The 56,055-nt window shown below is 68.7% G+C and carries 56 protein-coding genes and 2 pseudogenes (1 of these 58 only partly in view); 16 read left to right on the top strand and 42 right to left on the bottom strand.

The window, feature by feature from the left end; all coding sequences use genetic code 11:
- From GOARA_RS13045 to GOARA_RS13035, 3 genes are all read left to right on the top strand, one after another.
- Positions 1-339 carry the 3' portion of an ArsR/SmtB family transcription factor gene (locus GOARA_RS13045; protein ID WP_007322864.1) on the top strand. The gene continues 42 nt to the left of window position 1, outside the view, so only the last 339 of its 381 coding nucleotides appear in the window; the start codon falls outside the window, past its left edge; its stop codon occupies positions 337-339.
- Positions 336-752, top strand: a complete 417-nt coding sequence (locus GOARA_RS13040) for a Fur family transcriptional regulator (protein ID WP_007322863.1) — start codon at positions 336-338, stop codon at positions 750-752. The genes GOARA_RS13045 and GOARA_RS13040 overlap by 4 nt, the downstream gene beginning before the upstream one ends.
- Positions 753-944: 192 nt before the next feature.
- Entirely contained in the window at positions 945-2,120 is a 1,176-nt protein-coding gene (locus tag GOARA_RS13035; protein ID WP_170265477.1) for an RCC1 domain-containing protein, read from the top strand.
- Between the two features lie 7 nt (positions 2,121-2,127).
- Here GOARA_RS13035 and GOARA_RS13030 read toward each other — a convergent pair whose 3' ends face one another.
- From GOARA_RS13030 to hrcA, 13 genes are all read right to left on the bottom strand, one after another.
- On the bottom strand, positions 2,128-2,511 hold the full coding sequence (locus GOARA_RS13030; protein ID WP_007322861.1) for a hypothetical protein: 384 nt from the start codon (positions 2,509-2,511) through the stop codon (positions 2,128-2,130).
- Positions 2,508-3,272, bottom strand: a complete 765-nt coding sequence (locus tag GOARA_RS13025) for an isoprenyl transferase (protein WP_007322860.1) — start codon at positions 3,270-3,272, stop codon at positions 2,508-2,510. The genes GOARA_RS13030 and GOARA_RS13025 overlap by 4 nt, the downstream gene beginning before the upstream one ends.
- On the bottom strand, positions 3,269-4,021 hold the full coding sequence (gene recO / locus GOARA_RS13020) for a DNA repair protein RecO (RefSeq protein ID WP_007322859.1): 753 nt from the start codon (positions 4,019-4,021) through the stop codon (positions 3,269-3,271). The genes GOARA_RS13025 and recO overlap by 4 nt, the downstream gene beginning before the upstream one ends.
- Positions 4,022-4,033: 12 nt before the next feature.
- Entirely contained in the window at positions 4,034-5,488 is a 1,455-nt protein-coding gene (locus GOARA_RS13015; RefSeq protein ID WP_007322858.1) for a YhgE/Pip domain-containing protein, read from the bottom strand.
- Between the two features lie 53 nt (positions 5,489-5,541).
- Entirely contained in the window at positions 5,542-6,459 is a 918-nt protein-coding gene (gene era, locus GOARA_RS13010; protein WP_007322857.1) for a GTPase Era, read from the bottom strand.
- Positions 6,452-6,796, bottom strand: coding sequence for a cytidine deaminase-like protein (locus GOARA_RS13005; protein WP_040523184.1), 345 nt, complete (start codon positions 6,794-6,796; stop codon positions 6,452-6,454). The genes era and GOARA_RS13005 overlap by 8 nt, the downstream gene beginning before the upstream one ends.
- The gene (locus GOARA_RS13000) at positions 6,783-8,114 is read right to left on the bottom strand and encodes a hemolysin family protein (protein ID WP_007322855.1); all 1,332 of its coding nucleotides are present in this window, start codon (positions 8,112-8,114) and stop codon (positions 6,783-6,785) included. The genes GOARA_RS13005 and GOARA_RS13000 overlap by 14 nt, the downstream gene beginning before the upstream one ends.
- A 3-nt stretch (positions 8,115-8,117) precedes the next feature.
- Entirely contained in the window at positions 8,118-8,663 is a 546-nt protein-coding gene (gene ybeY / locus GOARA_RS12995) for an rRNA maturation RNase YbeY (protein ID WP_007322854.1), read from the bottom strand.
- The gene (locus GOARA_RS12990) at positions 8,660-9,682 is read right to left on the bottom strand and encodes a PhoH family protein (RefSeq protein ID WP_007322853.1); all 1,023 of its coding nucleotides are present in this window, start codon (positions 9,680-9,682) and stop codon (positions 8,660-8,662) included. Before GOARA_RS12990 ends, ybeY begins: the two co-directional genes overlap by 4 nt.
- Positions 9,683-9,792: 110 nt before the next feature.
- On the bottom strand, positions 9,793-10,590 hold the full coding sequence (locus GOARA_RS12985) for an alpha/beta hydrolase family protein (protein ID WP_007322852.1): 798 nt from the start codon (positions 10,588-10,590) through the stop codon (positions 9,793-9,795).
- Entirely contained in the window at positions 10,563-11,330 is a 768-nt protein-coding gene (locus GOARA_RS12980; protein WP_007322851.1) for a 16S rRNA (uracil(1498)-N(3))-methyltransferase, read from the bottom strand. Before GOARA_RS12980 ends, GOARA_RS12985 begins: the two co-directional genes overlap by 28 nt.
- A gap of 7 nt (positions 11,331-11,337) precedes the next feature.
- Entirely contained in the window at positions 11,338-12,489 is a 1,152-nt protein-coding gene (gene dnaJ / locus GOARA_RS12975) for a molecular chaperone DnaJ (protein ID WP_007322850.1), read from the bottom strand.
- 64 nt (positions 12,490-12,553) lie between these two features.
- Positions 12,554-13,588 carry a heat-inducible transcriptional repressor HrcA gene (hrcA, locus tag GOARA_RS12970; RefSeq protein WP_007322849.1) on the bottom strand — a complete coding sequence of 345 codons (1,035 nt, stop codon included), beginning with the start codon at positions 13,586-13,588 and terminating at the stop codon, positions 12,554-12,556.
- Positions 13,589-13,684: 96 nt separating this feature from the next.
- On the opposite strand from hrcA, the pseudogene GOARA_RS12965 reads away from it, so the two are divergent.
- A pseudogene (locus GOARA_RS12965) lies at positions 13,685-14,050 on the top strand (type II toxin-antitoxin system VapB family antitoxin); the annotation flags it as partial.
- Between the two features lie 20 nt (positions 14,051-14,070).
- Here GOARA_RS12965 and hemW read toward each other — a convergent pair.
- Positions 14,071-15,273, bottom strand: coding sequence for a radical SAM family heme chaperone HemW (hemW, locus tag GOARA_RS12960; RefSeq protein WP_138947693.1), 1,203 nt, complete (start codon positions 15,271-15,273; stop codon positions 14,071-14,073).
- Between the two features lie 316 nt (positions 15,274-15,589).
- On the opposite strand from hemW, the gene GOARA_RS12955 reads away from it, so the two are divergent.
- Genes GOARA_RS12955 through GOARA_RS12935 form a run of 5 tightly spaced genes read left to right on the top strand, consistent with a single transcriptional unit; the run spans position 15,590 to position 21,129 of the window.
- Entirely contained in the window at positions 15,590-17,371 is a 1,782-nt protein-coding gene (locus tag GOARA_RS12955) for a nitrite/sulfite reductase (RefSeq protein ID WP_007322846.1), read from the top strand.
- Positions 17,368-18,099 carry a phosphoadenylyl-sulfate reductase gene (locus tag GOARA_RS12950; RefSeq protein ID WP_007322845.1) on the top strand — a complete coding sequence of 244 codons (732 nt, stop codon included), beginning with the start codon at positions 17,368-17,370 and terminating at the stop codon, positions 18,097-18,099. Before GOARA_RS12955 ends, GOARA_RS12950 begins: the two co-directional genes overlap by 4 nt.
- On the top strand, positions 18,096-19,037 hold the full coding sequence (cysD, locus tag GOARA_RS12945) for a sulfate adenylyltransferase subunit CysD (protein ID WP_040523182.1): 942 nt from the start codon (positions 18,096-18,098) through the stop codon (positions 19,035-19,037). The genes GOARA_RS12950 and cysD overlap by 4 nt, the downstream gene beginning before the upstream one ends.
- Positions 19,037-20,338, top strand: coding sequence for a sulfate adenylyltransferase subunit 1 (locus tag GOARA_RS12940; protein ID WP_007322843.1), 1,302 nt, complete (start codon positions 19,037-19,039; stop codon positions 20,336-20,338). The genes cysD and GOARA_RS12940 overlap by 1 nt, the downstream gene beginning before the upstream one ends.
- The gene (locus tag GOARA_RS12935; RefSeq protein ID WP_007322842.1) at positions 20,335-21,129 is read left to right on the top strand and encodes a sirohydrochlorin chelatase; all 795 of its coding nucleotides are present in this window, start codon (positions 20,335-20,337) and stop codon (positions 21,127-21,129) included. The genes GOARA_RS12940 and GOARA_RS12935 overlap by 4 nt, the downstream gene beginning before the upstream one ends.
- On the opposite strand, the gene GOARA_RS12930 is transcribed toward GOARA_RS12935, so the two are convergent.
- From GOARA_RS12930 to lepA, 9 genes are all read right to left on the bottom strand, one after another.
- The gene (locus GOARA_RS12930) at positions 21,098-22,021 is read right to left on the bottom strand and encodes an alpha/beta hydrolase (protein WP_007322841.1); all 924 of its coding nucleotides are present in this window, start codon (positions 22,019-22,021) and stop codon (positions 21,098-21,100) included. The genes GOARA_RS12935 and GOARA_RS12930 overlap by 32 nt on opposite strands.
- A gap of 145 nt (positions 22,022-22,166) precedes the next feature.
- Positions 22,167-23,159 carry a sulfate/molybdate ABC transporter ATP-binding protein gene (locus GOARA_RS12925; protein ID WP_007322840.1) on the bottom strand — a complete coding sequence of 331 codons (993 nt, stop codon included), beginning with the start codon at positions 23,157-23,159 and terminating at the stop codon, positions 22,167-22,169.
- A 1-nt stretch (position 23,160) separates the two neighbouring features.
- The gene (cysW, locus tag GOARA_RS12920; RefSeq protein WP_007322839.1) at positions 23,161-24,075 is read right to left on the bottom strand and encodes a sulfate ABC transporter permease subunit CysW; all 915 of its coding nucleotides are present in this window, start codon (positions 24,073-24,075) and stop codon (positions 23,161-23,163) included.
- Positions 24,072-24,926, bottom strand: coding sequence for a sulfate ABC transporter permease subunit CysT (gene cysT / locus GOARA_RS12915; RefSeq protein WP_007322838.1), 855 nt, complete (start codon positions 24,924-24,926; stop codon positions 24,072-24,074). The genes cysW and cysT overlap by 4 nt, the downstream gene beginning before the upstream one ends.
- Positions 24,923-25,960, bottom strand: a complete 1,038-nt coding sequence (locus GOARA_RS12910) for a sulfate ABC transporter substrate-binding protein (RefSeq protein ID WP_083834877.1) — start codon at positions 25,958-25,960, stop codon at positions 24,923-24,925. Before GOARA_RS12910 ends, cysT begins: the two co-directional genes overlap by 4 nt.
- Before the next feature lie 284 nt (positions 25,961-26,244).
- A complete protein-coding gene (locus GOARA_RS12905; protein ID WP_138947692.1) occupies positions 26,245-26,541 on the bottom strand; it encodes a hypothetical protein in 297 nt (98 codons plus the stop codon).
- A 93-nt stretch (positions 26,542-26,634) separates the two neighbouring features.
- On the bottom strand, positions 26,635-27,936 hold the full coding sequence (locus tag GOARA_RS12900) for an AAA family ATPase (RefSeq protein WP_007322835.1): 1,302 nt from the start codon (positions 27,934-27,936) through the stop codon (positions 26,635-26,637).
- A 116-nt stretch (positions 27,937-28,052) separates the two neighbouring features.
- Complete coding sequence (locus GOARA_RS12895) at positions 28,053-30,107, bottom strand: M3 family metallopeptidase (protein WP_007322834.1); 2,055 nt, start codon at positions 30,105-30,107, stop codon at positions 28,053-28,055.
- Positions 30,108-30,111: 4 nt separating this feature from the next.
- A complete protein-coding gene (gene lepA, locus GOARA_RS12890) occupies positions 30,112-31,977 on the bottom strand; it encodes a translation elongation factor 4 (protein WP_040523179.1) in 1,866 nt (621 codons plus the stop codon).
- Between the two features lie 76 nt (positions 31,978-32,053).
- Between lepA and GOARA_RS12885 the strand changes: the two genes are divergently transcribed.
- From GOARA_RS12885 to GOARA_RS12875, 3 genes are read left to right on the top strand one after another with little or no spacing between them, the layout of a single operon-like run.
- Positions 32,054-32,710, top strand: a complete 657-nt coding sequence (locus tag GOARA_RS12885) for an alpha/beta hydrolase family protein (RefSeq protein ID WP_007322832.1) — start codon at positions 32,054-32,056, stop codon at positions 32,708-32,710.
- A gap of 33 nt (positions 32,711-32,743) precedes the next feature.
- Positions 32,744-33,133: a DUF4189 domain-containing protein gene (locus GOARA_RS12880; protein ID WP_007322831.1), complete on the top strand. Its 390-nt coding sequence runs from the start codon at positions 32,744-32,746 to the stop codon at positions 33,131-33,133.
- A gap of 19 nt (positions 33,134-33,152) precedes the next feature.
- Positions 33,153-33,569: a type II toxin-antitoxin system PemK/MazF family toxin gene (locus tag GOARA_RS12875; protein ID WP_040523177.1), complete on the top strand. Its 417-nt coding sequence runs from the start codon at positions 33,153-33,155 to the stop codon at positions 33,567-33,569.
- Here the strand turns inward: GOARA_RS12875 and GOARA_RS12870 are convergent.
- The gene (locus GOARA_RS12870) at positions 33,566-34,720 is read right to left on the bottom strand and encodes a hypothetical protein (RefSeq protein ID WP_050947280.1); all 1,155 of its coding nucleotides are present in this window, start codon (positions 34,718-34,720) and stop codon (positions 33,566-33,568) included. The genes GOARA_RS12875 and GOARA_RS12870 overlap by 4 nt on opposite strands.
- 109 nt (positions 34,721-34,829) lie before the next feature.
- Between GOARA_RS12870 and rpsT the strand changes: the two genes are divergently transcribed.
- A complete protein-coding gene (gene rpsT, locus GOARA_RS12865; RefSeq protein ID WP_007322828.1) occupies positions 34,830-35,090 on the top strand; it encodes a 30S ribosomal protein S20 in 261 nt (86 codons plus the stop codon).
- A gap of 174 nt (positions 35,091-35,264) precedes the next feature.
- On the opposite strand, the gene holA is transcribed toward rpsT, so the two are convergent.
- From holA to GOARA_RS12840, 5 genes are all read right to left on the bottom strand, one after another.
- The gene (gene holA / locus GOARA_RS12860; RefSeq protein WP_007322827.1) at positions 35,265-36,227 is read right to left on the bottom strand and encodes a DNA polymerase III subunit delta; all 963 of its coding nucleotides are present in this window, start codon (positions 36,225-36,227) and stop codon (positions 35,265-35,267) included.
- On the bottom strand, positions 36,224-37,729 hold the full coding sequence (locus GOARA_RS12855; RefSeq protein ID WP_007322826.1) for a ComEC/Rec2 family competence protein: 1,506 nt from the start codon (positions 37,727-37,729) through the stop codon (positions 36,224-36,226). The genes holA and GOARA_RS12855 overlap by 4 nt, the downstream gene beginning before the upstream one ends.
- Positions 37,722-38,684 carry a ComEA family DNA-binding protein gene (locus GOARA_RS12850; protein WP_007322825.1) on the bottom strand — a complete coding sequence of 321 codons (963 nt, stop codon included), beginning with the start codon at positions 38,682-38,684 and terminating at the stop codon, positions 37,722-37,724. The genes GOARA_RS12855 and GOARA_RS12850 overlap by 8 nt, the downstream gene beginning before the upstream one ends.
- A gap of 69 nt (positions 38,685-38,753) precedes the next feature.
- Positions 38,754-39,542, bottom strand: a complete 789-nt coding sequence (locus tag GOARA_RS12845; RefSeq protein ID WP_007322824.1) for an esterase/lipase family protein — start codon at positions 39,540-39,542, stop codon at positions 38,754-38,756.
- Positions 39,539-40,294, bottom strand: coding sequence for a hypothetical protein (locus GOARA_RS12840; protein ID WP_007322823.1), 756 nt, complete (start codon positions 40,292-40,294; stop codon positions 39,539-39,541). Before GOARA_RS12840 ends, GOARA_RS12845 begins: the two co-directional genes overlap by 4 nt.
- A 143-nt stretch (positions 40,295-40,437) precedes the next feature.
- Between GOARA_RS12840 and GOARA_RS12835 the strand changes: the two genes are divergently transcribed.
- Genes GOARA_RS12835 through GOARA_RS12825 form a run of 3 tightly spaced genes read left to right on the top strand, consistent with a single transcriptional unit; the run spans position 40,438 to position 41,727 of the window.
- The gene (locus GOARA_RS12835) at positions 40,438-40,842 is read left to right on the top strand and encodes a helix-turn-helix transcriptional regulator (protein WP_083834876.1); all 405 of its coding nucleotides are present in this window, start codon (positions 40,438-40,440) and stop codon (positions 40,840-40,842) included.
- A 10-nt stretch (positions 40,843-40,852) separates the two neighbouring features.
- Positions 40,853-41,275 (top strand): VOC family protein, encoded by a 423-nt coding sequence (locus GOARA_RS12830; protein WP_007322821.1) that lies wholly within the window; start codon positions 40,853-40,855, stop codon positions 41,273-41,275.
- Positions 41,275-41,727 carry a hypothetical protein gene (locus GOARA_RS12825; protein WP_007322820.1) on the top strand — a complete coding sequence of 151 codons (453 nt, stop codon included), beginning with the start codon at positions 41,275-41,277 and terminating at the stop codon, positions 41,725-41,727. The genes GOARA_RS12830 and GOARA_RS12825 overlap by 1 nt, the downstream gene beginning before the upstream one ends.
- 30 nt (positions 41,728-41,757) lie before the next feature.
- Here the strand turns inward: GOARA_RS12825 and GOARA_RS12820 are convergent, their stop codons facing one another.
- The 13 genes and pseudogenes from GOARA_RS12820 to fakA form a co-directional block, all read right to left on the bottom strand.
- Complete coding sequence (locus GOARA_RS12820) at positions 41,758-42,603, bottom strand: DegV family protein (RefSeq protein WP_007322819.1); 846 nt, start codon at positions 42,601-42,603, stop codon at positions 41,758-41,760.
- A gap of 9 nt (positions 42,604-42,612) precedes the next feature.
- A complete protein-coding gene (gene octT, locus GOARA_RS12815; protein ID WP_050947279.1) occupies positions 42,613-43,368 on the bottom strand; it encodes a diglucosylglycerate octanoyltransferase in 756 nt (251 codons plus the stop codon).
- Positions 43,326-44,024, bottom strand: a complete 699-nt coding sequence (locus GOARA_RS12810; RefSeq protein ID WP_138947691.1) for a histidine phosphatase family protein — start codon at positions 44,022-44,024, stop codon at positions 43,326-43,328. Before GOARA_RS12810 ends, octT begins: the two co-directional genes overlap by 43 nt.
- Entirely contained in the window at positions 44,021-44,404 is a 384-nt protein-coding gene (gene rsfS / locus GOARA_RS12805; protein ID WP_007322816.1) for a ribosome silencing factor, read from the bottom strand. The genes GOARA_RS12810 and rsfS overlap by 4 nt, the downstream gene beginning before the upstream one ends.
- A 36-nt stretch (positions 44,405-44,440) precedes the next feature.
- The gene (locus tag GOARA_RS20625; RefSeq protein WP_245548427.1) at positions 44,441-44,974 is read right to left on the bottom strand and encodes a CD225/dispanin family protein; all 534 of its coding nucleotides are present in this window, start codon (positions 44,972-44,974) and stop codon (positions 44,441-44,443) included.
- 9 nt (positions 44,975-44,983) lie between these two features.
- A pseudogene (locus tag GOARA_RS12800) lies at positions 44,984-46,330 on the bottom strand (amino acid permease); the annotation flags it as partial.
- A gap of 165 nt (positions 46,331-46,495) precedes the next feature.
- Positions 46,496-47,230: a nicotinate-nucleotide adenylyltransferase gene (nadD, locus tag GOARA_RS12795; RefSeq protein WP_083834871.1), complete on the bottom strand. Its 735-nt coding sequence runs from the start codon at positions 47,228-47,230 to the stop codon at positions 46,496-46,498.
- A gap of 17 nt (positions 47,231-47,247) precedes the next feature.
- Entirely contained in the window at positions 47,248-48,654 is a 1,407-nt protein-coding gene (locus tag GOARA_RS12790; RefSeq protein WP_007322813.1) for a vWA domain-containing protein, read from the bottom strand.
- A complete protein-coding gene (locus GOARA_RS12785) occupies positions 48,654-49,610 on the bottom strand; it encodes an AAA family ATPase (protein WP_007322812.1) in 957 nt (318 codons plus the stop codon). The genes GOARA_RS12790 and GOARA_RS12785 overlap by 1 nt, the downstream gene beginning before the upstream one ends.
- Entirely contained in the window at positions 49,610-50,875 is a 1,266-nt protein-coding gene (locus GOARA_RS12780) for a glutamate-5-semialdehyde dehydrogenase (RefSeq protein WP_007322811.1), read from the bottom strand. Before GOARA_RS12780 ends, GOARA_RS12785 begins: the two co-directional genes overlap by 1 nt.
- A gap of 371 nt (positions 50,876-51,246) precedes the next feature.
- Positions 51,247-51,936 (bottom strand): HNH endonuclease family protein, encoded by a 690-nt coding sequence (locus tag GOARA_RS12775; protein ID WP_245548425.1) that lies wholly within the window; start codon positions 51,934-51,936, stop codon positions 51,247-51,249.
- A 58-nt stretch (positions 51,937-51,994) separates the two neighbouring features.
- Complete coding sequence (gene recG, locus GOARA_RS12770) at positions 51,995-54,229, bottom strand: ATP-dependent DNA helicase RecG (protein WP_040523210.1); 2,235 nt, start codon at positions 54,227-54,229, stop codon at positions 51,995-51,997.
- A 34-nt stretch (positions 54,230-54,263) separates the two neighbouring features.
- Positions 54,264-55,949 carry a DAK2 domain-containing protein gene (gene fakA, locus GOARA_RS12765; protein WP_050947278.1) on the bottom strand — a complete coding sequence of 562 codons (1,686 nt, stop codon included), beginning with the start codon at positions 55,947-55,949 and terminating at the stop codon, positions 54,264-54,266.
- Positions 55,950-56,055: the final 106 nt, after the last annotated feature.

Genomic DNA, 56,055 nt, shown 5'->3' with positions numbered 1-56,055 from the left:
CCGGCCGCCCTCGAAGCGGCCAGCGACCTCCTGCGCGCGCTGGCGGCGCCGACGCGGATCGCCATCGTCATGCTCCTCGCCGAATCGCCGCGTTGCGTACACCAGCTCGTCGATGAACTCGGACTGAACCAGCCTCAGGTCAGCCAGCATCTGCGGGTACTGCGCGACCTGGGACTCGTCGACGGTCGCCGCCGCGGGCGCGAGGTCGAATACGCCCTCGTCGACGACCATGTCGCCCATATCGCCACCGACGCGATCGTCCATGCGTGCGAACGCGTCGACGACACCTGTGAGCGGCCGGAAGCGCAGCCGCAGCCGATCCGCCCGACCGCCTCGTGACCGGACCAGCCAAGCCGGTCACCGGACAGCGCAACACGCGCCAGCGCGAAGCCATCGCCGCGGCACTCGCGGCGACTGACGATTTTCGGTCGGCCCAGCAACTCCACGACCAGCTGGTCGAACAGGGCGAGTCCATCGGGCTGACCACCGTGTACCGCAATCTGCAGGCACTCGCCGAATCCGGGATCGTCGACGCGCTGTGGGACGGCTCCGGCGAAACGCGCTATCGGCACTGCTCGGCGTCACACCACCATCACCTGGTCTGCCGCGCGTGCGGGACCACCGTGGAGATCCACGCGGACGAGGTGGAGAGCTGGGCCTCGAAGGTCGCCAAGTCGCACAAGTTCAGCGATATCAGTCACACGGTCGAGATCTTCGGGACCTGCGCGAGCTGCCGCACGCCGTCGAATTAAGCTGCCGGGATGGAGCACATCCCGCCACCGCCTCCGATGTGGCCACCGCACCCACCCGCGACGCCACCGGCGTCGGGAGGAAAGAAGACCCTACTGATCGTGGGCGTCCTAGGGGCTGCGGCACTCCTTCTCCTGGCCGTCGCCGGCGGCGCCGCCGTCTACCTGTGGGACCGTGGGCCCAGCGGAACTCCGTTGACCGACGTCACCGCCTTTGCGATGGGCGACCGGACAGTCTGCGCGATCGCCGACGAGACCGCCTACTGCTGGGGCGACAACGAGGATGGTCAAATCGGAGACGGGACGACCAAGAATCGAGATGTCGCCACCCACGTCATCGGCATCTCAAGCGTCACCAATATCTCGGCGGGTGGATCGACGACTTGCGCTATCAGCGACAGATCGCTGTATTGCTGGGGCGCCAACAACGCCGGCCAAGTCGGCGACGGTACGACCGAGGACCGCACCCGCCCGACCCGGGTCGTCGGGTTGAACGACGTGACCGCGGTGACCACCGGCTACGGAATGACCTGCGCGATCGCGTCCGGTGACCTGTACTGCTGGGGGCAGAACGTGCACGGTCAGCTCGGTGACGGCACTCAGGATGCGCGAAACACTCCTTCCCGTGTCCAGAACGTCAGCGACGTCAGCGACGTCTCGATCGGCGACGGGCATGTGTGCGCGCTTGCGAATCGCCTCGCGTACTGCTGGGGAGAGAACGCAGCCGGCCAGGTCGGAAACGGCCAGCGCCGCGGACAATCCACACCGGTCCAGGTAAAGGGGATCACTGACGTCACCACGATTGCCGCAGCACGATCGCAGACTTGCGCGCTGTCTCGCGGATCCGCGTACTGCTGGGGGCTGGCCAACGTCACCACAACGGAGATAGCCCCGTCGCCGAGGCCTGTCGCCGGCGTGACCGGGGTGTCCTCGCTAACTGCTAACGGCGCCGCGGCCTGCACAATCGCCGATGGCGATCTGTACTGCTGGGGCGACAATCTCAACCAGACTCTGGGCGTCGGCAGCTCAGATGAATTCGTAACAGCCCCGACCAAAGTTGTCGGGCTGCGAAACGTGTCGTCCCTGTCCACGACCGACCATACGAGTTGCGCGATCGCCGACGGCGCACCCTACTGCTGGGGAAGCAATTGGGAAGGGCAAGTAGGCGACGGAACGAGCGGAGTGACAAAGACACCCACTCGCGTCAAGGACCTGTCCACAGTCAGCGTTCTTGCGACCAGCGGCAAGAATTCGTGCGCCATCTCGGCCGGCGGCATCTACTGCTGGGGGGACAACACCTCGCGCCAAGTCGGCAACGGCACCTCGTCGAAGCGGCAGGCGACACCGGGCCAGGTCGTCAAGCGCCAGTGAGCCTCGCTCAGGCCAAATCCTCCGCCAGCGACGACCCGCCCGAGAGCACCAGGTGGAAGACCGTCAGCAGTGGGATGTCGTCGAGGTCGCCGAGCGGAAACGCGTACGACAGCAGGACGTCGGTGTGGCGCTCGCCCGGATCGGTTCGACGCAGCGAGCCGAAGCTCAGACTTGCGCCGCGTTCGTCCAGCAGGTCGCGCAGCCGCTCGTCGTTGGTCGCCTTGCGCGCGACCAACTGGGTCACGGACACGACCTTCAGTTCCTCCGACAGATCCAGGACGCGCACCGACGCCCGCGTCGTGCCGACGTGCACCAGCACCGACTCGTCGTCGGCCGTCTCCACCGTGCCCAGTTCCCCGAGCAGGGCGGCGATCCGCTTGATGTCGCTCATTTGACCCCACCGAATCGACGGTCGCGCTCGGCGTATTCGAGGCACGCCGCCCACAGGTCGCGACGGTCGAAGTCCGGGAACAGCTTCTCCTGGTAGACCATCTCCGCGTACGCCGACTGCCAGAGCAGGAAGTTGGAGATCCGCTGCTCCCCCGACGGCCGCAGGAACAGGTCGACGTCGGGCATGTCGGGCTCGTCGAGATAGCGGGCGAACGTAGATTCGTTGATCCGCTTGGGGTCGATCTCGCCGCGGGCCGCCCGCATCGCGATCTCCTTCGCGGCGTCGGCGATCTCAGCACGGCCGCCGTAGTTGACGCACATCGTCAATGTCATCACCGTGTTGTCCTTGGTGAGTTCTTCGGCGATCTCCAACTCGCGAATCACGCTGCGCCACAACCGGGGTCGGCGGCCGGCCCAGCGAACCCGCACGCCCATCTCGTTCATCTCGTCGCGCCGACGACGGATCACGTCGCGGTTGAACCCCATCAGGAAGCGCACCTCGTCGGGACTGCGGCTCCAGTTCTCGGTGGAGAACGCGTACGCCGACAACCACTTCACACCGATCTCGATACAGCCGCACACGGTGTCCATCAGAACCGCCTCGCCGCGCTTGTGCCCTTCGGTGCGAGGTAGGCCGCGATCGGTCGCCCAGCGCCCGTTGCCGTCCATGACCAGGGCGACGTGGTTGGGCACGAACTGGGCGGGAATCGCCGGCGGTCGCGCGCCGGACGGGTGCGGATCGGGCGGACGAACAGTGCTCACAGGGCAACCCTATGGGGATCGCCCCGCTCGATGAGCGGAAGGGTCCGCAGCTGCCGCTCCAAATGCCACTGCAGATGCGCGGCGATCAGTCCACTCGCCTGGCGCCTCAGCGACTCCGTCGCATCGACGGTGACCTCCCATTGCCCGCGGAACATCGCGTCCATCAGATCGAGCACTCCCGGCGACGGCATGGCCGCACCGGCGGGTCGGCAGTGCACGCACACCGCCCCGCCGGCGGCGACGTGGAAGGCGCGGTGCGGACCGGGCGTGGCGCACCGCGCGCACTCCTCGAGAGCCGGCATCCATCCCGCGCAGTGCATCGCCCGGAGCAGGAACGCGTCGAGGATCAGCTGGTTCTCCCTGGTCTGCGCGGCCAGTGCTCGCAGCGCTCCGACGGTCAGTCGATGCAAGTCGGGTGCGGGCGCGCGCTCCTCGCCGGCGAGGCGTTCCGCCGTTTCGAGGACCGCGCACGCCGTGGTGTAGCGCGCATAGTCGGCGACGATCGCCTCGGCGAGAACGTCGAGACTCTGCACCTGGGTGATCGTGTCCAGGCTGCGACCGGGATACAGGCAGACGTCGATGTGGGCGAACGGTTCCAGACGCGCCCCGAACTTCGACCGGGTGCGTCGCACCCCTTTGGCCACCGCGCGCACCAAACCGTGCTGACGGGTCAGCAGGGTGATGATGCGGTCGGCCTCGCCCAGCTTGTGCTGGCGCAGGACGACGGCCTCGTCGCGGTAGAACCTCACCGAGTCATTCTGTCACCGATGCCGGGTCACGTTGGGTTGTGACACGGGCGGCGCGGGTACCGGTTGCGCCGCGACCTCGGTGACCGTGACCGAGGCGTCGGGATCGGCGTCGACGAGCTTCGCCAGCCGCGGCGGCACCGACAGCGCGTTCGGCCTCCGGTACCAGCCTTTGCGGTCGTAGTACTTCGTTCCGACGATGCCCAGCACCAGCCCGAACACCAAGCCGACCACCGTCATCACCACCGATCGGGTCAGCCCCGACGCGGGATCGGCATCGAAGTAGAGGATCGATCGCACGCCGTAATAGACGAGGTGCATGGGCTCCACCGCCGCGATCCAGCTGAACAGCCGGGGACTGGCCTCCAAGGGCACGGTCCCGCCCGACGACGGGAGGCCGAGAATCACGAAGAACACCAGATTCGCCAACAGGCCGGGATTACCGAAGACCGCCATCATCGAACTCGCCGTGACACCCACCGCCGTGATCACCAGCACCGAGAACGCCCACAGCACGAAGGAGTTGGGCAGCGATGTCCCCACCAGCGAACAGACCAGCAGGAACAACCCCGCCTGTATCGCGGCGATGATCAGCATGACCGCCCACTTCGACGCGAGTGTGCCCCACCGCGACACGGCCAACCGCTTGCGCAGCAGGAACAACGGCCCGAACTCGATCGGCATCTGCCCCAACTGGCCGTCGACGATGATCGAGACCATCATGGCGCCGGTGAATCCGGCGAGGATCAACAGCAGCGTGAAGTAGAAGGCGCTCAGCCCGTTGGCCGCGCCGTCGGGCAGCGGCTGCGGTTCCGACACCGCGACGTTGATCGGCTGCGACAGCGCCAGCTGTGTCGCTCCGGCGAGCTTGAAGTCGCGGCCGACTTGCGAACGCACGTTCTCCAGTAGCTGTTCGCCCGCCTGCTTGTTGACCTGGACGCTCATCTCCTCGGCCATGATCGTCGTGATCGACGAGGCGAAGGTCCCCGACCCGCGGTGGATCAGCACGTCGATCTTCGGCTGTACCGGCGCGTTCTGCAGAACCGCGGATCGTGCCAGGCCGAGCATCAGATTGGTGAAGTTCGAGTCGATGGCCACGACGCCGTACACCTTGCCGGTGTAGAGCTTCTTCATCGCCTCTTCGCGACTCATCTCGTCCAGGACGATGCCCTGCTTCGCGGTGGTCGGGACGAGCTGCTCGACGATCTGCTTGCCGATGTTCATCTCCGGCTCGCCGGGAGCCACTTGCCCGCCGGTGTCCTCGTTGACCAGCGCGACATGGAAGTCGTGCAAGTTCTCGCGGGTGTTGACCACGGCCCCCATGTAGACCGCCGCCATCAGGCTCATCAGCGCGATGACCACCGCCACCGGCGCGATCCAGAACCGGGGATGGCCGACGACATCACGGATCGCCGCCCTTGCCTGCTCGTCGTGCTGTGCATCGGATTCGATCGCCGTCTTGGCACCCATCGGCCCATTCTCGCACTGCTGTCGGCCATCCGACGGTAGGCCCCGAGCCGAACCTAGAAACCCATCCGCCGCAACTGCTTCGGATCGCGCTGCCAGTCTTTGGCCACCTTCACGCGCAGATCGAGGTAGACCTTGCAGCCGAGCAACCGCTCGATCTGCTGGCGAGCCTGCGTCCCGACGGCTTTGAGACGCGAACCGCGGTGCCCGATGATGATGCCCTTCTGGCTGTCGCGCTCGACGTAGAGAATGGCGTAGACGTCGATGATCGGCGGGTCGGAGTCCTCGCGCGGGATCATCTCGTCGATCACCACCGCCAGCGAGTGCGGCAACTCGTCGCGCACCCCTTCCAGCGCCGCCTCCCGGATGAACTCGGCCATGAGCACTTGCTCGGGCTCGTCGGTGAGTTCCCCGTCGGGATAGAACGCCGGACCGGGTTCCATCAGCGACACCAGCAGATTCACGAAGACGTCGAGATGGTCGCCGGACTTCGCCGACACCGGCACGACCTCGCTCTTCTCGCCCAGCACCTTCGACAGCGCCAGCAACTGCTCGGCAACCTTGCCCGGTGTCACTCGATCGATCTTCGTGACCACCCCGACGACGGTCGTCGTCGGCGCCATCGTGCGGACCTGGTCGATGATCCAGCGATCTCCCGGTCCGATCGCCTCGTCAGCGGGAATGCAGATGCACACGACGTCGACTTCGGAGTACGTGTCGCGCACCAGGTCGTTGAGGCGCTGTCCCAGCAGGGTGCGGGGACGATGCAGTCCCGGCGTGTCGACGAGGATCAGCTGCGCGTCGGGGCGGTTGACGATGCCGCGGATGGTGTGGCGCGTCGTCTGCGGGCGGTTCGACGTGATCGCGATCTTCTCGCCGACCAGCGCGTTCGTCAGCGTCGACTTCCCCGTGTTGGGGCGGCCGACGAAGCACACGAAGCCGGACCGGAATTCGCCGGCCGAAGAATCAGGCATCGATCGGCTCTCCGCGCAGGTCGGTGCGGATCACCGCGGCTCCGTCGCCCACTTCGGCGACCGCGGCGAGCCCCGGGTCGTCGTCGGGACCCCCGACGAGCGCCGCTGCCTCGAATCCCTGGGCCCCGCTGGACAACGCCGTCGCGACCGCCACCTGCAGCGCGGTGAGCTCCAGCGCGCGCAGGCCGACCGGCGCGCCGGCGTAGGTGCGGCCGTCGAGGTCGCGCACCGCCGCACCCGACGATGCGCCGACGCGGGCCATCGCTCCTCGCGCCAATGTCACCAACTTCGCATCCTCGGCGTCGAGCGCCGCCGAATCACCGTCATGCTGCGCCATTGTCGATCCCCCTCGTCGCGTCCTCGCGGTCGTCGGCATCGTCGGCCGCCTCGCCGGATTCGATCCTGTTCACCAGTACCGAGGTGATCCGCTGACGGCCCTGCCGATTGGGCCCGCCCTCCGCGACGAGGCGCAGGCCGTGGCACTCGACTTCGGCGCCGGGCAGCGGGACGCGTCCGAGCACGAGTGCGACCAGGCCGCCGACGGTCTCGACCTCGTCTTCGTCGATGTCGATCCCGAAGAGTTCGCCGAGATCCTCCACCGGCAGCCGCGAGGACACCCGGTAGATACCGTCACCGAGTTCGGTGAAGGGCGCCACCTCGCCGCGGTCGTACTCGTCGGCTATCTCGCCGACGATCTCCTCGAGTACGTCCTCAATGGTGACCAGTCCCGCGATGCCGCCGTACTCGTCGACGAGCATCGCCATGTGGTTGCGGGTCCGCTGCATATCGGCGAGGACACGATCAAGGGTCTTGGAGTCCGGGATGAACTGAGCCGGCCGCATCACGTCGGCGACTTTGACCGATGCCGCGAGCCCGGCGATCGCGCGGCTGGTGACGTCCTTCAGGTACACCACACCGCGGATGTCGTCGGGGTTCTCGCCGATCACCGGCAGCCGCGAGTGACCCGACCGGATGGCCAGGCTCGCGGCCTGCGCCGCGCTCTTGTCCTGCTCGATCCACACCATCTCCGGCCGCGGCACCATCACTTCGCGCACGTGCGTGTCGGCGAGATCGATGACGGACTGGATCATGCGTCGTTCGTCGTCCTCCACGACACCGCGCTCGGTCGCCATGTCGACCACCTCGCGCAACTCGATCTCGGTCGAGAACGGCCCGTTGCGGAAGCCCTTGCCGGGGGTGACCGCGTTTCCGATCAGGATGAGCAGTCGCGTCAGCGGGGTCAGCAGGAAGCCGACCGCACGCAGGACCGGGGCGCTCAGGATGCCGATGGTGTAGGCGTGTTGGCGGCCGAGCGTGCGCGGACCCACGCCGACGGCGACAAAGGAGACCACCGCCATCACCGCGATCGTCGCGAGCACGCCCCAGGCCGTCCCCCACATCCGTACGAGCGCCACCGCGGCGAACGCCGTGGCCGCCGTCTCGCAGATCACCCGGAGGAACACCACCAGGGCGACATACGTGGACCGCTGCTTGAGCACCGTTTCGAGTTGGCGGGCGCCCGGGCGGGCCTGACTCACCAGGTCGGCGACTCGGGCGGGCGAGGCGGTGGTCAGCGCGGCATCGACGGCGGCGAAGACGCCGCCCACCGGGGTCAGTGCCGCCGCGACCAGCAGAAAGACGAGTTCAGACGGCAACTCTCAGCCCTCATCCGGGTCGGCGAAACCGGTCTTGCGCAACAGATCCTCGTCGCGTTGCGAAAGCCGCTCGGACACGCGGCGATTCCGACGGTCCTCGTACCACTCGTCGAGGATCGCGCCCTGCAGGCCGAACATCTCGCGCTCCTCCTCCGGCTCGGCATGGTCATAGCCGAGCAGGTGCAGCACGCCGTGGACAGTCAGAACGGCGAGTTCGTGCTCGAACGAGTGCCGCGCCTCCGCTGCCTGCGACTTGGCGAACTCGGGGCACAGCACGATGTCGCCGAGCGTGGCCGGACCGGGTTCGGCGGCGTCCGGCCGGCCGGCGCCCGGGGTCAACTCGTCCATCGGGAAGCTCATCACATCGGTGGGACCGGGCAGATCCATCCACTTCATGTGCAAGTCGGCCATCGTGTCCAGGTCGACGAAGAGCACCGAGAGCTCGGCGCCGGGGTGCACGTCCATCCGCGCGATGGCGAATCGGGCGGCGTCGAGCACCAAGTCGGTGGGGACATCGACGCCGGACTCGTTGGCCAGCTCGATGCTCACTGACGGCGCTCCCGTCCCGCGCGGCGCGCGGCGCGGTTGCCGCCGCCGTTCTCGTCGCGGTCGTAGGCGTCGACGATGTTCGCGACGAGCCGGTGCCGCACCACGTCCGCACTGGTGAGCCGGGAGAAGTGGATGTCGTCGATCCCCTCCAGGATGCGGGTGGCGGCGTTGAGCCCGCTCTCCGCGCCGCCCGGGAGGTCGACCTGCGTGACGTCGCCGGTCACCACCACTTTCGAGCCGAATCCGAGGCGCGTGAGGAACATCTTCATCTGCTCACCCGTGGTGTTCTGTGCCTCGTCGAGAATGATGAACGAGTCGTTCAGGGTTCTTCCACGCATGTACGCCAGCGGTGCCACCTCGATGACACCGGCGGCCATGAGCTTCGGGATCGCCTCCGGGTCCATCATGTCGTGCAACGCGTCGTAGAGCGGCCGCAGGTAGGGGTCGATCTTCTCGCTCAGCGTCCCGGGCAGAAAGCCGAGCCGCTCCCCCGCCTCGACGGCCGGGCGGGTGAGGATGATCCGCGTGACCTCCTTGGCCTGCAGCGCCGCGACGGCCTTCGCCATCGCCAGGTAGGTCTTTCCGGTGCCCGCCGGCCCCAGCCCGAACACGATGGTGTTCTCGTCGATCGCATCGACGTAGCGCTTCTGGTTCAGCGTCTTTGGCCGAATGGTCTTGCCGCGCCGGGAGATGATGTCCAGGCTCAGCACCTGGGCAGGCGACTCCGCGGTCGGGTCGGCCAGCATTGCCACCGACCGTCGAACGGCGTCCGGGGTGAGCGCGGCGCCCCGCCCGACGACATCGAGGAGTTCGGCGACCACCCGATCGGCGGTCGCGACCTCCGCGGGAGTGCCGGAGAGGGTGATTCGATTGCCGCGGGCGTGGATGTCGGCGTCGAGCAACTCCTCGAGTACCCGCAGATTCACATCGCCGGTGCCGAGCAAACCGATAATCCGCTCTGGCGCGACCTCCACCACCGTTTCGGCATGCGGTTGATCGGCTTGCGTCACGTGCGACATCACTCCTTGTTCGTGCCCAGCGGGTTCGGCCCCGGCGACATGGACTCAGCCCAGTGTATCCGCCCACGCCGTCCACCGGCGCCGGGAGCGCCAGCGAACGGGCCGCATGATCAGAGGCCGAGCAAGCGCAGCGTCTGCCGCGTGCAGGCGCTGCGCGGGTCGACGAACGCGTCGTGTCCCTCGTCCGCCACGACGACGAGTTCTGCTGACTGACCCCGCGCCGAGACGGCCTCGACGTAGCGGCGACTGGATTCGACGGGGACCGCGGCGTCGCCCCCGGCGTGCATGGCGATGACGTGTGCGTCGAACACGGGCGCGAGGATCGGCGAAGCCTGGGCGTAGCGGTCGGGGATCTCCTCGTAGGGCGCGCCCATCAGGTTGCGCGGTGTGGGCCGGTCCCGCGCTCGCGGATGGGTGAGATCCAGCACCGCCGACTGCGCCACGACGCGGGTGATCCGCGTGCGCGCGGTACGGGCCCCGAGCTGGGCCGTTCCCCAGACCGCGAGCAGACCGCCGGCCGAGTGTCCGACGACGGCGACGTCGTCGAAAGCGATGCTGTCGAGCAACTCGGCGGGCAGCACGGCGGGCACCTTGCCGTCGAGTGCGCGCAAGGCGGCCACCGCGTCGGCTCCCGTGCCCGGCCAGCCGCCGCCGTCCTCCTCGACCCGCCGGTACTCGACGTTCCACACCGCGGCGCCGCGTTCGGACATCAGCCGCGCGATCGCCGTCTCGATCGTCAGGGCGAAGCGCGTCGAGAAGAATCCGCCGTGGATCAGCACGACCAACGGCACCGGTCCGTCGCCGCGCTCCGGCCCGACCGCGGGCTCGTAGAGGTGCCCGAACTGCGACTCGTGGTCGCCGTAGGCGACCTTGTGGCGTTTCAGGGCGTGCCTCGTTCCGGGTCCCACCGGTCCGTGAGCGCACCCAGCGCACCGAGCGCGACCGCCGCCGCCGTCGACGTCCGCAAGACCTGTTGACCCAGCACCGCGACATGGGCGCCCAGCGCCGAAAGATCGGTCAACTCTTCCTCGGACAATCCACCTTCGGGTCCGACGACGAGCAGCACGTGCGGTGCCGTGCGGAACGGGAAGCTGCCGAAGGACTCGTCCCCGCTTTCATGCAGCGCGACGACGATCCCGCCTTCGTCGATGACCTGGGCGCAGCGGGCCCGCACGTCGGTCGTCGAAGCCAGGTCGGCGACCTCCGGAATCCACGCCCGCCGGCTCTGCTTGGCCGCCGCCGATGCGGTGGCGCGCCATTTGGCTACGCCCTTCTGCGCCTTCGACCCGACCCAGCGGGCGACGCTGCGCGAACTCTGCCACGGCACGATGACGTCGGCGCCGGCTTCGGTCGCGAGTTCGACGAACAGTTCCGAACGCTCCGACTTGGGTAATGCCTGCACGACGGTGACCAGCGGCCTTGGCCGGTCGGCGAACCGGTACTGCAGCGCCCGGGCGCGCAACGTGTCCTTGCCCCGAATGGCCGATACCTCACAATGCGCCGAGGCTCCTCGACCGTCGCCGAGGAGGATCTGTTCGCCGACGGCGATGCGGGTCACGGTGACCGCGTGCCGACCCTCTGCCCCGGTCAATTCGATCTCGGTGCCCGCACTCGGCGCCTCGTCGACCCAGAACAGCGGCGGGCTCATGGCGGCGTCAGCGTCCCGCGAACGCGTTGCGCAGCCGGGAGAACAGGCCGCTGCTCGTGCCGGTGGAGTTCGCAGAGGCCAATTCGATCGTTTCGCCAGCGTGCTCGCGGTATTCCTTCAGCAGTTCGGTGGCGCGCGCGTCCAGCTTGGTCGGGACGCTGACCTCGAGATGGGCGTGCAGGTTTCCGCGGACGCCGTTGTTGACGTGCGGCATGCCATGGCCGCGAATCGTCACGATCTGGCCCGGCTGGGTGCCGGACGGAATCGTGACGTCGATGCGTTCCCCGTCGAGGATGCCGTCGATGGTCAGCTCGCCGCCCAGCGCCGCGTCGGCGAACGGGACGTTGACGGTGGCGTGCAGATCGTCCTTGTCGCGGACGAAGATCTCGTGGCGCCGTTCCTTGATCTCCACGTAGAGGTCGCCGGCCGCGCCACCGCCGGGTCCGACCTCGCCCTGGCCAGACAACCGCACGCGCATCCCGCCCTCGACACCGGCCGGGATCTTCACGGTGACGGTGCGCCGCGTACGGACACGCCCGTCGCCGCCGCATTTGTGGCACGGATCCGGAATCACCTGGCCGGTCCCGCCGCACGTCGGGCAGGGGCGCACGGTCATGACCTGGCCGAGGAAGGACCGCTGCACCGCCTGGATCTCTCCCGCACCGTCGCAGGTCTCGCAACCCACCGGCGACGAGTCGCCGTTGGTGCCAGCGCCGGTGCACTCGTCGCACAGGATCGCCGTGTCCATGGTGATCTCCTTGTTGGCCCCCGCGGCGCATTCGGCCAGGTCGAGGGTTACGTGGACCAACGCGGGCTCACCCGGCTGGACGCGGCTGCGCGGTGGTCGGCGGCCGCCGAACCCGGGGGTTCCGAACCCGGACCCGCCGCCGAAGAACTGTTCGAAGATGTCGCCCAGGCCGCCCGCGCCGAAGCCGCCGGCGCCCGGTCCCGCAAGCGGATCGCCGCCGGCGTCGACGATGCGCCGCTTCTCCGGGTCGCTGAGCACCTCGTAGGCGGTGGTGACCTCCTTGAACCGGTCCTCTTCCGCGGGGTTCAAATCGGGGTGGAGTTCACGCGCGAGGCGGCGGTAGGCGCGCTTGATCTCCTGGTCGGTCGCACCCCGGGACACGCCCAGAATGCCGTAGTAGTCACGTGACACTTGCTACTTCTATCCTTCGTCGATTCCTGGTGGTGGCGGCGCGAACCTCGCGACACGGGCGGGTTCAGCGCTCGGCCAGCACCTCTCCAACGTACTTGGCGACCGCGGCCACCGACGCGATGGTGCTCGGGTAGTCCATCCTCGTGGGTCCGAGCACGCCGACACTGCCGAAGACGGTGCCGCTGGCGCCGTAGGCGGTCGAGACCACCGAAGCACCGCGTAGATTATCGCTCTTGGTCTCGCGGCCGATCTGCACGGTCACGCGTCCGGTGCGCTGGGTGCGCGCCAGCAGCTTGAGAACGACGACCTGCTCTTCCAGCGCTTCGAGGACCGAATCCATTCCCCCGAGGTCGGAGGAGAAGTCCGACGCGGCACGGGCCAGGTTCGACGTCCCGCCGAGGACGAGACGGTCCTCGTCGCGCTCGACGAGGGTCTCGACCAGCACGGCTGCCACCGCGATGGCCAGGTCGGACACTTCCGGCGGCGCGTGGTTCGCCACGTCGGCGACGGCGGCCGACGCCTCGGTCAGACGCTTGCCGTCGAGGGCGCCGGCGAAGACGTCGCGCAGCTTGGTGACGTCGTCGTCGGAGATGTCGCGACTCAGCGCGACCATCCGCTGCTCGACGCGGCCGCTGTCGGTGATGACGACCATCAGCAGCCGCGACGGCGTGATCGCGACCAACTCCAGATGACGGACCGTCGCCGACGACAGGACCGGGTACTGGATCACCGCGACCTGCCTGGTCAGCTCGGCGAGGAGCTTGACCGAGCGCCGGAGGACGTCGTCGAGGTCGACGCTGGAGTCCAGGACCGACATGATCGCCCGCCGCTCGGCCTTCGACAGCGGCTTGATCTCGCTGATGCGGTCGACGAACAGGCGATAGCCCTTGTCGGTGGGCACGCGACCCGAACTCGTATGCGGCTGTGCGATATACCCCTCGGCCTCCAGCACGGCCATGTCGTTGCGGACCGTCGCACTGGACACGCCGAGCTGGTGGCGCTCGACCAGCGCTTTGGAACCGATCGGCTCCTGCGTATCGACGTAGTCGGTGACGATGGCGCGCAGGACTTCGAAGCGGCGGTCGTCGGTCGTTGTCATGCCCGCGTCCTCCCTCCCGGCGGTTCGTCTCCCTGCACACGCGCAACGTGCAATATGGTCGGAGTACAAACCATATTAGGCGTGATCGGCGGGGCGATGATTTTCAAGGCTGTGCAGGACGGGAAACCGTATCCCCAGCACAACCTGTCGCCGCGTGCCTGGGCGAAGATCCCGCCCCGCCAGTTCCGGCTCGATCAGCTGACCACCGTCACCACCGTGCTCGCGCTGGACAAGCTGCTGAGCGAGGATTCCACCTTCTACGGCGACCTCTTCTCCCACGTCGTGAAGTGGCAGGGCGAGGTCTACCTCGAAGACGGTTTGCATCGCGCGGTCCGCAGCGCACTGCGGAATCGGCCGATCATCCACGCCCGGCTGCTCGACCTCGACGCGATCGACCTCTCCCCCGGCGCACCGCCGATCGAGCAGCAGGTCGCCGACGCCGATGTACGCCCCTCGGTGGCGCGTCACCGCGCCGACTAGCGCTAATCGAGGATCTGACGCACCACGCCGTCGGCGAGCAAGCGCCCCGCGTCGGTGAGCACGTACCCACCGTCGGCGACCCGCAGCAGCCCGGCGGCCACGGCCTCGTCGGCACGCCGCCGCTCGTCGCCGTCGAGGATGTCGGCGGGCAATCCCGAACGCATGCGCATCCGCAGCATGACGGCCTCGGTGTGCGCGTCGGCGGCGGAAAGGATCTCGAAGCCGTCGCCGGGCCAGCCGCCCTCGGTCAGGGCCGACGCGTAGGTCGACGGGTGCTTGCGATTCCACCACCGCGCCCCGGCGACGTGCGAGTGCGCACCGGGGCCGATTCCCCACCAGTCGTCGCTGCGCCAATAGGCCTCGTTGTGCCGGCAGGCGCCGTCGGCTCCTCGCGCCCAGTTCGACACCTCGTACCAGTCGAAACCGGCGGCACCGAGCCGTGCGTCGATGCGCTCGTAGCGCGCCGCCAGCACATCGTCGTCGGGTGCCGCGAGTTCGCCGCGGCGCACTTTGCGCGCGAAAGCGGTGCCGTCCTCGACGATGAGCGCGTAGGCGGAGACGTGGTCGACCGGGGCCGACAGGACGGCGTCGAGTGTCGCATCGAGATCGGCGTCCGACTCCCCCGGCGTGCCGTAGATGACGTCGAGGTTGACGTGGTCGAAGCCCGCGGCCGTCGCCTCACGCGCCGCCGCGACCGCTCGGCCGGGCGTGTGCGTGCGTTCCAGGATCGCGAGTACGTGCGCCGCCGCCGACTGCATCCCCAGCGACACGCGCGTGTAACCGGCGAGCCGGATCTGTTCGAAGAAGGCCGGCGACGTCGATTCGGGATTCGACTCCGTCGTCACCTCCGCCCCGGGCGCGAGATCGAAGCTCGCCCGTACCGCGGCGAGCAAGTCGCCCAAGCCGTCGGCCCCGAGCAGCGACGGCGTACCGCCGCCCACGAACACCGTCGACACCGGTCGCGGGCCGAGCATGAGCGCCGCGCCGTCGAGTTCGCGACGCACCGCCTCAAGCCAGGACTGCGGCGACGACGAGGACCCCAGCTCGCCAGCCGTGTAGGTGTTGAAGTCGCAGTAGCCGCAGCGAGTCGCACAGAACGGGACGTGCAGATAGAGACCGAGGTCGTCGCCGTTGCGCGCATGGCGCAGCCGGTCGGCGAGCGGCAGCGGCACGTCTCGCCACTCGACGGCGGCGGTGGAGGTCATGTCCCCATCATCGCGCATCGCGCGATGTGATCTGTTTCTCTCATCATGATCCAAAGTCTTCCCAAGTAGACGAGGTGCGGTGAGACGTGGCACTATGGAGAGCGTGACTACACGAGGACTGCGCCTGATCCAGCGGCGCCACATCGACCTCATGCGCTGCGACAGCGCATCCTGTATGCGCTAGCCGGATTCGGCCAGCGAGTAGTCCCCTCCGGTCGCGCAGCGCAGCGCACCGATTCCCGGATGCCGAATCCGCGTCACCCCTTCATGACAGCCCCATGAACGCTGCGCACAGTGCGTTGCGCAAGGAGATTCCATGACGCTCACGACCCCGGAGTCGGTCGACGACAACGTCGACGCCAACTCCGCCAAGCGGCCCGCCCGCACCCGTCCGACGGGTGACAAGGCCGCCGGTGAACGGCCTGCCCGCCGGGCACGACCGGCCAAGCGCCGCGCCGAGGGCCAGTGGGCCCTGGGCTACCGGGAACCGCTGAACCCCAACGAACAGTCCAAGAAGGACGACAACCCGCTCAACGTCCGCGCCCGGATCGAGAACATCTACTCGAAGGTCGGGTTCGACGGCATCGACAAAGCCGACCTGCGCGGCCGCTTCCGCTGGTGGGGTCTCTACACCCAGCGCGCCGAGGGCTACGACGGCACCTTCACCGGCGACGAACCCGAAGATCTCGACCTCCTCGAAGCGCCGTACTTCATGATGCGGGTCCGCTGCGACGGGGGCGCCCTCTCGGCCAGGCAACTGCGCACCCTCGGTGAACTCTCCACCGAGTACGCGCGCAACACCGCCGACCTGTCCGACCGCGAAAACGTCCAGTACCACTGGATCCGCGTCGAGGACGTCCCGGCGATCTGGCAGCGCCTCGACGACGTTGGCCTCAAAACCACCGAGGCGTGCGGCGACTGCCCGCGCGTGGTCCTCGGATCCCCGTTGGCCGGCGTCTCGGTCGACGAGGTGCTGGACCCGACACCGGCCATCGACGAGATCGTGCGCCGCTACATCGGCGATCCGAAGTATTCGAACCTGCCGCGCAAGTTCAAGACCGCGATCTCCGGCCTGCAAGACGTGGCGCACGAGATCAACGATGTCGCCTTCATCGGCGTGAATCATCCCGAGCACGGCCCCGGCCTGGATCTCTGGGTCGGCGGAGGGCTCTCGACCAATCCGATGCTCGCGCAGCGCGTGGGCGCCTGGGTGCCCCTCGACGAGGTTCCCGATGTGTGGGAAGCCGTGGTCTCGATCTTCCGCGACTACGGCTATCGCCGACTGCGCAACAAGGCCCGGTTGAAGTTCTTGATCAAGGACTGGGGCATCGAGAAGTTCCGTCAGGTCCTCGAGGACGAGTACCTGGAGCGCAAGCTGATCGACGGTCCGGCACCTGCGCCGCTGGCCCACCCCATCGACCACGTCGGCGTCACCCGCCAGAAGAACGGCCTCAATGCGGTCGGCTTCTCGCCGATTGCCGGTCGCGTGTCCGGCACGATCCTGCAGAAGGTCGCCGACGCCGCCGAACTGGTCGGATCGGATCAGGTTCGGTTCACCCCGTACCAGAAGCTGATCGTCCTGGACGTGCCCGACGACCAGGTCGACGGTTTGATCGCCGAGCTGGCGAAGCTCGGCCTGCAGGGGCGCCCGTCGAACTGGCGCCGCAACCTCATGGCGTGCAGCGGCATCGAGTTCTGCAAGCTGTCGTTCACCGAGACCCGCAAGCGCTCCCAGGACCTCGTCCCCGAGCTGGAAGCGCGACTCGCCGACATCAACGAGCAGCTCGACGTGCCCGTCACCGTCAACATCAACGGCTGCCCCAACTCCTGCGCGCGGTCGCAGATCGCCGATATCGGCTTCAAGGGCCAGCTCATCGAGGGTGAAGACGGCAAGCCCAGCGAGGGCTTCCAGGTTCACCTCGGCGGCAGCCTCGGCCTGGATTCGGGCTTCGGTCGCAAACTGCGCCAGCACAAGGTGGCCACCGCGGAACTGGGCGACTACATCGAGCGCGTTGTCCGCAACTTCATCGAACACCGCGAGGACGGCGAACGATTCGCCCAGTGGGCCGTGCGCGCAGACGAGGAGTGGCTGCGATGACCACCGCTACCTCCGACGTCGACCACTTGCGCGACATCGCCGCGCGCGGTGCGGCCGAACTCGGCCCCGACGCCACCGCGGAGGAACTGCTTCGCTGGACCGCCGAGACCTTCGGCACCGATTTCATCATCGCGGCGAACATGCAGGACGCGGTGCTCATCGATGTCGCCGACAAGGCCATCGATCCGGCGACCATCGACCACCAGAAGCTCAAGGTGCTCTTCCTCGACACCGGGTACCACTTCGCGGAGACCATCGGCACCCGCGACGCGGTGACGCAGGTCTATGACCTCGACTTGGTCAACGTCACCCCCGAGCAGACCGTCGCCCAGCAGGACGCCCTGCTCGGCAAGGACCTGTTCTCCCGCGACCCGGGCGAATGCTGCCGGCTGCGCAAGGTCGTACCGCTGAGCAAGTCGCTGGCCGGATATTCCGCCTGGGTGACCGGCATCCGCCGCGTCGAGGCGCCCACGCGCGCCAACTCGCCGTTGATCTCCTTCGACGAGGGCTTCGGGTTGGTGAAGATCAACCCGTTGGCCGCCTGGTCGGACGAGGAATTCCAGACCTACATCGAGGACCACGGTGTCCTCGTGAATCCGCTGGTGGACGAGGGCTACCCCTCGATCGGGTGCGCGCCGTGCACCGCGAAGCCAGCTATCGGAGCCGATCCGCGCAGCGGCCGTTGGGCCGGGCGCGCCAAGACAGAATGCGGGTTGCACGTCTCATGAGCATCGATACCCAGACCTCCGTCCTCGCCGTCGCCAAGACCGGCGACGAATTCGACACTCTCGATGCACTGGAGTCGGAGTCCATCCATATCTTCCGGGAGGTGGCCGGCGAGTTCGAGCGCCCGGTGATCCTGTTCTCCGGCGGCAAGGATTCGACGCTGCTGCTGCACCTGGCGCTCAAGGCCTTCTGGCCGGCACCGCTGCCGTTCTCGCTGCTGCACGTCGACACCGGCCACAACCTGCCGGAGATCATCCAGTTCCGCGACGAGATCGTCGAGCGCCACAACCTGCGGCTGCACGTCGCCAGCGTCGAGGAGTACCTCGCCGACGGCCGGCTCACCGAGCGTCCCGACGGCATCCGCAACCCGCTGCAGACGATCCCGCTGCTCGACGCGATCACCGAGAACCGCTTCGACGCGGTGTTCGGCGGCGCCCGCCGCGACGAGGAGCGCGCCCGCGCCAAGGAGCGCGTGTTCTCGCTGCGCAACGCCTTCGGCCAGTGGGATCCCAAGCGTCAGCGCCCCGAGCTGTGGAACCTCTACAACGGCCGTCACGCGCCGGGCGAGCATGTCCGCGTGTTCCCGTTGAGCAACTGGACCGAACTCGACGTGTGGCGCTACATCGCTCGCGAACAGGTTCTGCTCGCCCCGCTGTACTACGCGCACGAGCGCGAGGTGTTCTCCCGCGACGGCATGTGGATGACCGCCGGGCCGTGGGGCGGACCGCGCGACGGCGAGACCGTCGAGACCCGCTCGGTGCGCTACCGTACCGTCGGCGACGGCTCGACCACCGGGGCGGTCCTGTCCGATGCCGCCGACAACGAGGCCGTACTGGCCGAGGTGGCCACCTCCCGCCTGACCGAGCGCGGCGCCACGCGCGGTGACGACCGCGTGTCCGAGGCCGCCATGGAAGACCGCAAGCGCGAAGGATATTTCTGATGAAGCACTCCCCCGACCTGCTGCGGATCGCCACGGCGGGCAGCGTCGACGACGGGAAGTCGACGCTCGTCGGCCGCCTGCTCTACGACACGAAGTCGGTGCTCGCCGACCAGATCGAGGCGGTCAACCGAGCGTCGACGGCCCGCGGACTCGACGGCCCCGACTTGTCGCTGCTCGTCGACGGTCTGCGCGCCGAGCGCGAGCAGGGCATCACGATCGACGTGGCCTACCGGTACTTCGCGACCGCCGAGCGCTCCTTCGTACTCGCCGACACCCCGGGCCACGTCCAGTACACCCGCAACACCGTCTCCGGCGCCTCCACCGCCCAGCTGGTGATCCTGCTGGTCGACGCCCGCAACGGCGTCGTCGCCCAGACCCGCCGTCACGCGGCGGTCATGGCGCTGCTCGGCGTGCCCCAGCTGGTCCTCGCGGTCAACAAGGTCGACCTCGTGGCTAACGCGGAGGAAGTCTTCCCGCGGATCACCGCCGACTTCGCGGAGCTGACGCGTTCACTCGGCTGGACCGACGAGCAGGTGCTGGCAATCCCGGTGTCCGCGCTGCACGGCGACAACATCGCGAACCGGTCCGACCGCACGCCCTACTACGACGGCCCGACGCTCATCGAGCACTTGGAGACGGTCCCCAACATCCACGAGCGCGCCGGCGACCCCGTCGGACTGCGCTTCCCGGTGCAGTACGTCATCCGGCCGCGCACCGCGGAGTTCCCGGATTACCGCGGCTACGCGGGCCAGATCGCGGCCGGCACGGTTTCACCCGGCGACGAGGTGGTCATCCTCCCGTCGGGGACCCGCACCACGGTCGAGGCGATCGACACCGCCGACGGCCAGCTCGCCACCGCCGGCGCGGGACACAGCGTGACGCTGCTACTCGCCGATGACGTCGACGTCTCGCGGGGTGACGTCATCGCGGCGGTGGCCGATGCACCCGAACCGATCCAGCAGTTCACCGCGACGGTGTGCTGGCTCGGCGACAAAGCACTGCGGCCGGGCGCGCGCCTGCTTCTCAAGCACGGGACCCGGACCACCCAGGCCATTGTGGGCTCGCTCGACGTGCTCTTCGACGAGCAGGAACTCGCCCTGGTCGACGCGCCAGAATCGCTGGAGCTCAACCAGATCGGGCGGATCTCGGTGCAGACCGCCGATCCCATCGTCGCCGACGACTACAGCCACAGCCGCGAATCGGGCAGCTTCCTGCTCATCGATCCCGCGGGCGGCAACACGCTCGCCGCCGGGCTCGTCGGCGACGCGCTGGAGACGCTTCACCTTTCGGTCCCGGCATGAGCGTCCTCCTCGTCGCGCACGGCAGCCGGGACTCCCGGTTCGCCCTGAGGGTCACGGGCATTCGCGACGCGGTACGCGCCGCGGTGCCGACGACGCGCGTCGAGTTGGCCTACCTCGACCTCAACGAGCCGCTGGTCGGCACCGTGCTCGACGAGCTCGCCCAGACCGGCGAGCCGGTCACCGTCATTCCCCTGCTTCTCGGCGACGGTTACCACAGCCGGTTCGACCTGCCGGTGCTCCTCGACGCCGCCCGGCGGCGGTGGCCTGCGGTAGAGATGACGCAATCACCGGTACTCGGATCCGCCGACCTCACCGGCTCTCTCGCCGACCGAGTGCGCGCCGCGGGCCTGCGCACCGGCGACGGCATCGTGATGTACGCGGTCGGTTCCTCCGACGAGCGCTCCGACGATGCCGCCCGGCGGCGCGGCGCCGAACTGGGCCGCCACCTCGGTCATCCGGTCGAGGTCGTGTTCGCGACGAAACTCGGCCCGGACGGGTTCGCGCTGCGCGACGCCATCGACCGGCTGCGCACGACAGGCGCGGGCCGCGTCGTCGGCCTCCCGTACTTCCTCTCCCCCGGGCTCTTGACCGAGCGCGTCGAGGCGCTCATCGACGAACACGCCCCCGGCAGCCCGATCGCCGGGGCCCTCGGCTCGCACGAACTCGTCGTCGGGGCGATCGTCGCGCTCATTCCTCCCGCACCGATCCGCACATCCCGACGCAATCCCGTCGGGAAACGCGGACCCGATCGGGAGGAAGCTACCGAAAGCGCGCCCGCAAGAACTCGCTGACGTCATCCATGGCCTCGCGTCCCCTGGGTAGCGCACCGGCGAGGTTGGCGACGAAGCCGTGAATCTGCCCGTCGTAGCGACGCGCCCGCACCTCGACACCCGCCTCGGCCAGGCGCTCGGCGTAGGCCTCGCCCTGATCGCGCATCGGATCGCACTCGGCGGTGATCACCAACGCCGGTGCCGCGCCGCTTAGGTCGTCGACGAGGATCGGCGACGCCCGCCAATCCGACGGGTCGGCGGCGAAGTTTTCCCCGAACCATCGCAGCAGGGCCTTGGTGAGGAACTTGCCCTCGCCGTTCTCGTCGACCGACGGGTACTTCTTGGTGATGTCGGTCGCCGGGTAGATCAGCACCTGCCCGACCAGCCCGGATGCGCCCCGATTGCGGGCATCGAGAGCGACGACGGCCGACAGGTTCCCTCCCGCGCTGTCCCCGGCGACCGCGATCCGCGACGGATCGCCGTTCAATCCGGCGGCGTGTTCGCCGATCCAGGTCGTAACGGCGACGGCGTCGTCGAAGGCGGCCGGAAACGGCGCCTCCGGACCCTTTCGGTAGTCGACGGACACGACGACCGCGCCCACGTCGCGCGCCCACACGGTGCACGGTCCGTGCACCGAGTAGGGCGAGCCGACCACGAAGCCGCCTCCCGGGAAGTAGACGAGGACGGGAAACGGACCCTCGCCGTCCGGCGTGTAGACCCGCACCGGGATGTCGCCGGCAGGACCGGGCACGACGCGGTCGTCGATCGCCGCGACGCCGACCGGCTGCACTCCGAACCGCTTGCAGATGACGTCGAACGCGGCACGGGCCTGCGTCGGCGTCATCTCGTGGAGTCGCGGGAGCAGATCGATCTCTGCGAGTACGGCTGCGGTCTCGTCGTCGGGCTCGGCCATACTCCAAACCTACGCACTGGGCACGCTCGGCGAGAATCCGGGCACGCTCGGCGAGAATCCGGGCACGCTCGGCGAGAATCCGGGCACGCTCGGCGAGAATCCGGGCACGCTCGGCGAGAATCCGGGCACGCTCGACGGGACGTGGCTAGCCGTCGAAGGCGGCCACCTTCGTCGCGCGCGCGTACACGGTCTCACCGGGCTGGAGGTGCAACGCGTTCTGGTCGCCCCGGGTGATCTGCGCCGCGAACTCGTCGCCGGTGGCGGAGGCGAGCAACTCGACGCGCGTCTCGAAGCCCAGGTTCACGACGCGCTGGACGGTCGCCTTCACCACTCCGGTGTCGAGGTCGGCATCGCCACCGGGCAAGGCGATCTCCGGATTGCGGCCGATGCGGATGTCGTGCGGACGGACCAGCTCGCCGTTGACCCGCACCGTCGACCCGAGGAACGACGCGACGAACGGGTTCACCGGACGGTCGTACAGGTCATCGGGCGAGCCGACCTGTTCGACCCTGCCCTGGTTGAGCACGGCGATGCGGTCGGAGACGTCGAGCGCCTCGGCCTGGTCGTGGGTGACCAGCACCGTCGTCACATGCACCTCGTCGTGCAGGCGGCGCAGCCACTTGCGCAGGTCTTCGCGGACCTTCGCGTCGAGCGCGCCGAACGGCTCGTCGAGCAGCAGCACCTGCGGGTCGACGGCCAGCGCGCGGGCCAGGGCCATGCGCTGACGCTGACCGCCCGACAGTTGCGCCGGGAACCGCTTCTGGAAGACCGTCAGACCGACGATGTCGAGCAATTCGTCGACCTTCTTGTCGATCTCCTCCTTCGGGCGCTTGCGGATCTTCAGGCCGAAGGCGATGTTGTCGCGCACGTTGAGATGCTTGAACGCGGCGTAGTGCTGGAAGACGAACCCGATGTCCCGCTTCTGCGGGGAGGCCGACGACACGTCGGTGCCGTTGATGATCACCGTTCCGGAGTCGAGGCTGTCGAGCCCGGCGATGGCGCGCAGCAATGTCGACTTGCCGGAGCCGGACGGGCCGAGCAGGGATGTCAGCGAGCCTTCCGGAATGTCGAGCGAGACGTCGTCGAGGGCAGCGAAGTCGCCGTAGCGCTTATTGGCCCCGATTACCGAAATGGACATGTCACACGCCTTCCTTGTGATGCGCGGGTAGTTGTGGGGCAAGTGCCGCGGGCCCGTCGGGGACCTCGGCGACGATCTCCGACGATGACGTCGATTCGCTGGCCTCCGCGTAGCGGTTGCGGACACGGCGCTCGATGAGCGTCATGGCCACCAGCACCAGGATCGCGACCAGCATGAGCAGCGTCGCCGCGGTATAGGCGCCGAACTCGTTGTAGTCGTCGGTGTAGCGCGAGTGGACCAGCAGGGTCAACGTCTGCGAGACACCCGGGAAGTTGGAGGAAACCATGGTCACCGCACCGTACTCACCCAGCGAGCGGGCGATGGTCAATACGACACCGTAGGTCAGACCCCAGCGGATGGCGGGCAGCGTGACCCGGCTGAACGTCTGCCACCCGCTCGCGCCGAGGGTCGCGGCGGCCTGCTCTTGCTCGGTGCCGATCTCGCGGAGCACCGGCTCGACCTCGCGGACGACGAACGGGAGCGTCACGAACAGCGTCGCGAGTACCAGTCCGGGGAAGCCGAAGATCACTTTGAATCCGAGGCTTTCGACGCCGCCGAACCAACCGCCGTGACCCCACAGCAGGATGAGCGCGACACCGGCGACCACCGGCGACACCGCGAACGGCAGGTCGACCACCGACTGCAGCAGCCCCTTGCCGGGGAAGTTGCCCCGGGCCAGCGCCAGCGCGGTCGCGACGCCGAAGATGACGTTCAGCGGCACGACGATCACCACGATCAACAGGCTGAGCTGCAGCGCGGCGATCGCGGCCGGGGTGGTGATCCACTCCCAGAACTGCCCGAAGCCGTGCTCGAACGACCGCCAGAAGATCAATCCGACGGGCACGACGAGCAACACGAACAGGTACACCAGCGCGATCGTGCGCAGCGTGTAGCGCGTGAGCGGGGAAACCTTCATCGGTCTTCTTCCTCTCGCACGGACTGCCGACGCCCGACGACTCGCAGCACGAAGAGCGCCACGAACGCGATGAACAGCAGCGCCACCGAGACGGCGGCCGCGTTGATCGGCTCGTCGATCTCGATCTGTTGCTGGATGTACTGCGACGCGACCTGCGTGTCGCCCGGGACGTTGCCGCCGATCAGCACGACCGAACCGAATTCGCCGATCGCACGGGTGAAGGCGAGTCCGGCACCGGTCAGGATCGCCGGCAGCAAGGCCGGCAAGACCACCTTCGTGAAGGTCACCCGGTTGCTCGCACCGAGGACGGCAGCGGCCTCCTCGACGTCTTTGTCGAGTTCCAAGAGCACCGGTTGCACCTGACGTACGACGAACGGGAGGGTGACGAAGGTCAGCGCGATCACCAGCGCGGGCTTCGTCGCGTTCAGCTGGATGTTGATCGGCGAGTTCGGCCCGTACAGCGACAGCAGCACGAGGCTGGCGACAATCGTCGGCAGGGCGAACGGCAGGTCGATGATCGCGTTGACGAATCCCTTGCCCGGGAAGTCGTCCCGCACCAGGACCCACGCGATCAGCGTGCCGAACACCACGTTGATGACGGCGACGACCAGCGAGACGCCGACCGTGATCAGCAGCGCGTCGATCGCGTTGCGTTCGGTGATCGCACCCCAGAGTCCGCTCCAGCCTCCGCCGAAGGACTGCACCGCGATCGCGGCGAGCGGCAGCAGCACGATGACGCTCAACCACAGCCAGGCGGTACCGACGCCCAGCGGCGACACACCGGTGAACGTCCGCGACCGGCCGAGGAAACCCCGCGGCGGCGCGGCGTCCGGGACGACACCCGTGCTCATTTGCGGCCTCCTGTGTTGTAGATCTGGGTGATCGCGCCCTTCGAGCCGAACAGTGCGGTGTCGACCGCCTTCCAGCCGGTCAGGTCTTTGCCGTCGTTCTCGTTCGCGGTGCCTTGACCGAGGACTTTGCCGAGTTCGGCAATGGTCCACAGGCGTTCGATCCGTCCGGGGAACAACGACGCGGTCTCCTCGATCACCTCGGGGATCACCGGGCGGAAACCGGTCTGAGCCCACAACCGCTGCCCCTCCGGGGTGAACAGGAAGCTCACGAAGGACTTCGCCGCCGGCTTGTCGGTGCTGGTGTTGACAACCGCGACCGGGTTTTCGATCTTGAAGGTCTGCGGCGGAATCACATACTCGACCTGCTGCCGCTGCTCCGTGCTCTCCCGGGTGAGCATGATCGCCTCGTTCTCGTAGCTGATCAGCACGTCGCCCTGCCCCTGCTCGAAAGCGGTGGTCGCTTCGCGACCGGACTTGGGCTGCACGGTGATGTGGTCGCGCACGAGCTTGGATACATAGTCCAACCCGGCCTGCGGGTTGCGACCGCCGTCGCTCTTGGCCGAGTACGGCGCCAGCAGGTTCCACTTCGCCGAACCGGAGCTGCCCGGATTCGGGGTGATCACCTGGACGCCCGGCTTCAGCAGGTCGTCCCAGTCGCGGATGTTCTTCGGGTTCCCCTTGCGCACCACGAGGGCGACGACCGAACCGAACGGCGTGCTGTTGTTGGGCGCCTGCGTCTTCCAGTCCTCGTCGACGACGCCCTCCTTCACCAGCCTGCTGATGTCGGGCTCCACCGAGAAGTTCACGACGTCGGCCGGAACGCGCCGGGCGACTTTGCGGGACTGATCGCCGGAGGCGCCGTAGCTCTGGGAGAACCCGATGTGGCGACCCTCGGGCGTCGCCCGGAAGGCGGGAATGATCTTGTCGAAGCCCGGCTTGGGCACCGCGTAGGCCACCAGCTTCAGCTGCCGGCTGCCCGAGGAGATGTCCTCGCCGCCCGGCTCGTCGGTCGAGCCGCCGCCGCATGCGGTCATCCCCAGCACGGTGGTCACGGCGACAGCACCCGCAACCAGCGCGCGCACCGTGCGCGGCACCCATGGGCGCCGCTGGGTTGTCGTTCTCACCGGGCCTCCTCCACCTGTCGTCGCTTGTCGGACCGGCAACAACCTAACAAGGCTGGAGGCCCGTTCCGCACCTGCGCGCGGACGGGTTTCCGGCCGAGGTGCACGGCACCCCGGCCTGTGCTAGCCGATGACGAACCAGGCGATGACGACGAGGGCCATCAGGCCAACCAGGGCCCAGGTCACGGGCGAACGCTTCACGACGACGACTCAACCTTCCCGTCGGCAGTATCCGACGACGACTCAGTTTCTGCGGTGCGCACCGGGGCCGCGCCACCTCCACGTGTCCTGACCTGCGAATTCCATGCGGTCGACACGGCACTGCCGAGACGCGCGGCGACGTCGGTGACGGCGTCGACGACGACCGAGAGCACCATCGCGGCGACGATCGCCACCGGCACGACGACGACGAGGGTCACGAGCAGTTGCGGCACGAACGGCAGTCTGATCAGCCATTCCTCCACGCCGTCCCACCAGGCGATAAACCCCGACACCGCGTCCCTCTCGTTACGAATCAGCGTGATCGAAAAGCGGCTCCGCGCCGCCACCCGAGCATAGTCCTCGCAGCCGTCGATCGAACCGGGCGACTACAGGTAAGTGCCCACCGGAACCGAAGCGGCGTACTCCCTGGCTCCGATCACCTCGAGCATCGTCGACGTCGTCACTTCCGCACCGTCGATGAGGACGGCTCGGCGCACCGCCTCGACGACGTCCGCGCCGCTGCGACCGACGGGGAACGACGCCGCCACCCGCAGCGTATCGACGTCGGCGCGCGGCAAGGCGCCGAGCAGCTCGCGCAGGATCGCCGCCACCGCAGCGTCGCTCGGGGGCTCGATCTCGACGATCGAATCGAAGCGTGCGGCGCGCGTGGCCGCGTGATCGATCGCCTTGGGGTCGTTCGTCGTCGCGATCGTCAGCACCCGGTCGAGCTTGTCGGCGCCGTCGAGCGCGGCGAGGAGCGCACCGAGGGCGCCGTCGTTGCCGTCGCCTCGTCGGCCGACGTGCAGGTCGACATCGTCGAGCAGTACCACCATCGGACCGAATTCGTCGGCGGCACGGTAGATCTCGGCGATGCCGTACGCCATCGCCGAAGCGCCGGCGATCACGATGGTGAACTGCCCGGCGAGCTCGCTCATCACCGTGCGGGCGACCGCGGTCTTGCCGACACCGGGCAGTCCGGCAAGCATCAGCCCGCGACTGGTCGACAACCCGGCCGTGCGCAGTGCCTCGTAACGGGTGGTGACCGCGGACACCGCGAGATCGACTTCTCGCCAAACGGCGTCGGGCACCTGGACGCGGCCGCGCGAAGCCGTGAATCCGTCGACGACCGAGAACTCGATTCCGCCGTCGTATTCCGCGCGGATCACCCGCCCCCGCAACGGGTTCCGCTCTCGAATGCGATGCGTGAGGTCGCTCACCACCGCACCCGGGAAAGCGTCACCGGCGCTGTGGGGTGCCATGACCGTGATCCGGCTCCGCGCATACCCGGGATGCGCCGTGATCTGGATCGCGAGCGGTCCCGCCCCGAACGGGTTGCCCGGCGCGAACGCGAAGGTGGCATCGCTGGGGATGGAGTACTCGTCCTCGCCGACCGTGTGCTGCACCCACTGCGGCGGATCGTCGTCCTCGTCGGGACCGATGATCGCGCCGTGCTCGTCGGCCAGCTCGGCGACGACCAGACCGGCCGCCACCATCGTCGACGGCGAGAGACGTACGTAGTGCGACGCGAGGTCCCGACGAGGCGCGCCCAGGTGTTCGGTGAGAAACGCGTCGACGGTGGGCTTGGCCTTGTCGACCGCACCGCTCAAGACCGCGGCGAGCACCTCAATGGTACGGCGCACCGCGACGCTCTCACCGGCGACGATGTCGTCGAGAGTCGTTGCGTCCATGGCGAATTCAGTCCTCGCTATGTCTGGTTGGCCCGTGTCGGATGCCCGGTCGTGGGCAGTGGACCAGACTCGCATGACGCGAGGACCGACACAATCGGTTTTACGAAGAGCCTGGATTAGGCCAGGCCACGACGCCGCAGCAGCGGCGCCACGTCGGCTGTCCCGCCGATCAACTCCCGGTGCGCCGCCAGCGGATCGACGCTGTCCCCTTTGGACAGGACGAGTTCGGCGAACCGACCGCCCAGCTCGGCGCTGAGACCGCCGTTGGCGTCGAACCATTCGCGGGTCGCGGCGTCGAGTACTTCGGACCAGATGTAGGCGTAGTACGCCGACGAGTAGCCACCGGCGAAGATGTGGTTGAAGTAGGGACTGAGGTAGCGCGGCGGAATATGGGGGTTGCCGGCTCCGAGAGCGTTCAGTGCCCGACTCTCCACCGACGACCACGCGTCCGGCGACCGCGGCAGGTCGAGCGCGTCGATCTGCGCGGTGCTCAGCCGGTGCCACCCGAGGTCGATGATGGCCGCGCCGAGGTATTCGACCGTCGCGTGGGCCGGCTCGGTTCCCGAAGTCGCCCGGACCTGCTCGACCAGATCCGCCGGCGCCTGCTCGCCGGTTTCGACATGGCGCGCATAGTTGGCCACCACATCGGGGTGGAGCGCCCAGTGCTCGTTGACCTGCGACGGGAACTCCACGAAGTCGCGCGGCACCGATGTGCCCGATTGCGACGCGAACCGGACGTCGGACAGCAATCCGTGCAGCGCGTGACCGAACTCGTGGAACAGCGTCATCAGCTGGTCGATGCTCAGCAGGGTCGGCTGTCCGTCGTCGGGTTTGGGGATGTTGAGGACGTTGACCACGACCGGGCGTTCACCGAGTTCGCGGGACTGGTCGACGAAGGAGGTCATCCAGGCGCCGCCGCGCTTGGTGGGGCGGGCGTACAGGTCGGCCAGGTAGAGGCCGATCCCGCGCCCGCCGGCGTCGAAGACCTCGAAGACACGGACCTCGGGGTGGTAACCCGCCAGGTCGTCCCGCTCGGTGAACGTCAGACCGTACAGTCGCCGCGCGGCGAAGAACACCCCGTCCCGCAGCACTCGGTCAAGCCCGCAGTACTGGGCAAAGGCATCGATATCGGCTGCGGCCTGTGATCGCTGGTGCCTAGCGAGCCAGTACGTGTATCCCGCTGCGTCGAACTCGTCGCCGGCGAGTTCGCGCAGGGCTTCCTCCTCGGCCGCGGCCGCCGGGGCCACAGCGCCGGCGAACCGGCGCAGCAGGTCCTCGACGGCGTCGACATCCGGTGCGGTCTCCTCGGCGATCACATACGCCGCGTGATCGGCATAGCCGAGCAGTTCGGCGCGACGGGCGCGCAAGGCGACGATCTCGGCGATGAGCCCGGTCGTGTCGAACTCGTTGCCGCGCGAACCGCGCCCCAGCGACGCGTCGAACACGCGCCGGCGGGCGGCGGGATCGGCGAGTTCGGCGACGCTGGCCTGGCTCGTCGGCAGTTCGAGTGCGACGAGGTACCCGTCGCGGCCGGCATCGCGGGCCTTGGTGCGTGCGGCGGCCAGCGCCCCGGGCGAGAGTCCGTCCAGTTCGGATTCGTCGTCGAATGCCACGGCCGACGCGTTCGCCTCGTCGAGGACCAGGCGGCCGAACTCGGTGGTGAGGTCGGCCAGCCGCGCGATGATCCGGCGCATCTCGTCCCGGCCGGCGTCGTCGAGGGCCGCTCCGGACCGGACGGCGTCGCGGTAGCGCTTGTCCAGCAGCCGGTACTCGTCGACCTCGAGAGCCAGGTCGTCGCGGCGCTCCCACACGGCCGACACCCGCTCGAACAGCCGCGCATCGGTCGCGATCGCGCTGTAGTGCTCGGCGAGCTTGGGCGCCAGCTCGGCGGCGATGTCGTTGCGCGACGGTGTCGCGTCGGGCCCGAGCACACCGTAGAAGACGCGCTGCGCGCGGGCCAAGGCCTGCCCTGACTTCTCCAGGGCGAGAACGGTATTGGTGAAGCTCGGCTCGTCGGGATCGGCGATGATCGCCTCGACCTCGGCGCGGTGGGCCGCCATCGCCTCGATGAAGGCCGGAAGGAAATCCGCGTCGGAGATCGAGGAGAAATCGGGCAGCCCGTACGGCAGGTCGCCGGCGTCGAGCACCGGATTGGTCACCGAGTGCGACACCGGTCTACTTTCCCTTCGGTTTGTCCCCGACCGCGTCGGAAGACAGTGCGGCGACGAAGGCCTCCTGCGGAACGTCGACACGACCGATCGTCTTCATCCGCTTCTTGCCCTCCTTCTGCTTCTCCAGCAGTTTGCGTTTACGGCTGATGTCACCGCCGTAGCACTTGGCGAGCACGTCTTTGCGGATCGCCCGGATGTTCTCGCGGGCGATGATCTTGGATCCGATCGCCGCCTGGATCGGCACCTCGAACTGCTGGCGCGGGATGAGTTCCTTGAGTTTGAGAGCCATCTTGTTGCCGTAGGCGTACGCCGCGTCGCGGTGGACGATCGCGCTGAACGCGTCGACCGCCTCGCCCTGCAGCAGGATGTCGACCTTCACCAGATCGGCCTCGGCCTCGCCCGACTCCTCGTAGTCGAGGCTGGCGTAGCCGCGGGTGCGCGACTTCAGCGAGTCGAAGAAGTCGAAGATGATCTCCGCCATCGGCAGGGTGTAGCGGATCTCCACCCGCGTCTCGGACAGGTAGTCCATCCCGCCGAGGTCACCGCGCCGCGACTGGCACAGCTCCATGATCGCCCCGATGTACTCGCTCGGCGCGATGATGGTCGTCTTGGTGATCGGCTCGAAGATCTGCTTGGTCTTGCCCGTCGGCCAATCCGACGGGTTGGTGACGATGTGCTCGGTCCCGTCGTCCATCACGACTCGGTAGACGACGTTCGGCGCGGTCGAAATGAGGTTGAGACCGAACTCGCGCTCCAGGCGTTCGCGGGTGATCTCCATGTGCAGCAGTCCCAGGAACCCGCACCGGAACCCGAACCCCAACGCGACCGACGTCTCCGGCTCGTAGGTGAGCGCCGCGTCGTTGAGCTGCAGCTTCTCCAGCGCCTCGCGCAATACCGGGTAGTCGGATCCGTCCACCGGGTACAGCCCCGAATAGACCATCGGGACCGGCTCGCGATACCCGGTCAGCGCTGTCTCGGCACCGTTGCGGGCCGTCGTCACGGTGTCGCCCACCTTCGACTGACGCACGTCTTTCACACCGGTGATGAGGTATCCGACCTCGCCCACCCCCAGGCCCTTCGTCGGCTTGGGCTCCGGCGAGACGATGCCGACTTCGAGTAGTTCGTGCGTTGCGCCCGTCGACATCATCGCGATCTTCTCGCGCGGCACGATCTTGCCGTCGACGACGCGGACGTAGGTGACGACACCGCGATACGTGTCGTAGACCGAGTCGAAGATCATCGCCCGCGCGGGGGCGTCGGGGTCGCCGACCGGCGCCGGCACCTTCTCGATGACCCGGTCGAGCAACTCGGGAACGCCGACGCCGGTCTTGCCGGAGACGCGCAGCACCTCGTCGGGCTCGCAGCCGACGATGTGTGCGAGTTCGGCTGCGTAACGCTCCGGATCGGCGGCCGGCAGGTCGATCTTGTTGAGGACCGGGATGATCTCCAGGTCGTTCTCCATCGCCAGGTACAGGTTGGCCAGGGTCTGCGCCTCGATTCCCTGCGCGGCGTCGACGAGCAGCACCGCGCCCTCGCAGGCTTCGAGCGCACGGCTGACCTCGTAGGTGAAGTCGACGTGCCCGGGCGTGTCGATGAGGTGGATGACGTAGTCGGTCGGCGTCCCGTCGGCCCCGGTCACCTGCCACGGCAGACGCACGTTCTGCGCCTTGATCGTGATGCCGCGCTCGCGCTCGATGTCCATCCGATCGAGGTACTGGGCACGCATCTGCCGCTCCTCGACCACGCCCGTTAGCTGCAGCATGCGGTCGGCCAGGGTGGACTTGCCGTGGTCGATATGGGCGATGATGCAGAAGTTCCGGATGCGCTCAGGATCGGTGAACGTCGTGTCGGCAAAACTGGAAATGAGAATCGCTCCTCGTAGAAAGGTTCACTCTCCAGTCTGTCATGCCCGCACCGGTCACGGGCGTGCGGCCTACGGTAGAGATGTGCGCACCATCGAGACCGCCGACGTCGTTGCCGACCTGCATGAACCCGTCGATCAGACCCCACGGGCCGCCGTCGTCCTCGCCCACGGCGCGGGCGGCAACCGGGACGCCGTGATTCTGCGCGCCTACGCCGACGAGTTCTGCGATCGCGGTCTGCTCGTCGCCCGGATCGACCTGCCCTACCGGCAGCGGCGGCCCAAAGGCCCTCCCGGCCGGTCCGACGCCCAACGCGACCGAGAAGGAATCGCCGCGGCATGCGCCGAGGTCGGGAAGCTCACCGACGCGCCGCTCGTCGTCGGGGGCCACTCCTACGGGGGACGGCAGGCCTCCATGCTCGTCGCCGAACGGCCCGATCTCGCCGCCGGCCTCTTCCTCAGCTCCTATCCCCTGCATCCGCCCGGCAAGCCGGAAAGGATGCGCACCGAGCACCTGCCCGAGATCAGCGTGCCCACCGTCATCGTCCACGGCAGCAGCGACCCCTTCGCCACGACCGAGGAGCTGGCCGAAGCGGTCGCGCTCATCGGTGCGCCGACGCGGACCGTCACCGTCGCCGCCCCGCACGCGCTGAACCCCGGCCGCACCGACGTCGCTCGACTGGCCGCCGACGCGGTGCTCGAACTGCTGACACAGGTGCGTCGATCGACCGACAACGGATGACAACGACGGCGGACGCCAATAGAGTTTCCCGCCATGATCACTCGCCGCTTCTTCGCCACGTTCGGTATCGCCGCGACCATCGCGACCGCCGGCACCCTGCTCCCGTCGACCACCCCGTCGGCCGAGGCCTACCGGTACAACTGGGGCGCGATCGCCTACGACTACAACGGTCGAGTCGCCGTCACCCGCACCAACTTCCCGACGTCGCGCTCCGCGGTGAACGCCGTCAAGGCGCGTTGCGGCCGCCACTGCGGCCAGTTCAGCTTCTACAACTCGTGCGGCGCGGTGGCCTACCGGTTCGGCTACCGCACCCGGGTCGGCCACGCCCGCGGCTACCCCACTCGCGCCGCCGCCTCGCGTGCCGCCCGCATCCAGGCCGGCCCCGGGTCGCACGTGCGCGGTTGGTCCTGCACGTCGCGCTGACCGACCGCCCGGGCTCCGCATGACCGACCCTCAAGGACCGCATTCGTCTCCAACGGCGTCGTTGGCGCGCTCGGTCGCCTACCACCCCGATCTCGACGGTGACGCCGATCCGGGCGAGATCGTGTGGACCTGGGTTCCCTACGAGGAGGATCCCTCGCAGGGCAAGGACCGTCCGGTCCTGGTGGTCGGGCGCGACACCGCTCCCGACCGCGTGCTCGGTCTGATGCTGTCGAGCCAGTCCTACCACGCCGGCGACCCCGACTGGCGAGCCATCGGCTCGGGCATCTGGGACTCCGACAGCCGCACCAGCTATGTCCGGCTCGACCGCGTGCTCGTCATCGTCGCCGATCAGATACGGCGGGAAGGCGCCATTCTCGACCGGCAGCGTTTCGAGACGGTCGCCCTCGAACTGCGCACGCACTACGGCTGGCGCTAGCCGCCGTTCCGCGAGCCCTTCGCCCGGCGTTGCCGCGCCCTGTTGCGCACGCCGACGGCGCGGCGACGCGCTTTGCGCACCACGTTGCGCGCGGCTGATTTCCACCGCGGCGCCGGCTCCGGAACCGGGGCGACCTTCACCCAGCCGGCCAGCGCGTCCAGCGCGGCGTCGAGAACTTCCTGCCGCGTCGGCGGTTGCGCGTCGGCTCCGGCCTGCTCGGCGACGGCCAGTTCGTCGAGCGATCCGACGATGTCGTAGTCGCGTTCCGCCAGCGCGGCAGTCATCCGCTTGGCCTGTCGCGATGCCCAGAACCGCTGTTCGGCCGACAATCCTTGCGGTTCGCCCCGTTCGCCGGCGAAGAGGACCCCGCCGATGAGTTCGCCCTTCACGACCCGCTCGTAGCGCGCCCATTCGACATCGGTCGGCTGCAGGCGGTCGTTGAGCTGGCGCAGGAACTCGGCCTGAGCCGCCGAGAGCGACGAGTTGGAGCTTTCGATCGGCGCGGACAACGCGGTCGGATCGACCTGTAGGACGCTCAGGAACCGTTCCCACAGCCCGTCGCCCTGCGCGCCTCGCTGGGGCACGGTCACCACGTGGATGCGCTCCTGCGGTACCACGCGCGACCAGTCGTCGAGAATCCGGACGAAATCCTGGAACTCCCAAAACGGCCCCTCCTCGCCGTGGCTGAGATCGGCTGAATTCGCCCGCTCGGCGACCGCGTCGACGAATTCGCCGAACGTCCCCCTGCGCTGGTTCTTCACGTTCTCCTGCCATGCCGACGGCAGCTGGCGGGCCAGGTCGCGGACCGTGGCGATCACGTGCACCTCGTCGGCGAAGTCGAGATCACCGACGAGCTGAGCGATCTGCTCGGCGTTCGCGGTGGCGAACAGTTCGTGGGAGACCAGACTCGCGCCCGGCCACGCCCGCATCTGCGCGACCATCGTCGGCCAGGCCTGCTTGTGTTCCGGATCGACCCAATCCAGGTACCGTTCCGGCTGCAGGTGGGCCGCCGCGTGGAAGTGGTCGTCGATCGCGTCGCCGGGGTACAGCAGGCCGGCCGTCAACGCGTGGTCGCGGTTGCGCCACAGACGATCCTGCACGTGGGTAGTGCCGGTCTTCGGCAGGCCGATATGGACGAACACGACAGACATACCCATCACCCTAGTGTTCGGCACACGGTCGCGATTTGGGTGGCCGTGCGGCTGGCTGGTAAAGTCGACCGTCGTTGTCATCCCAGATCTATGAAGAGGACAAACTCGCGTGGCAAACATCAAATCGCAGGTCAAGCGCATCAAGACGAACGAGAAGGCGCGCCGGCGCAACCAGTCGGTCCGCTCCGCCCTGCGCACCTCGATCCGCACCTTCCGCGAGGCCGTCGAGGCCGGCGACAAGGACAAGGCGGGCGAACTGCTCGCTTCGACGAGCCGTCAGCTCGACAAGGCAGCCAGCAAGGGCGTGATCCACGCCAACCAGGCTGCCAACAAGAAGTCGGCCATGGCGCTGGCCGTCAACAAGCTCTGACGCGCGCCTGACGCCGCGACGCGGCACACTTTCGCATCACCCCGGTGACGACCACGCGGTCACCGGGGTGACTTGCGTTGAGTCGACGCCCGACGCGCCGTTCCCGCATCGTTTCGCTCTTCCCGCTTCGATCGCCGCGGGAAGAGCGAAACGGTGCGGGAGCGATGACGCGCGTTACCGTCCGCGACGGGGCCGTAAGCCCGCCACCGTCGACACGGCGTGCTCGAGGCTGTAGTCAGCGTCGGCGGCTTGTCCCTTGACGTCCCCGTTCAGCTTCGCGACGACGACGGCGGCGGCGCCGATCGATTCGGCGTCCCATGCCGCGGCCTGCGTCTGCAGCTTCTTCACCCGGCTGGGCGGCATTCCCAGTTCGGAAGCGGCCGCTTGCGGATTCGTGGAGCCGAGGCCGCGCACCCGGGCGATGCCGTGTACCGCCTCGGCCAGTGCGTCGGCCAGGATCACCCGGGGCGTGCCGTGGTGCATGGCCCAGGCCAACGCTTCCAGCGCACCCGCCCGGTCACCGGTGACCGCCTTGTCGGCGATCTCGAACCCCTTCACCTCGGCGCGGCCCGAGTAGTACGTCTCCACCGATTCGGCGGTGATCTTCCCCCCGGTGTCGGCGACCAGCTGACTGGCCGCGGCGGCCAACTCCCGCAGATCGGAACCGACGTTGGCGAGCATCAGTTCGATGACGTCGCGCGACACCCGCACTCCCGACTGCTGGAACTCCCTGCGCACGAAATCGGCCCGGTCCGACGGCCACCGCGGGGTGGCGCAGTCGATCACCGTCGCACCCGCCTTCTGCAGGACGCCGACCATCGACTTGGCCCGGCCCCCGCCCGAATGGGCGACGGCCAGGGTGATCCCGTCGGGGATCTCGGTCAGCGTCGACGCGATGACTCCGGCCGGCTCCTTGCCCGCCTCCCCAGCAGCCTCGATCACGATCACGCGCAGGTCGCCGAACAGGGACGGGCTCAGCAACTCGCTCAGTTCGGCGGCGGTGACCTCGCCCGCGCGGACGCGGGTGACGGGAACCGGCTCGGCGCTGTCGCGACCGACCTCGGCGACGACCTGGCGCACTCCCCGCTCGATCAGGAAATCGTTGTCCCCGAGAAGGAGAAAGAGTTGGTCGGTCACGACCTCAATCGTGCCAGAGATCGTCGAACCGCTCGCGCACCGACCACACCGACGCCGATGAGCAGCAGCCAAGACGGCGCAGCCGGGATCGCCGCCCACGGACCGCCGAGGAAACGCGCGACACCCAGAACCCACCACAGTGCCGGTTCGCACGCCGCGACGAGAACGCTGGCCAGCGCCGTGGTGGCCGACAGGTCCGCGGCGGAGAGCGTCATCGCCACCGCACCCAGGACCGTCACCAGCGGGATCACCGGCGCGACCGCGATATTCGCCAGGACCGCAGTCCAACTGACCTGACCGGAGATCACGGCGACGAGCGGGGCCGTGACGACGAACGCGACGGTGGACATCGCCAGGGCGTCGGCGACCCCGTGCGGCAATCCTCGGTCGACCAGCCGGTCGCGCAGCGGCGGCGACCACGCGATCAGCGCAGCGGTCGCGGCCACCGACATCGCGAAGCCCACGTCGACTGCCAGGTGGGGCCACAGCACCAGCGCCACGATGACCGCGCCCGCCAACGCTGGCATCGCCGCCCTGCTGCGCGCCGCCCCCATCGCCAACAGCCCGATGCCGCCCATGATCGACGCGCGGATGACGCTCGCCGAGAGCTGGACCAGCACGGCGAACCCGGCGGTCACCGCGAGACCCATCGCGACCGTCACGCGAATCGAACCGCCGCACACGGCGATCAGCAGCACCGCCGCACCGACGATGAGGGCGAAGTTCGCACCGGACACCGCGAGCAGGTGCGTCAACCCGGCGCGACGGAACTCCTCGTCGACCGACGGTTCACTCATGCTCGTATCCCCGAGGACCAGGCCGGGCAGCAACCCGGCGGCCCGATGTCCCAGCGAGGTCGCGCAGACTCGCCGGAACCGTTCGCGCACCGACTCCGACAGCCGATGGTGCGCCGGGGCGGCTCCGACGACCGTCGGCGGACCTCGCGCGCTCAACTGGGCGACGACGAGACCACCACCGTCGGGGATGGCGACGGTGACCAGTCCGCGCGCTCGTTGCCCGACACGCAGGTCGAGCCATCCCGACCGTGCGTCGGCTCCGCGCGTCGATGCGAACACGATCACGTCAGCCGGCCGAACGGCCCGGCCGTCCACGAGGTGCAGCCGGGCGCGCATCCACACCAGTTCTGGATTGGCCGCACTCACCTTGGGGTCCTCGGTCGCGCTGACCACGACCAGCACCGCGCCGCCCGCCAGTTGCCGCACCGGGTGAGCCTCGGCCCGGTCCACCCGGATCAGCAGCGCGACCCCCACGCCGATCGCGAGACCGGCGGCGGCCAAGACAGTTGTGGCCGCCGCCCGCGCACGACGGTCCCTTCCGGCGCGACTGACGAGAAGCAGTGCGGCGCCCCCCGACAGTGCGATCGCCGCCAGGATCGACGCCACCAGCAAACCGCGTGTCGCTCCGACGCCGATCCAGCTGATCAGCCAGCTCGCCGTCGCCGGCACGGCCAGGCGCAGGTCCAGCCGATGCGGGTCACCCATGGCCGACGGTGACCAGGTCGCGCAATCGCTGCAATCGTGCCGGCCCGATGCCGTCGACCTCGGCGAGTTGGTCGACCGAGGTGAACCTCCCGTGCGCGGCTCGCCAGTCGACGATGGCCTTCGCGGTGACCGGCCCGACGCCCGGGAGGGCATCGAGCTGTTCGAGGGTCGCGGTGTTCAGATCGACCTTGCCGGCCGCGGGCGCCGCGTCGTTGCCCGGCGCGGGCGCGGCTGGCGGTCCGGCCGGACTCCCGTCTACGCCGATCACGGCGCTGCGCAACCCGGGCCGCTCCGGCATATCGGCGAGTCCGACGACGACTTGGTCGCCATCGCGCAGTGGTCGGGCGAGATTGAGCGAGAGGAGATCGGCTCCCGGCTTGCCGCCGCCGGCCGCCCGCACGGCGTCGGCCACCCTCGACCGCGGCGGCAGGCTCCGCAATCCCGGCTTGCGGACGAGACCCACGACGCTCACGACGATCACCTGTTCCTGGGATCGCTCGTCCGGTCCCGACGAAGCGCGTGGCTCGTCGGCGGTCGAGGTGGTCGGCCCCGCGGACGCCGGGAAGTCGACCACTGGCACGACCGAGTCCGGTGTGCGCAGCGCGAAGAACGCGGCGACCAGCGTCGCCATCACGCCGACGCCGATCAGCGCCACCGCCGCGGGCGGCAGCGGACGGATCCGGTGCCCGCGATCGTCGCCGTACGACTCGTCGTTGAGGTCGGTCAGTGCGAAGTCGTCGGCGTCGGGGACGTCGTACTCGGACCATTCGCGCGACGACAACCACTGCGGCGTCGCCGCGATTCCCCACTGCTCCCCCGTAGACGGTTGCGCGGATTGTTCACCGCCAGCGGTCGACGGCTCATCCGGCGCCGCCTCTTCGGGCTCCGGCCGTGCCGCCAGCCGTGCCAGTCGCTGCCGCACGATTGCCGGTTCGGCGGCCCGCCCTCTCCCCATGGTCCGACGGTACGGCCCACGACGACCGGTTCCACGGTGGAGAAGCCGCCTGCGGAACCTGCCTGTGGATCAGGCGGAATTGTGGATATCGTCGTCGCGAGTGCGTTGTCCGACGGCGGCCACCACCAGTTTCACGGCGGTCTCGTCGTAGCCGATCAGCATGTGACCGCTGCGGATTCCCGGGTCGACGTCCTGGAGAACGATGTTCGTCGCCGTCGCGACGGCGACCGAAGCGGCCGAGGCGAAGGCGTCGCGCGAACTGGTGATGGTCGTGACGGGCACGGAGCTGGCCGACGACGCGTCGAGGGAAGCCAGATAGGCCGATCCGGGAATCAAACGCAGCGCCATCGGGCAGACCACCGAGACGACGCGGCGCACGACGGGCGCGGAGAACAGCGCGGCCCACGGCCGTCGAAAGCCATGGTTCTGGGAGCTCACGAGCACGGCGCTCGCGACCTCGGCGGAGGCCGATCGCAGGAGATCGCGGATGATCACGCCGCCGAAGGACTGTCCGACCAGCACCACGCTGTCCGCGCCGGTCACACGGCGCACCTCGGAGACGAATCGATCGAGGGCCGCGACCAGAACGGTCGGCTCGCGCGTGCCGAGGCCCGGCAGGTTGCACGCGAAGACGCGGTACCCGTCGGCGATCAACGCCGGCGCCAGGCGGTGCCAGTAGAACTCGCCGGGGACGAAGGATCCGGGCACCAGGACGACCGGGATTCCCGAACCTGCCGACCCGGTCCAATCGTTCACGCCGGCCGGCCACCCTCGCCGACCGCGAAGGGCGCTGGCCGCGGTCGCCACGACTCCCGATCCCGCGTGCAGCGCCACCCGGGCCGTCCGCGCGACGCTCACCGTAGGCCCTCGGCGGGAACGGCGACCACGACGCGTGATCGTGACTCGTTGTAGTAGCGAAACCGGAAGGTGAACTCCCAGACGCCCGACGAAGGCGGGGTCGGCGGAAGCCGGAACACCCCCTTGTCGTCGAACTCCACCGACGCGCTGATCAGCGCGTCCAAGCCATCCGGGCGACGGAAGCTCGGTGCCTCACCGATCTCCCACAGGAAGCCCGACGAGTCCAGAGGCGTCCGAAACACCAGCGGGAAGACTGTGACCGTCCGCCCGCCTATACCGACGCGGTTGTGCTCATAAGAGAAAAAGCAGCCGTCGCCGAGAACGATCTCGTGCAACGGGCTGCCGATCTCCTCCAGCCCGGGAACACCGAAATCCACGCGCGCCGTGCCCGACCCGACCAGGCTCGGCGCGCGATAGGCGGCGCGACTGAAGAACATTCGGGCGCGCGAGGGCCGGCAGGTGGGCACTGCGGTGAAATCGACGTCGAACCCGTCGGGGAACTCGACACCGATCTCGCGGATCGAGTACGGCCGCCCGTTCGGCGCCGTCGGGAACACGAAGTGCGCGGCCAGTCCGGTCGTCGCTCCCGGCTCGACCGACGTGAGTCGCAGGTCGATTTGCGGGTCGGGCAGCTCGATCGCCCGCTCGGCCCGCGGTGCCAACGCTCGTGAAATCGCGGCCGAGAATCGCGTCAGGGCGCCGTTGCGCTCCGCCGTCGCAAGCCCGTCGTTATGTACTCCCCCGTTGCTCATCGACCGACCGTAACTGACACCGCAGTCGGAGAATTGCGAAACAGCGAAGTGTCGCAACGTGACGAACATGTGGTGGACTTGATCACGTGGCCGACCAACCCGATCTCTCCACGCTCGTCATCCTCCGCAAGGTGCGCGATCGGATGGACCGCGAATACGCGCAGCCGCTGGACGTCGAGTCACTGGCCCGCGACGTCCACCTTTCGGCCGGGCATCTGAGCAGGCAGTTCAAGCTGGCGTACGGCGAGTCGCCCTACTCCTACCTGATGACCAGACGGATCGAACGCGCCATGACGCTTCTGCGTCGCGGCGATCTGTCGGTCACCGATGTCTGCTTCGCCGTCGGCTGCGCCTCCCTCGGCACCTTCAGCACCCGGTTCCGCGAACTCACCGGTGTGCCGCCCAGCGTCTATCGCGACCATTGGGATCGCCCGGAGGAACTCGCCGAACTCACCGCGATCCCCCTGCCCGGCCTGTTGCCCTGCATCGCCAAACAGATCACCAAACCGATCAGGAATCGAGAAGCGGCGGCGTCGGCACGCGCCTAGCGTGAGACCCATGGCAATCACCATCGCAAACAGTTTCCTACCCCACCTCGACGCGGAAGAATCGCTCAAGTTCTATCGCGATGTCCTCGGATTCGACGTTCGGCTCGACGTCGGCGAAGGCCAGATGCGCTGGATCACGGTCGGCCCACCCAACCAGCCGGACACCGCGATCGTGCTGCACCCGCCCGGCGTCGGCACCGACATCACCGACGAGGAGCGCGACGTTCTGCAACGCCTGATCGCGAAGGGCAGCTACTTCGGCGTCAACCTCGCCACCGATGACCTGGACGCGACCTTCGCCGCCATCGAGGCGGCCGGCGCCGACATCATCCAGGAACCCATCGACCAGGACTGGGGTGCGCGCGACGCCGCGTTCCGCGACCCGGCCGGGAATATGATCCGCATCCAGGCCGCACCGAAGGCGGCCGTCTGATGGCCCGCAACGACAGCTCCGACGGCAAGTTCAGCGAGGCCGAACGCGAGGCGATGAAAGAGCGTGCGGCCGAACTGAAGGCGGAGAAGAAGGCCGGAAAGGGCTCGGCCAAGAAGGCGCGCGAGGCCAAGGCCTGCGACGACGCGATCGCCGCGCTGTCCGGTTCGGACAAGGCCATCGCCGAGCGCTACCACCGGATCGTGACCGAGGAGGCCCCCGACCTCGACCCCAAGACGTGGTACGGATTCCCGTCCTACGCGCGCGACGGGAAGGTCGTCACCTTCGTGCAGCCGGCGTCGAAGTTCGAGACGCGCTACGCGAACATCGGTTTCGACGAGACCGCGACACTCGACGACGGTCCCTTCTGGGCCACCTCGTTCGCCGTACTGGAGATCACCGACGAGGTCGAGACGAAACTGCGGGCATTGGTCCGCAAGGCCACCGGCCGCTGACCGGGGCGGACACGCTCGGCGGCTCGGCGCTCAGTCCAACGGGGTGAGCGTCGAGCCGATCGTCACGCCGACCGCGCCCTGCCCGACGTGGACGCTCAGCACCGGGCCCAGCGGGGCGGTCACCGCGTTGACCACGTCCGGGATGCGGCCGCGCAACTCCTCCATCACCTGCTCGGCGATGTCCGGCGCGCCGCAGTGCTGGACGCCGACCGACACCGGTCGCGCACCGGCGATCTCGCATGCCGCGTCGACCATCTTCGCGACCGCCTTGGAGAACGTCCGGTGACGCTCGCGCAGGGCAAGCGAGCCGTCGACCGTGTGCAGCACCGGCTTGATCGACAGCGCCGAGCCCAGCATCCGCCCGGCAGCGCTGATCCGTCCGCTGGCACGGAGGTGATCCAGATCGGAGACGCAGATCATCGATTCGATCGTCGCCGCCTCGCGCACCGCGGCCTCGTAGACCCGGTCGCGATCGGATCCCCTCGCCGCGGCCTGCGCCGCCACGAGCGCCGTGAAGCCGACGGCGAGCCCGACCGAGCGCGAGTCGACGACGCGGACGGCACCGTCGTACTTGTCGGCGACCACGCGCGCCGCGCTCCAGGTGCTCGACAGTTTGCGGGACATGTGCACGGCGACGACGCCGTCGCCCTTGGAGTCCTTCAGCGCCTTGGCGAACGCCTTCTCCAGGTCGGCCGGAGTGGCCCCGGAGGTGGTGACGCCCGGCGTGCTGATGAGGCTGTCGGGCACTTCGTCGATGTTCTCGCGGTAGTCCTCGCCCTCGAAGACGACGTGCAGCGGGACCTGGCGGATCTTGTAGCGCTTGGCGATCTCGGGCGGCAGACAACACGACGAATCGGTGACGACGACGACGGGCACGGCTCTACGTTAGCCGGTCCGCTCAAGCGCCGCGCCGACGACCGGGGCGACGAGACCGGCGATGTCGCTGTGACACCGAAAGCCCCAGTGGATGCCGTCGGGGTTCATGTCGTCGGGATGGTCGGCGAACTCGTCGCGCGTCGTCGGATAGAAATCCACCGTCGCCAAACCGTGTTCAGCGGCCCAGGCGCGCATCGCGGCCGTCGTCGGCACTCGCCCGGCGTGCACGTTCCCGTAGTAGGGACTGGCGTGTGTGGGCGGCAGGCATACGACGATCGGAAGGTCGGGACGCAGGTGAGCCAGCGATCCGCGCACCTTCTCCAGGTACTCGATCGTGACGCGCGGCGGCAGTGCCATCGGCCACCCCGTCCGCGACGCCCGCGGCTGCACCCAGGCATAGCCGTCGCGGACGGCCTGGCGCAGCCGGGCCGGCCGCAAATAGCGGATCTGTTCGCGCAACGCCGTCGGCAGGGGCGAAGGCAGGCTGTCCATTCCGCCGTAGGCGAGCACGACCACCTCGGCCTTCGGCAGCGCGGCCCAGATCCGCGGATCCTGGGTGACGGCCCACCAGATGTCGCGACTCGTCCAGCCGATACGACCGAACAATTCCACGGGAGCGCCGAGCCGCTGCCCCACCAGGTTCGGCCAGATCCGCTCGTCGTCGGCGGCGAGCCCGCCCTTGGGCCCGTAGTAGGCCAGTGAATCCGACAGGACGACAATGCTCACGACTCGTCGACCCCGCTGTTCCAGACGTCGAGCCGCCATTTGATGACCGATTCGGCGAGTTCATGGCCGGACAACTGCACCCACCCGGCGTTGGCCAAACCACCCAACACCGGCCAGTTGGCGACCGGCAACTGCAGCAGCGATGCGGTGAGCGCGGCGATCGAGCCGCCGTGGGCGACGAGGACCACCGGCGACTCGGGCCGCTGCCCCGACCCCCACTCGGGCAGCGCCACCAGCAGATCGTCGACGACGGGTCTAATGCGTTCGGCGACATCGACGCGTGATTCGCCCTCCGGCGGCGACCAGGTCGCGTCGTCGCGCCAGATCCGCCGGGCGCCCGGTGCTACCGCGTCGACCTCGGCGTGGGTTAACCCTTGCCACCGGCCCAGGTGCGTCTCCCGCAGGCGCGGATCGCGGTCGACGCCCAAACCGGTCAGCTTGCCCAGCTGATCGGCGGTCTCGGCCGCGCGGCGCAGGTCTGACGACCGGATCAGCAGCGGGTCGCGCTGCGCCAGCGCCGAGGCCGCGGCGATCGCCTGCCGGTGACCGCGCTCGGACAGGTCGGTATCGAGCTGGCCCTGCATCCGGCTAGCCGCGTTGTAGTGGGTCTCGCCGTGGCGCCACAGCACGAGGCGACGAACGACCGGGGTGAGCCGCTCGACACTGGTGTCGTGGGTATCGGGTCCGGCCATCACCGCGGTTGCGCCTCGGGGGCCTCCGGGAGGTCGAGTTCGATCTGGGGACAGTCCTTCCACAGCTTCTCCAGCGCGTAGAACTCACGCTCGTCGGCATGGAGGATGTGGACCACGACATCGGTGTAGTCCAGCAGCGCCCATCGGCCTTCGCGCGCACCTTCGCGGCGCGCCGGCTTGTGGCCCGCTTCGCGCATCTTGTCCTCGACCTCGTCGACGATCGAGTTGACCTGCCGCTCGTTGTCGGCGGACGCGATGACGAAGACGTCGGTGATGACGAGTTGCGCGGAGACGTCGATGGCGACGACGTCCGTGGCTAGTTTGTCGGCGGCGGCAGCCGCGGCGATCCGCGCCACTTCCACCGATTCTGGTGCTGCGGTCATGGGTTACAGCGTCTCACGCCGAACACACCTCCACAGCTACCGGGTACTGATGATCAGCCAGGCCAGCACCGCCAAGATCACGACGACACCGACCACCGCTGCGATGACCGCGGCGGTGCGCGACGTCGACGCCGACCGCCGCGCGAGTTCGTACTCGCCGTCTTGCCACTGGGGTTTGACCGAGGCCGCCTTGAACACGGCGAACAGGCCGATCGGCCAGAACAAGGCACACGAGAGGACGGCCCAGAGGAAGTTGTCCTTGGGCTCGGGGCCGGCTTCCTCGGGTGAGAGGCGGCGCGGTGCCGGTTGCGGCGCGGGCGCGGGTGGGACAACGGGCGCCGGTTCGGGGTCGGCAATCCTCTCGATCTCGGTCGTCACGTCGCTCGCCGAGACGCCCGCCGGAACGATATTCGCCGTCGCCTCGTCCGCCGCGCGCGCGGTCGTCGCAGCGCCGGCGACAGCGGCACCGACCGCCGCGGCACCAGCACCGACCGCCGCCGGCACCGACGCGCCGGTACCGGCGATCGGCGCGGTGACACCGACACCGGCCTGCGCGGCACGGCTTTGCATCAGGGCCCGCCAGATCAGGTACCCGATGATCACGAGGGCGAACCAGATGGCACCGACGACAAGGGCGGTACGACCGGACTCGGTGAAGAAGAGCAGCAAGAGCACGCCGACGAAGAGCGCCAGCGCGGCGACCGAGGTATACGGGGCGCCCGGCACCGGGTACTCCGACGGCGGCAGCAGTCCCTTCTTGGTCCGGTTGCGGTAGACGAGGTGGCTGGCGATGATCGTCGACCACACCACGAGGATGCCCACCGTCGCCACCGAGATGATCCACATGAACGCCCGCTGCGAATCGAAGTAGTTGATCACCACGCCGACAACCATGACCGCGGCCGACAGCACGATCCCGGCGATCGGCACGTGCCGCGACGACAGGCCCGAAAGCTGGCGCGGCGCGTCACCGCGCATCGAAAGCGAGCGCAGCATGCGGCCCGTCGAATAGATACCGGCGTTGCACGACGACAGCGCGGCGGTCAGCAGCACGAAGTTGATGATGCCGGCGGCGCCCGGGATCCCGACGTCTTCGAAGACCTGGACGAACGGGCTGACGCCCTCACGGTAGTTGCGCCAGCCCTTCACGCACAGGATGACGAACAGGGCGCCGACGTAAAAGATCGCGATACGGAACGGCACGGCGTTGATCGCCTTGCGCAGGGTGACCCGGGGGTTCTGGGCCTCACCGGCCGTGACGCCGACCAACTCGACGCCGACGTAGGCGAACATGACGATCTGCAGCGCCAGCAGCGCGTTCCAGTAGCCGGTCGCGAAGAAGCCGCCGTCGTTCCACAGGTTGGTGACCGACGGGCCGACCTCCGGGCCGAATCCCGCGATCGGCAGCAGCACCGCGGCGCCGATGACGATCATGCCGATGATCGTCGCGATCTTGATGCTGGCGAACCAGAACTCGGCGCGGCCGAACACGCCAACCGAGATCAGGTTGGCGGTGAACAGCGCTCCCAGGGCGACGAGCGCGGTCACCCAGACCGGGATCGACGGCCACCAGTAGTTGATGTAGATGCCGGCGACGGTGATCTCCGCCATGCAGGTGGTCACCCAGACGGCCCAGTAGGTCCACCCTTGGCTGAAACCGGCGAAGCGGCCGAGGAACTCGTCCGCGTATTCGCTGATGCCACCGGCGACGGGCCGGTACATCAACAGCTCCCCCAGCGCGCGCATCACGACGAACACACCGAGGCCCGCAACCAGGTAGGCCAGAATGAGCGCTGGACCGGCCTTCTCGATGGCGGCACCGGAACCGTAGAACAGCCCGATACCGATCGCACCGCCCAGCGCGATCATTTGAACCGTTCGCTGCGTCAGCCCGCGCTGATAGCCGGCGTCGGTATCCACGGCCACCGGGTGCGGCGGGCCGGCCGGAGTGGGTTCAGTGATCGTCACAGGTGCAATCCTTCGACTCGGTACGGGCGAATCTGGGCGACTCGTCGGCAAACTGCGAAACACTCTAGCGAGCAGTGCGAGATGTGGCGCGGTTGCAGCGAATTCGTCACGCGCACGCCACGATCACCCCGGTGCCGACACGCTCGGACCGGAGTGCGGCCAGCGCCGATAGAGCCCGCGCTTGGCGATGTACTGCACCACGCCGTCGGGCACCAGGTACCACACGGGCTGCCCGGCGGCGGCGCGCGCACGACACTCCGTCGACGAGATCGCCAACGCGGGAATCTCCAGCATTTGCAGCGTGTCCGGCGGTAGCTCCCTCAGGTGCTTGGCCAGATGCGTCGCCGAGAGTTCGTACCCGGGCCGGCTGACACCGATGAAATGCGCCAGCGAGAACAGCTCGTCGAACTCCTGCCAGGAGAGGATCGATTCCAGCGCGTCAGCCCCGGTGATGAAGAACAGCTCCGCGTCGGGCAGCAGGCGCTTCAGGTCGCGCAACGTGTCGACGGTATAGGTGTTGCCCTCGCGGTCGATATCGACGCGGCTCACCGAGAACCGCGGATTGGACGCGGTCGCGATGACGGTCATCAGATAGCGGTCCTCGGCTGGGCTAACGTCGCGCGGCGACACCACCTGGCCGGGCTCGGCATCGCCGTCACCGGTCTTCTGCCACGGGCGTCCGGTCGGGACGAAGATGACCTCGTCGAGTCCGAACCGGTGCGCCACTTCGCTGCCCGCCACGAGGTGGCCGTTGTGAATCGGATCGAAGGTGCCGCCCATGACGCCGACTCGGCGGCGACGGCGAGGCCCGGCGGGCACACGGTCACGACCCGGAGAGGTCGGCCCATCTGCTGACATGCGGCCAAAGCTTACGCTCACACGGGCAGCAGGTCACCAATCACCCTGGCGAGTTGCTCGGCGTTGCGGCACTCGTACATATCGATGATCTCCGCGTAGACATCGGCGTCGGAGTCGCCGCTGCCCCACTCCTCGCGACGTTCCGGATTCAGCCAGTACGAGTGGCGAACCTTCTCCGTCAGCGTCTGCAGCGACTCCTTCTCCGTCCAGTGATAGTTGTTGCGCGCATCGCCCAGAATGAGCAGCGCGCCACGATGCGTCAGCGAGTCGAGGTAGTCGCGGGCGAAGCCCTTGAGCATGTGGCCGTAGTCGGAGTGGCCGTCGCGGGTCGAGATCCTCGCCTTGGTGATCATCTCGTGCATGACCTCGCCGAAGGACTCGTCGGCCTGGCCCCGGTCGAAATAGTCGGTGACCTCGTCGACGGTGTCGACGAACGCGAACACCCGCACCTTCGAGAACTGTTGGCGCAACGCGTACACGAGCTGCAGGGTGAACTTGGAGAAGCCCGACACCGAGCCGGACACATCGCAGATGATCACCAGCTCGGGGCGTCCGGGCCGCGGGCGGCGATGGGTCAGCTTGATCGGCACGCCGCCGGTCGACATGGAGGCGCGCAGCGTGCGGCGCACATCGACCGGGCCGTGGCGCGCACGCCGGCGCCGGATCTCCAGCCGGGCGGCGAGCAGACGCGCCAGCGGTTCCACCGTTCGCCGGATCTGCGCCAGGTCGCGGGCGCTGGAATGCAGGAAGCTCATGTGTTCGGGCAGCTTGGGCACCGCGTAGTCGGCGACGCGGTCACGCCCGTGGCGCCCGGCCATCCGACGCTGCGTCTCCGACTCGATGGCGGCCCGCAGATTGGCCGCACGATCGGCCGCGGCGCGTCGGTACCGGGGCTGGGTGCCGGCACGAACCCCCGGTTCGTCGTCGCCTGCACCGCGCGCCATGGCGGCCGCGATAGCAGCGATCAGGGTCTGGGGATTAATCGTCGACGTCGCCTGGTATGCGGAGAAGGCTTCGCCCCGCGCACCCTCGTAGCTGCCGAACTGGTCGACGATGAGCGCCACCATCTCGCTTTGCCGCCCGTCGGCGGCAGCCTGGTCGTCGGCCATGACCTCGGCGACCATCTGGCGGAACGCCTCGACGTCGGCGTTGCCGTCGGCGTCGCGCGGGACGTCCACATCGGTGGTCCGCGCGCCGCTGCCCAGCGGGAACCAGAGATCGAAGGCGCGGTCGAAGACGTCGCGGTGCATGCTGGTCGACAGCAGCGTCGCGGCAAGGCCTTCCCGGAACTGTTCGCGGTCCAGCAGATCCAGGACCTCCACCGCCTTACCTGCGTCGAGGAGGGCGGCCGGGCCGATGTCGATACCGCGGCGCCGCAGCTCGTCGACGAATTCGACGAGGTGATCGATGAACGGCGACGACATCACTCGTGATTCAGCTTGAGTTCTTTGCGTGCGGTGGCGAGATCGGGGCGGTGCTTGAGGACGACGCCGAGCGTTCGGGAGATCAGCGAATCGTCGATCCGGCCCTTGACGAGCTTGGCCTCGGGCGTGCCGGCCTTCGCGCCCGCCGATAGCGCGAGCAGCGTGTTGCCCCAGTCGATCGTCTCCGACACCGACGGCTTCTTGCGGATGTCGAGGCCGCGCAGCGCCCCGATCACCCGGACCACCTCGGCGGCGAGCGCGGACGGCAACTCCGGCACCCGGCTCGCCAGGATCTCCTTCTCGCGCGCCGCGTCGGGGAAGTCGATGTGCAGGTAGAGACACCGGCGCTTGAGCGCCTCGGACAGCTCGCGGGCCGCGTTGGACGTGAGGATGACGATCGGCCGCTGGGTGGCGCGCACCGTTCCCATCTCGGGGATCGAGACCGCGAAGTCCGACAGGACCTCCAGCAGCAGGCCCTCCATGTCGACGTCGGCCTTGTCGACCTCGTCGATGAGCAGCACCGTCGGCTCCGATCGCGAGATCGCCTTCAACAGGGGCCGCGGCAACAGGAATTCGTCGGAGAAGATGTCGGCCTTCGTGTCGTCCCACTCCCGGGCGCCGGTCGACTGGATGTGCAGGATCTGCTTGGCGTGGTTCCACTCGTAGAGCGCGCGGGCCTCGTCGAGGCCCTCGTAACACTGCAGGCGGACGAGGTCGGCACCGATGGCCGACGCCACGGCCTTGGCCAGCTCGGTCTTGCCGACGCCGGCCGGGCCTTCGACCAGCAGCGGTTTGCCGAGCCGATCGGCGAGGTAGGTCGCCGTGGCGGTGGCCGCGTCCGGCAGATATCCGGTGTCACTCAGTCGCTCGGCGACGTCGTCGACCGACTCGAAAGCGGGCACGATCGTCGTGTCCGCGCTGCTGGCGCCCTTCGTGGCCTTCCCTTCGCGCGCCATCAGACGGGCCGAATCTGGCCGTCGCCCCACACGACCCACTTCGACGAGGTCAGTTCGGGCAGACCCATCGGACCGCGCGCGTGCAGCTTCTGCGTCGAGATGCCGATCTCGGCGCCGAAGCCGAACTGCTCGCCGTCGGTGAAGGCGGTGGAGGCGTTGACGATCACGGCGGCGGCGTCGACGCGCTTGGTGAACTCGTTGGCCGCGGCGAGGTCGGAGGTGATGATCGCCTCGGTGTGGCCGGTGCCGTACCGGCCGATGTGGTCGATGGCCTCGTCGAGTCCGGCGACACGGCGCACCGCGATGTCCAGCGACAGGTACTCGTCGCTCCAGTCACGCTCGTCAGCCGGTTCCATCCCCTCTTCGTCGCCGTGAATGGTGACGCCGGCCGCCTTCAGGGCATCGGTGATGCGCGGCAGGGCCACGTCGGCGATCTGTTCGTCGATGAGGACCGTCTCGGCGGTGTTGCACACGCTGGGCCGGCGGGTCTTGGCATTGATGACGACTGTTTCGGCCATGTCGAGGTCGGCGGCGGAGTGCACGTACACGTGGCAGTTTCCGGTGCCTGTCTCGATGGTCGGGACGGTGGCGTTGGCGACGACGGCGTTGATCAGGCCGGCACCGCCGCGCGGGATCACCACGTCAACCAGTCCTCGTGCCCGGATGAGCGCGGTGACACTCGCCCGGTCGTGCGCGGGCAGCAGCGCCACCGCGTCCGGGTCGACGCCGTGGGATACCAGGACGTCGCGCAGCACGGCCACCAGCGCGGCGTTCGAGTCGGCGGCGGAACTGGAGCCGCGCAGCAGTACCGCGTTGCCCGATTTGAAGGCGATGCCGAACGCGTCGACGGTCACGTTCGGGCGGGCCTCGTACACGATTCCGACGACGCCCAGCGGCACGCGCACCTGGCGCAACGTCAGGCCGTTCGGCAGGGTCTTGCCGGCGAGCACCTCGCCGATCGGATCGGGCAGCGCGGCGACCTGACGCAGCCCGTCGGCGATCCCCGTGACCCGGTCGGGAGTCAGACGCAGGCGATCCAGGAGGCTGGCCTCGATCCCGTCGGCCTCCGCGCGGGCGAGGTCGGCGGCGTTCGCCGTGAGAATCTTCTCCTGTGCGGCCTCGATGGCGTCGGCGGCAGCGGTGAGCACGGCGTTCTTGGCTGCGGTCGAGAGCCCGACCAGGCTCCGCGACGCCGCCTTGGCCGCCGTGGCCAGCGCGGTCACCTCCGCGGTCACGGCATCCGTGTCGACGGCGGGTGCACTCATCAGGTTCCTTCGTTCAGAGATTCGTCTTCCCACCAGGTTAACGCCGTGACCGAAGGCATCCTTCCGAGGGCCAGATCGTGCGGGCTCCTGGGTGGTCGAGTGCCGGCGAGCCGCTAGGCGAGCCGGCGTATCGAGACCCAGTGCGCCACATGGATCGATATGGCACACCGGTGCGGTGATCTCGATACACCCGAGTCGCTGCGCTCCTCGGGCACCGGTGGGTTGAGTGACCGCGACGAAGGAGCGGTCGTATCGAAACCTCGATCACCCAAATGGACCCGTCAGCTGGAGCCCGCACGCTTCCCGTTTGGGTGGTCGAGTGCCGGCGAGCCGCAAGGCGAGCCGGCGTATCGAGACCCGGCGAGACGACGTCATTCGCACCGGCGAAGCGCTCTCTCCAGCGTCTGCGCCGACGGTTCGTCCAACAGCACCGGGTAGGCGGCGAGCACCGCGACGAATTGTTTGGCGTATTGACAGTGGAAGCCGCGCGCGGGCGGCATCCACCGAGCCGGCTCGAGGTCGCGCTTGTCCTGGTTCGACCTTTCGTCGACGGCGACGAGGTTGGCCGGGTCGTTGGCGAAGCGCAGACGCGCGGTCGGCGGCCAGCCGTGCGCGCCCATGTCCCACGCGTAGGACAGCGGCACGATGTGGTCGATCTGGACCGCGGTGGCGCGGCTGCGCCGAAACACGAGCACCCGCCCGGTGTACGGGCTGCGCAGTCTCCCGGCGGTCACCGTCGCGGCGCAGCGCGGCCCGGTGGTCGTGACGACTTCGTCGAGGTCGCGACGCAGGATGTCGTTGCGCGTGTCGCAGGCGTTGTTGCCGCCGAACACATCGGTGGCGTCCGCCCACGCCGCCCCGAACGCGGCGCGCCGGTAGTCCTGTCGATGCGGAAGCCGCGCGGCGACGCGCGGGATGCGCTCCAGTTCCGCCAGCCCGATCGCGGCCGACGACAGTGACGGTCGCCGATGATCGACCGCCAACGACCCGGCGGCGAACACCGCCAGCGCGGTGCAGCCGATGATCGCCAACCACGCCCGACGCGGCAGCCCTCTCGTCATGCGCATCATGCGGACTTAGACGCGGCGCACCCGCATCCGGTTCCCGCGACGACACCCGTCAGGATTTGTCGAGGAACTCAGCGCGCGATCCGACGACGGCGTCGACGATCATGGCGGCACCCGGATTGCCTGCGAGAGTGAAGTGCTCGTCGACGACGGATCGGGCGAGTTCGCGGGCGTCTGCGATGATCTCGGCGTCGGTCAGCAGCGAGAGGAATCGCAGCGACGACGAACCGCCCGACTGCAGTTCGCCGAGTACGTCGCCCTCGCGCCGCTCGGCCAGGTCGAGGCGCGCCAGTTCGAAGCCGTCCGTCGTGCCCGCGACCGCGGTCAGCCGCCGGAACGGTGCCGACGCCTCCGGGACCGCCGTGACCAGCAGACACAGGCCGGGCAACCCGCCACGACCGACACGACCGCGGAGCTGGTGCAGCTGCGAGACCCCGAACCGGTCGGCGTCGATGATGATCATCATCGACGCGTTGGGCACGTCGACGCCCACCTCGATCACCGTCGTCGACACCAGGACGTCGACCTCCCCCGCGGTGAACGCGTCCATGACGGCGGCCTTCTCGTCGGACGGCATCCGGCCGTGCAGCATCTCGACCCGGCATTGGGGCAGTCGGGCGATCGCCTCGTCCAACAGGTTCAGCAGGGCGATCGGCTCGCGTTTGTTCTCTTCGCCCTGCTTCTTGGCCGCCTTCTTCTCGCTCACCTCGTCGCCGATCCGTGAACACACGACGTACACCTGCCGGCCGGCGGCGACCTCTTCGGCCGCGCGCTCCCACACGCGGTTCATCCAGGCCGGCTTGCCCATCGGCACGACCGAACTGCTGATCTCCTGGCGCCCCTTGGGCAGTTCGGTGAGCACCGAGGTCTCCAGGTCCCCGAACACCGTCATCGCGACCGTGCGCGGAATCGGCGTCGCCGTCATCACCAGGTGGTGGGGAACGCGGCCGCCGGACGCCTTCGCCTTGAGCACGTCGCGCTGCTCGACGCCGAATCGGTGCTGCTCGTCGACGACGACGAGACCGAGGTCGAAGAACTCGACGTTGTCCTGCAACAACGCGTGCGTGCCGATGACGATCCCCGACGTACCCGTCATCACGTCCAGCAGCGCCTGGCGTTTGTCGGCGGTGCGCTGCGACCCGGTGACCAGCGTGATCGTCGTCGCGCCGTCGGCCGCCCCGAGTTCGCCGCCCAGGCCCAAGTCGCCGAGCATGCCGCGAATCGTGCGGTAGTGCTGCGCCGCGAGGACCTCGGTGGGTGCGAGAAGCGCGCACTGCTGACCGTTGTCGACGACGCGCGACATCGCCAGCAGGGCGACGAGGGTCTTACCCGAGCCGACCTCTCCTTGCAGCAGGCGGCTCATCGGCACGCTGGCATCGAGTTCGTCGTCGATCTGGGCGAGCACCGTCGTCTGCCCGTCGGTAAGGGTGAACGGCAAGCGCTGCCGCAGCGCGTCTTCCAGTCCGCCGCTCACGTGGGGGCACGCCTTCGCCGTCTCGGCCCGGCCGAGCAACGCGCGCTGGGCCAGGATCAGCTGCATGGCGTAGGCCTCGTCGAAGCGCAGGCGTTCACGCGCGGCTTCGACCTCGTCCAGGTCGTCGGGCACGTGAATCGCCCGCCATGCCTCCTGAGTCGTCATCAACCCGCGTTCCTCGCGCTGCTCCGGGGTCAACGCATCGGGAACGGGCGCCAACTCCCCCAGCACGCGGCGGACCGCGCGCCAGATGACCCAGGTCTGCACGTCCTTGGTCGCCGGGTAGATCGGCAGAATCGCGCGGTCGAAGGCGTCGTCGAGACTGACCTCGTCGCCGGTCGCGGCCTCGCGGGCCTCCTGTTCGACGGCGTAGAGCTGCTGCATCATCGAGTTCCCGACCGCGGCGACGTCGGGATCGGCCCCGTCGGGGAGGACCGCCCATTCCGGGTGGGAGAGCTGCACCCGGCCCTGGTAGAGACCGACCTTTCCGGCCATCATCACGCGCGCGCCCGGCCGCAGTTTGTTCTTGATGTAGCGCGGATTGAAGAAGCTCGCCTCGTACACCCGCGCATCGTCGTCGACGAGCACCTTGAGGAACTGCCCGTTGCGACGTTTCATCCGGATCATGTCGGCACGCGTGATCCGCCCGACGATGGTGATCCATTCCCCCGCCTCGGGCAGTTCGTCGGAGGCGACCACACCTGCTTGGGCGTAGCGACGCGGCGTGTAGAAGAGCAGTTGGCCGACCGTCTCGAGTCCGAGCGCGGCGAGCTTGGCGGCGGTGTCGCCGTCGAGGACCTCGGCCAACGGCATCGCCGAGGTCACCGATCCCGTGTCGCTCACCGGTTCACTCAACTCCCACCTGCAGGACGGAGTCGGCCTGGCCGCACGGGTACACGTTGAGTTCGACACCGGGGTGGACCCGACGAACATGGTCCTCCAGGCCCGCGATGACATCGGGATGCTCGTCGAGCAGGCGTCCGCCCAGGACGGTAATCATCTCGCCGCCGGTCGCGAGCATCAGGTCGAGGAGCGCGGTCGTCGCGGTCAGCGGATCATGCCCGATCACCAGCGCATCCGAACCGATGTAGCCGAGCATGTCGCCCGGCTCGCTCGTTCCGGCCAGCGTCATCATCCGCTCCGCGACCCTGCGCACCGACCCCCACCTGGTCCCGGCCGCGGCCTCGGCCATGGCGTAGGCGTCGACGTCAGGCGACTCGGTCGGGTCGTGCACGGCCAGCGCCGACAAGCACTGGACCATCGACAGGGTCGGGATGAACACGACGGTGCGGTGGGCCGAGCGCGCCCCGGCCGCCACGGACACCAATTCCTGCGAGGCGAGCTCACCGTTGGCCATGACGATGACGTGAGCGGCGTCGGTGGCCCGGATCGCCTCGGCCACCGGATCGGCGGACACCCCGTCGTCGGCGCGGACCACGGCGGCGCCGGCATCGGCGAACAGCTCCTGCGCGCCCTCCCCCTTCGCGACGACGACGATGGCGCGCTTGTGACGCGGCAGCGGCTCGTCGGGCGCGCTGGACCGCAGCGCGTCGAGGGCGAAGCAGGAGATCCGCACGTCGCTGATGGTGCCGACCACGGCACCCGCCTCCACCGCTTTACCCGGCTCGTTGGTGTGCACGTGCACCGAGAAGCGCTCCCCGTCGGCGCTGCTGTCGCCGACGATCACGACCGCGTCGCCGATCTCGGCCAGGTAGTCGCGCAACCGGCCGATGCGCTCGTCGGCCATGCCGTCGAGCAGGTACATGACCTCGAAATCCATGTCGCTGCTGCCGTCGCAGGCCTCGTCGGCCCGCATGAGCGGCAGGTCGCGGTCGACGAGCAGCCCGCGGTAGTTCCGCCGGCGGTTCGCGACGCCGGTCAGCACCAGCACCATCGCGTCGAGCAGCACCAACATGCCGCGGCCCCCGGCGTCGACAACACCCGCGTACGCCAGTTCCGCGAGTTGCTCGGGGGTGCGCTCCAGCGCGTCCGCCGCCGCTTCGGCGGCCGCGCGCGCCAAGTCCGCGGGCGAGGCCGCGGCGTTGTCGTGGGCCGCGGTGGCGGCCTCGCGCAGGACGGTCAGCACGGTGCCCTCTCGCGGGTCGCTGACCGCGCGCACCGCCGCCAGGGAGGCCAGTTGCAGTCCGCCGGCGAACAGCCGGGCGAAGGAGTGGTCGCGCTCGGTCTCGGCGATCGCGGCCGCGTCGGCGACGCCGACGAGTACCTGGGACAGGATGATCCCCGAGTTTCCGCGTGCGCTGCCAACGGCGGCGTCAGCCATCGCCCGAGTCACGGTGGCGACGTCGGCCCCGGGTTCGGCCTGCTCGGCCGCCTCGGCCGCGGCGGCCATCGTGAAGGCCATGTTGGAACCCGTGTCGGAATCGGGGATCGGGAAGACGTTGAGTTCGTTGATCTCCGCGCGCGCGGCGGTCAATCCGTCGGCCGCCGCCCGTGCCCAGTCGCGCAGCAACTGCGGGTTGACCCGGGGTGGGCGGTCACCGCGCGACGCTGTGGCTGGGGCAGAATCCGACATTGGAATTGAGATTAGCCCAGCGGCCGGATTTGGATGCCGCCCCGCGCTGCGGCTATCCTGGTCAGGTTGCGATCTGCGCCCCGTGCCGGGCCGACAGATCATGCAT

It is taken from the genome of Gordonia araii NBRC 100433 (genome assembly GCF_000241265.1).
Classification (GTDB): Bacteria; Actinomycetota; Actinomycetes; order Mycobacteriales; family Mycobacteriaceae; genus Gordonia; species Gordonia araii.
The sequence above is the reverse complement of the archived record's forward strand: the minus strand, read 5'-3'. Positions and strand labels throughout refer to the sequence as shown.

What these genes read in the sequence shown, in the direction of transcription:
- GOARA_RS13030 (WP_007322861.1), bottom strand. Translation starts at nt 2,511, where the DNA reads ATGAGCGACATCAAGCGGATCGCCGCCCTGCTCGGGGAACTGGGCACG.
- GOARA_RS13015 (WP_007322858.1), bottom strand. Translation starts at nt 5,488, where the DNA reads ATGGGTGCCAAGACGGCGATCGAATCCGATGCACAGCACGACGAGCAG.
- era (WP_007322857.1), bottom strand. Translation starts at nt 6,459, where the DNA reads ATGCCTGATTCTTCGGCCGGCGAATTCCGGTCCGGCTTCGTGTGCTTC.
- GOARA_RS13005 (WP_040523184.1), bottom strand. Translation starts at nt 6,796, where the DNA reads ATGGCGCAGCATGACGGTGATTCGGCGGCGCTCGACGCCGAGGATGCG.
- GOARA_RS12990 (WP_007322853.1), bottom strand. Translation starts at nt 9,682, where the DNA reads ATGTCGCACGTGACGCAAGCCGATCAACCGCATGCCGAAACGGTGGTG.
- GOARA_RS12980 (WP_007322851.1), bottom strand. Translation starts at nt 11,330, where the DNA reads ATGAGCCCGCCGCTGTTCTGGGTCGACGAGGCGCCGAGTGCGGGCACC.
- hrcA (WP_007322849.1), bottom strand. Translation starts at nt 13,588, where the DNA reads ATGACAACGACCGACGACCGCCGCTTCGAAGTCCTGCGCGCCATCGTC.
- hemW (WP_138947693.1), bottom strand. Translation starts at nt 15,273, where the DNA reads ATGACCTCCACCGCCGCCGTCGAGTGGCGAGACGTGCCGCTGCCGCTC.
- GOARA_RS12955 (WP_007322846.1), top strand. Translation starts at nt 15,590, where the DNA reads ATGACGCTCACGACCCCGGAGTCGGTCGACGACAACGTCGACGCCAAC.
- GOARA_RS12950 (WP_007322845.1), top strand. Translation starts at nt 17,368, where the DNA reads ATGACCACCGCTACCTCCGACGTCGACCACTTGCGCGACATCGCCGCG.
- cysD (WP_040523182.1), top strand. Translation starts at nt 18,096, where the DNA reads ATGAGCATCGATACCCAGACCTCCGTCCTCGCCGTCGCCAAGACCGGC.
- GOARA_RS12940 (WP_007322843.1), top strand. Translation starts at nt 19,037, where the DNA reads ATGAAGCACTCCCCCGACCTGCTGCGGATCGCCACGGCGGGCAGCGTC.
- GOARA_RS12935 (WP_007322842.1), top strand. Translation starts at nt 20,335, where the DNA reads ATGAGCGTCCTCCTCGTCGCGCACGGCAGCCGGGACTCCCGGTTCGCC.
- GOARA_RS12930 (WP_007322841.1), bottom strand. Translation starts at nt 22,021, where the DNA reads ATGGCCGAGCCCGACGACGAGACCGCAGCCGTACTCGCAGAGATCGAT.
- GOARA_RS12925 (WP_007322840.1), bottom strand. Translation starts at nt 23,159, where the DNA reads ATGTCCATTTCGGTAATCGGGGCCAATAAGCGCTACGGCGACTTCGCT.
- cysW (WP_007322839.1), bottom strand. Translation starts at nt 24,075, where the DNA reads ATGAAGGTTTCCCCGCTCACGCGCTACACGCTGCGCACGATCGCGCTG.
- cysT (WP_007322838.1), bottom strand. Translation starts at nt 24,926, where the DNA reads ATGAGCACGGGTGTCGTCCCGGACGCCGCGCCGCCGCGGGGTTTCCTC.
- GOARA_RS12910 (WP_083834877.1), bottom strand. Translation starts at nt 25,960, where the DNA reads ATGACCGCATGCGGCGGCGGCTCGACCGACGAGCCGGGCGGCGAGGAC.
- GOARA_RS12900 (WP_007322835.1), bottom strand. Translation starts at nt 27,936, where the DNA reads ATGGACGCAACGACTCTCGACGACATCGTCGCCGGTGAGAGCGTCGCG.
- GOARA_RS12880 (WP_007322831.1), top strand. Translation starts at nt 32,744, where the DNA reads ATGATCACTCGCCGCTTCTTCGCCACGTTCGGTATCGCCGCGACCATC.
- GOARA_RS12875 (WP_040523177.1), top strand. Translation starts at nt 33,153, where the DNA reads ATGACCGACCCTCAAGGACCGCATTCGTCTCCAACGGCGTCGTTGGCG.
- GOARA_RS12870 (WP_050947280.1), bottom strand. Translation starts at nt 34,720, where the DNA reads ATGTCTGTCGTGTTCGTCCATATCGGCCTGCCGAAGACCGGCACTACC.
- GOARA_RS12855 (WP_007322826.1), bottom strand. Translation starts at nt 37,729, where the DNA reads ATGGGTGACCCGCATCGGCTGGACCTGCGCCTGGCCGTGCCGGCGACG.
- GOARA_RS12850 (WP_007322825.1), bottom strand. Translation starts at nt 38,684, where the DNA reads ATGGGGAGAGGGCGGGCCGCCGAACCGGCAATCGTGCGGCAGCGACTG.
- GOARA_RS12840 (WP_007322823.1), bottom strand. Translation starts at nt 40,294, where the DNA reads ATGAGCAACGGGGGAGTACATAACGACGGGCTTGCGACGGCGGAGCGC.
- GOARA_RS12835 (WP_083834876.1), top strand. Translation starts at nt 40,438, where the DNA reads ATGGACCGCGAATACGCGCAGCCGCTGGACGTCGAGTCACTGGCCCGC.
- GOARA_RS12830 (WP_007322821.1), top strand. Translation starts at nt 40,853, where the DNA reads ATGGCAATCACCATCGCAAACAGTTTCCTACCCCACCTCGACGCGGAA.
- GOARA_RS12825 (WP_007322820.1), top strand. Translation starts at nt 41,275, where the DNA reads ATGGCCCGCAACGACAGCTCCGACGGCAAGTTCAGCGAGGCCGAACGC.
- octT (WP_050947279.1), bottom strand. Translation starts at nt 43,368, where the DNA reads ATGGCGGCTCGACGTCTGGAACAGCGGGGTCGACGAGTCGTGAGCATT.
- rsfS (WP_007322816.1), bottom strand. Translation starts at nt 44,404, where the DNA reads ATGACCGCAGCACCAGAATCGGTGGAAGTGGCGCGGATCGCCGCGGCT.
- GOARA_RS20625 (WP_245548427.1), bottom strand. Translation starts at nt 44,974, where the DNA reads ATGCAAAGCCGTGCCGCGCAGGCCGGTGTCGGTGTCACCGCGCCGATC.
- nadD (WP_083834871.1), bottom strand. Translation starts at nt 47,230, where the DNA reads ATGTCAGCAGATGGGCCGACCTCTCCGGGTCGTGACCGTGTGCCCGCC.
- GOARA_RS12790 (WP_007322813.1), bottom strand. Translation starts at nt 48,654, where the DNA reads ATGTCGTCGCCGTTCATCGATCACCTCGTCGAATTCGTCGACGAGCTG.
- GOARA_RS12785 (WP_007322812.1), bottom strand. Translation starts at nt 49,610, where the DNA reads ATGGCGCGCGAAGGGAAGGCCACGAAGGGCGCCAGCAGCGCGGACACG.
- GOARA_RS12780 (WP_007322811.1), bottom strand. Translation starts at nt 50,875, where the DNA reads ATGAGTGCACCCGCCGTCGACACGGATGCCGTGACCGCGGAGGTGACC.
- GOARA_RS12775 (WP_245548425.1), bottom strand. Translation starts at nt 51,936, where the DNA reads ATGACGAGAGGGCTGCCGCGTCGGGCGTGGTTGGCGATCATCGGCTGC.
- recG (WP_040523210.1), bottom strand. Translation starts at nt 54,229, where the DNA reads ATGCCGTTGGCCGAGGTCCTCGACGGCGACACCGCCGCCAAGCTCGCC.
- fakA (WP_050947278.1), bottom strand. Translation starts at nt 55,949, where the DNA reads ATGTCGGATTCTGCCCCAGCCACAGCGTCGCGCGGTGACCGCCCACCC.